Origin of the sequence: Halomonas sp. SpR8, from assembly GCF_031010195.1 — a bacterium.
Classification (GTDB): Bacteria; Pseudomonadota; Gammaproteobacteria; order Pseudomonadales; family Halomonadaceae; genus Vreelandella.
This window is the reverse complement of sequence record NZ_JAUAMC010000013.1, coordinates 1-57,671: the sequence shown is the minus strand read 5'-3', so window position 1 is coordinate 57,671 and position 57,671 is coordinate 1. Positions and strand designations below refer to the sequence as shown.

Below are 57,671 nucleotides of genomic sequence, written 5' to 3'. Positions count from 1 at the left end.
CCAGCCGGCACGACCACTTCTACCTCGCGGGTATCAATGTCGCGCACCTGCCAATCGGTTGGCAGGTTGTCGGGCAGTTGGCGGCGGCGCAGGGTAAAGCGCATCGGCTCGGCGAGCTGCATGCTGGCCTGGCGGTTAGACGGCATGCCGGGGGCTAGAAAGCGCGGGTCTTCGTTGCGGCGGATCAGGGTGTGGTTAAGCACCTGCTCACGCAGAGACTCAGCCGGGGCATCTACAGGCTGGCCTGCACGGTCTAGCCACCCCTTTTCGGAGTGCTCAACAAGGCGCATAAGCGCCGCCAAGCCTTCCAGAGTCTGGCGTTGCTGGTCAGCAGGGAGGGCATCAAGCACGGTTCGGCGGAAGGCCTGATGGCCAGAGGTTCTGCCAGCGGGATTGATGCCGCCCATGCCGACAATCACCGGTAAGTGTGACAAGCCGGGTTCCTCGTGGTGCGGTGGTGGTAATAATGGTTATTGGCAAGGGGTTAAGCCCATTGTGCTAAACCCGCTGCGCTTAATTAGTACCTGTTAAGTTAGTACCTGAGGGAATAAATGCCCAAGGTAATAAGTACGTAAGTGTGATCATAGCACCGGCCATGCAACGACGTCATGCCGCAAGCGCTCGAGACTGATAGAATCACGCTTTTAAGCCGAGAGATGGCATGCAGCATAATTCTCGATCAGTGGTTTCTAATCAGCCGGGCCCACATCAAGACTTGGCCCGCCGGGTAGGTCGTGCACTAGCGCATCCGCTGCGTAAACCCATCGCCGAGCATACTCAGCGTAACTTTGCCCACGCGGCCGAGTGGTTTGCCCGCCGCCAAGCGCCGCTAGTGCTTGATTCCGGCTGTGGCGTTGGGGTATCGACACGTCAACTGGCACTGCAGTTCCCCTCCCATGCCGTTATTGGTGTGGATCGTAGTGAAGATCGCCTGGGGCGTGACCACGGAGAACTGCCGGCCAATGCGCTGCTGGTAAGGGCGGATCTGGTCGACTTCTGGCGGTTGGCCTATCAGGCCGGTTGGGCGCCCGAGTATCACTATCTGCTTTATCCAAACCCTTACCCTAAAGCGGGTCATTTGAAAATGCGCTGGCATGGGCATGCTGTTTTACCCACACTGTTGGCCCTTGGAGGGCGTCTTGAATTGCGCTCAAACTGGTCGATTTACGTTGAGGAGTTTGCCTTGGCAGTGGCTCAAGTAACCGGCAAGCAGGCAACCACTACGGCGCTTGCACCTAAAGGTGACTATTTGACCCCGTTTGAAGCTAAGTATGCTCAAAGTGGCCAAGCTTTGTGGCGTTTAAGCGTTGATTTGCCGCGAACATAACGAACATGGTGATGTAGCAACTATTTGCAAGAAGACGGTTTCTAAAATGAATATGCAGTGAGGTAGCTTAGCGTAATGGATGTTTCTCAGATTCCTTTTTTCGGGCGTGTTGTTACTGGGCGTATTCGGCGCTGGTCGCTGGTCGCCGGGGTTGCCACGCTGGCGCTGAGCGCCAGTTCCAGTCTATGGGCCGATTTCACGCGGTTGGGACAGCTGCAGGATAAAGGCTTTTCGATTAGCGCCGAAGCGCGTTTGCTGGGTGCTGATACGGGCAGCAGTGCGCTGTTAGGCAGTATCAATCCAGATCGTCAGCTTTCCCCCGCCTCAGTGACCAAAGCTTACTTATCTGCAGCGGCACTGAATCGTTTTGGCCCCCAGCACCGCTTTACCAGTCAATTAGTCAGCGCGGGTAGGGTGGAGAGCGGTGTTCTGCATGGCGATTTGGTGTTTGAAGGCGGCGGCGACCCCGGCTTGACCACTGAAAACCTGTGGCGCTTGGTGCAGCGTTTGCACTTGGCGGGGGTGCGCGAGGTTGACGGCGCGTTAGTGGTCAGCCAGTGGCGTTTTGGCCCAGTGGAGTGCATTACCACTGACCGCTGTGATGCCCGCACACGAGTAGCTAATGCCTACAGTGCACCGCTCTCCTCGGCGGGCGTTAACTTCGGCAGTTGGTGCGTTAATGTGTCACCGGCGGCTACGGCTGGCGCGCCAGCCAACGTCGGCCTTTGCGATAGCCAAACGTCACTGATCACCATTGATAACCAGGTGATTACCCGCCCGGCCAATAGTGGCACGGAGATCGGCGCTGAGCGTATCACCGACGAACGTGGCGACATGATGCGCCTAACCGGGCAAATTTCAACTAACGCCATCCCCCGGGATATCTACCGGGGCGCGGGGGATGCGGCCGAGAAAACCGCCCAAGTATTAATGGGGATGCTCAATCAGGCGGGCATCCAGGTGCGCGAGCCGTGGCGGGTCAGCTCGACCCAGCCGCCCAGTTCCGCTCAGCGCCTGGCGGCGGTCGACAGCCAACCGCTGCAAGAGCTTCTGCTGCGTATCATGAACTACTCCAATAACTATATGGCCGATGTGCTGGCGCTGGATCTGGTGGAGACGCCCCAGGCGCAGCTGCGCCAAGCAGGCCAAGCGATTGAAACCTACGTCCAAAGCCTACCAGGGCATGGGCCATTAACGCTGTATAGTGGCAGCGGGCTGACCACTGAGAACCGAACGTCGGCGCAGGGCATTAATGTGATGCTGGAGGATATGTTTCGACAGAGCGCGCTGTTTCCAAGCTTCATCGCGGCCTTCCAATCGCCGGCCAATGGGGTCATGCGCTTTATTCGACGCGGTTCATCCACCTTCCAAAACAATGTCATGATCAAAACTGGCACGCTGAACCAGCCGTTTGCCGTTAGGGCGGCGGCAGGCTACTTCCGCACGGCGCAAGGGCGCTGGGGGGTGTTTAGTGTCATGGTGAATGGCAATGGCAGCACGCCATACTTAAGCTGGTCTGAAGTTTTAGATCCATTGTCACTGGATCTCGATGCAATGATTTTAGCGAACTGATTAAACTCCACGCTCACACGGTGAGGCGATCTGCATGAAACCTGGGCATACCGGCTTAACACATTTGGTTCACTCCACGCGCTATTCATGGAAAGGCCTAAAAGCGGCATTTAGAAATGAGTCGGCCTTCCGCCAGGAAGTCGGTATCACGGCGGTCATGCTGCCGTTTGCCTGGTGGATCGGAGAAGGCCCCGTTAGCTGGCTGCTACTGGTCAGTAGCCTGTTTTTTGTGCTGATTGTAGAGCTACTAAACAGCGCCATCGAAAACGTTGTTGACCGGATTGGTACCGAGCATCATGAGCTTTCTGGGCGAGCCAAGGATATTGGCTCAGCTGCGGTTATGCTGTCGTTGATAATGGCCGGGCTCACCTGGGGATTATTGGGCTGGGAAAAATTCGTTAGCTAGGTCGTTTGCTGACGGGGCAAACGTCTATCATCTTTTTACGCGCTGGGCAGTGAGGTGGTTATGCAAGTGAACGACGATTTTTTACCGTTGTCGACGCTGCCTGCGTCGTTACACAAAGAGTCCCAGGCTGCTTGGCAGCGCTTGAGTGAGTCGCTTAAACAAGCTGACAACATTGCCGAGATGTCCAACCAGGAACTGCCTTCAAGCAGTTGGCAGGGGCTTTCTGAGCCTCGCCGCGAGGCCTTAGCCAGAGTGCTGGCCATTTCGACTTTTGCGTTGGATACGCTGGCCCGCTTCCCGCATTGGCTGGTTGAACTGGATATTGCGGGCGAGCTGGATGCCGACCCAGGGCGAGACGAGCTGATGAGCTGGCTTAATGAGTCGCTGGAACAAACCGATAGCGAAGAAGCCATGCAGCGGGTGATTCGCCGTTTTCGCCGTAAGCGCATGCTGGCGATTATTTGGCGCGATCTTAACCGTACACCCAGTCATACCATGTGGGACACCGCCAAGGCGGTGTCTGAGCTGGCTGAGATATGTCTGGAAGCCGCATTAACCTGGCTTGAGCAGTTTTATGCGCCGCGTTGGGGCTTGCCAGCGCCGCGCGCAGATGGCTCGCCCCAACGTCTTGTGATATTGGGAATGGGCAAGCTGGGGGCAGGGGAGTTGAACCTCTCTTCTGATATTGATCTGATCTTTGCCTTCCCCGAAAAAGGCGGCACCCAGGGCGGACGTAAGCCGCTGGAGCACCAGGAGTATTTTACCAAGCTAGGCCAAAAGCTGATCGCCGCCCTGGATGCGATGACCGCCGATGGTTTCGCCTTCCGCGTCGATATGCGCCTGCGGCCCTTGGGCGACGGTGGTCCGCTGGTGGGCTGTTTTGCCATGCTCTCCAGCTACTATCAGGACCAAGGCCGCGAGTGGGAGCGCTACGCGATGCTGAAAGCGCGCCCGGTGGCCGGTGATGTAGACGCCGGTGATGAGTTGCTGGCCGGGCTACGGCCCTTTGTGTATCGCAAATATCTCGACTTTGGGGCGATTGAGTCGCTGCGCGAACTGAAAGCGATGATCAACCGCGAAGTGAAGCGTAAGGGCATGCAGAGCAATATTAAGCTCGGCCCTGGCGGCATTCGTGAAGTCGAGTTCGTCGTCCAGGCATTTCAGTTGATTCGCGGCGGGCGCGATACTGAGTTGCAGGTCACGTCGCTGAAAACCGCACTTAATTGTTTGCCCGAACTAGGCCTACTGCCGCAAGGCGTGGTCGATGAGCTACTGCCTGATTACGCCTTTTTGCGCGATGTGGAGCATGCGCTGCAAGCGCTGGAAGACCGTCAAACCCAAACCCTGCCCAGCGATGATAGCGACCGTGAGCGGGTGGCCTTTGCCATGGGCCATGAAGACTGGCTGGGGTTTATCGCCCAGCTTGACGAAGTACGAGAGCGGATACGCCAGCACTTTGACGCAGTGATCGCCGACCCCGAAGAGGATGTCGAGGAGGCCAGCGATGATAATCAGCTTGGTTTAGCCCAGTGGCGACTCATTTGGCGCGGTGAGTTAGACGCACAGGATGCCACCGCGCATCTCGCCGAGGCAGGCTTTAACGAGCCGGAAAAAGCCTTGAAGCGGCTGCAAAGCCTTTACCACTCGCGTCAAGTGCAAAGCATGCAGCGGATTGGTTTTGAACGCCTGGACGCATTAATGCCGATGCTGCTGGATGCCGTAGCCGATAACGACGTACCGGATACCGCGCTGGCGCGGGTGCAGCCACTCATTGAAGCCGTGCTGCGGCGTACGGCTTACCTGGCCCTGCTACGCGAGAATCCCCAGGCGCTTGAGCACTTGATGCGCCTGTGCGCCGCTAGCCCGTGGATAGCAGAGCAGTTGGCGCGCTACCCTATTCTTCTCGATGAGCTGCTGACTCCGGAAACACTCTACACCCCCGCCGATAAATCCCGCTTGGCCGACGAGCTACGCCAATCGCTTAACCGTTTACCTGAGGACGATGAGGAAGCGCAGCTAGAGGCGTTACGCGTTTTCAAGCATGCCCAAACGCTGCATGTGGCGGCATCGGATATTGTCGGTACCCGGCACTTGATGAAAGTAAGCGATTACTTAACTTTTATTGCCGAAGTGATTTTAGATGCGGTGTTAGCCATGGCTTGGAAACATATTACTCGCAAACATGGCGTACCTGAGGGGCTCAACGCCCGCGAGGCGGCATTTCTGATCATTGGCTACGGCAAGCTAGGCGGCATTGAACTGGGCTACAGCTCAGATTTAGATCTGGTCTTCCTGCATGATAGCGACGGTACCGGCACGACTGATGGCCCGCGCCCCATTGATGCACCGGTATTTTTCACCCGCCTGGGCCAGCGTATTATTCACCTGCTGACCGCGGTCACTCCGGCAGGCAGTCTCTACGAAGTCGACATGCGGCTGCGGCCGTCGGGCAACTCAGGGCTGCTGGTGACATCGTTGACGGCCTTTGCCGACTATCAGCGTCAAAATGCCTGGACCTGGGAGCACCAGGCGCTTGTCCGAGCTCGGGTGGTCGCGGGTAGCGATGCGCTGGCGGAGAAGTTTAGCCAACTGCGAGGGGATATTTTAAGCGCTGAACGCGATAACGCCGTGCTGCGAGAAGAAGTGGTCAAGATGCGCCAGAAAATGCGCGACCACCTTGGCAGTAAAACGACGAGCGATACGTTTAACATCAAGCAGGATGCGGGCGGCATGGTGGATATCGAGTTTCTGTGCCAATACGCGGTATTAGCGCTCGCTCACCAAACCCCTGAGCTGCTGACCTACAGCGATAATATCCGCATTTTAGAGCGGCTAACCGAGAGTGGGTACTTACCCGCCGAAGAAGCAGAGCGCCTGCGTGAAGCCTATCTGGAGTACCGTAGCGCGACCCATCGGGCGGCGCTTACCGGTGAAAAAGCACTCAGCGATGGGGAGGAATTCCGCGCCCACCGTGAGATTGTGACGGCGCTCTGGCAGCGCTTTCTTGAGCCACCAGTAGCACAATAAACACTAGGAAGCAGTAATGATTTCAAGGAGCAAGGCGAGGCAGGCTGCATGATTGGACACATTCTGGCCACTCTGTTGCCGGTGTTTTTAATCGCGGGCTGTGGCGCCGCCTACGGGCGCTATCGAACCCCCGATATTCGCAGTCTTAATACGCTTAATATGGAACTGTTCGTCCCGCTGCTGGTGTTTGCCGTGCTGGCTGATCGCCAAGCGCCGTTAGCTGAATACGCCTGGCTTGCCACGGCCGCGGTTGCAGTGGTGCTGGGCTCCGGGGTTGTGTTGTGGCCGCTGGCAAAGTGGCTGAAGTTGGATATCAAAACCTTTCTTCCACCCATGATGTTCAATAATGCGGGCAATATGGGCGTGCCGCTGCTGGTGCTGGCATTCGGCCCTGACGCGTTACCCGCCGCGGTGGTGGTGTTTATGGTGGAGATGCTGCTGCACTTTTCCGTCGGACTTTATATGCTGAACCCGCGCACCTCGCTGTGGCGAATTCTGCGCATGCCCATTGTGTTGGCGAGTTTGGCGGGGCTGACGGTAAATATCGGCGGGCTGCCATTGCCGGGCTGGCTGTTGGAGGCCATGCATATGCTGGGTGGCGTGTGTATTCCGCTTATGCTGTTTGCGCTGGGGGTAAGGCTGCTGGAAATCGACTTTAGCGATTGGCGCACCGGCATGCTGGGGGCGGTGCTTTGTCCGCTTTCCGGATTAGTGATTGCATTGCCGTTAATGTGGTTACTGCCTCTCAATGCACTGCAGGCCGCGGTGCTGCTGGTGTTTGCTGCGCTACCGCCTGCGGTGCTGAATTATTTGGTCGCAGAGCAGTACCAGTTGGCGCCGCAAAAGGTGGCCTCACTGGTACTGATTGGTAACCTGGGAAGTTTGGTGGTAATGCCGCTTACGTTAGCCGCGACATTCACCTGGGTGTTTGCACCGCTTTGATTGACAACATAACAGCATGATTAAAAGATGCTGAACATTAAATCAACGTATTTGATTAGCGACATTGCTCAATGAGCTATGGTGATCAATGAAGTACCTGGAACTAGGGCTTATCGATCATCGTTAACTTTTGTCTTTAACTTCTGGCTTAACTTCATAGCTACCTTCCAGCGCATCCTGATGACCTGGACGGCGGTGTGAAGAAACATCAGGGTCAGCATGCCCGCGAGCATAGCCGCCACCAATATCCTGTGCTTGCTGTGCACGCATCTGATCCATGCGCTTTTTCATTTTATGGCGCATAAATGGCATCATCGCCCAGCCAACCAACAAGAAAAGCAGGCCGAGCACCATGCCAACTATCATCAACGCGCCAAACGCCAACCATGTAAACAGGAGCTTTAGGCTGCCGGCCAATCCGGTGGGTTGGGTCTGCGCTGCACGGGCTCGCCATTGATTGGCCGCTTGCCATGCTGCGTTACGTTGGTCGCGATTCATCTGTGGCATAAGAGCCTCCATCGGTTATTCGCACTCATTGGAACACAGTTGCTCTAGCAAGTTCACTGCTTGGGTGTAGTGCTATAGATTGCATTGTCAGTGCTGGTTTCTGCGCGGGGGCTGTGACCCCATTCATGGCTGCCGACATGTTCTACGTTCTGTGCGATCTGGCTTTTCAACTGTTATCATCAAGCTGTACAAGGAAAAACTTTTTGTACAAGCATGCGCTTAATACGCTGCGCTTACCTAAATAGAGCTCATCTAACAGGATGGTTATATGGCTAATCATGGAGGCAAGTCGGTATTCATCTCATCAGTGGTGATTATTTTTGGCTTGGTAATTGTCGGAGCGTCATTTCCTGAAGGGTTTGCCAACGCGGCTGAGGGAGCACTGAGCACTATTACTGGGCTATTCGGGTGGTTTTACCTGTTTTCAGTGTTTGGTTTTGTCATTTTTTTGTTTGGTCTGGCCCTGAGTAAATACGGCAAGGTGCGCTTAGGCCCTCAGGACAGTCGGCCAAACTACACGTTTTTCTCGTGGATTAGCATGTTGCTGGCCGCAGGTTTTGGTGTCGGGCTGGTGTTTTATGGCATGGCAGAACCCATGTTTCATTTTATTGAACCGCCTTACGGTGACAGAACCGCGGAAACCGAAGCCGCAGCACGCTACGCTATTCAGTACAGCTACTTCAACTGGGGCATTCATTAGTGGGCAGCTTTCTCGATCGTTGGTTTGATTATTGCCTACTTCCAGTTCCGTAAAGGGCAGGCGGGACTTGTCTCTTCTGTGCTGTCGTCGATAACAGCGAAAAATCCTAAAGTTCGCCCCTACGCCTCCTGGTTGGATGTGTTTGCCGTGGTTGCTACCGTTATGGGGGTAGCCACATCGCTCGGGTTGGGCGTACTGCAGATGAACGGCGGTTTAAACGCCGTATTTGGCCTGCCTGAAAACGGCTTATGGCAATTTGTTATTCTCTTTGTGATGTTCTGCGCCTATATGGCATCAACTTGGTCGGGCTTGGATAAAGGCATTAAACGCCTTTCTAATCTCAATATGATTTTATGTATTGGATTGATGCTGTACGTGCTGTTCACCGGCCCTACGCTGGCAATATTAGAAACCATCACGGTGGGTATCGGGGATTATCTGCAGAACTTTATCGGCATGAGTCTGCGTATTTCACCCTATACGGATAATGAGTGGGCCAGCAACTGGACGATTTTTTACTGGGCGTGGGTGATTGCCTGGTCGCCATTTGTAGGCACCTTTATCGCCCGCGTATCTCGTGGCCGTACTATTAAAGAGTATGTGTTTGGGGTGCTGTTTGTACCTCCCCTGTTAGCCTGTTTGTGGATTGGCGTGTTCGGTGGTGCAGCGCTACATATGGAGTTGAATGGAACCGATGTTGGGCTAGCCGCCGCGACACAAGATAATATCACCGTAGCGCTATTTGAGATGTTCGAACTGATGCCGTTCACCGGCGTGCTCTCGGTGGTTGCGATGATGCTGATCTTTATTTTCCTGGTCACATCCGCCGACTCGGCCTCGTATATCGTGGCGCAGATGACCGATAACGGTTCGATTAATCCGCCGCTGTATAAGCGTGTTATCTGGGGGGTGCTAATCGCCGCTATCTGTCTGACGCTGATCGCATCCGGTGGTTTAAAGGGGCTGCAGTCGGCATCGGTGCTATCGGCATTACCGTTCACCTTTATTCTGTATATGATGGTGTTTGTATTAGTCCAGGAGCTACGCGCAGACCGCAAGGCGATGCTGACCCAGCTTTATCGTCGCCATGGTGAAACGCCAGTGGGTGCAGATGCCTTTGAAGCGGAGCTGCTAGGTGAGGAAGAGCGCTTGCGCCGCGCACCAAGCGTGGTCAATCGGCGTATTAATAGTTAGCGCCAAACGGCATAAGTCAGCTTTCAACTGTGGAAGCTGACTATTTCGGGAGCAGCGAACATGGAGCGACGATGCTAATGGCTCGGCACGGACGCCACGGAGCGACACGAAGACAGTCAAAAGGGGTTGCCTTTGATCGCTGGCTGGATCGGGTGGTCACAGTGGCGGTACTGACGGCGATGGTTATTGGTATTGCTGCCGTTATAGCACACTGGCTGCTCTGATATTTGCCGCAGTTTGCGACTTTTACACAGCTCGCGTCTCCACAACGCCTAGCTTTATGCCGGGCGTTGCGCGTTTTTGGTGCCTATCTATCACCATTTTTAATCTGCAACGCAAGCCGTGGTATCTTGGCGATTCTGCCTGCTAGGCTTACGACTCCCCTTGCGAGAGAAAACCAATGCTGCCTGCTACAACTGCTAAAGTGACTGATGCCTACGCATCGCGTCGAGAGATCTTCGGCTGGGCAATGTTTGATTTTGCCAATCAGGCCTACACACTACTGATTATTACCGTGGTATTTGGCGAGCTGTTTACCACCGTGATCGTAGGGGAGCGTGGCGATAACTTCCGGCTGGCTAACTTTTTGTGGAGCCTTGCCCTGGCCATCAGTTATTTAATGGTGGTGATCACAGCCCCGCTGTGTGGGGCAATCATGGACTACCGGGCCGAGAAAAAACGCTTTCTGCTGGTTAGCTATCTAGCCACAGTGGTGACCACCGCAATGCTCTACTTCGTTGAGCCCGGCTACGTGATCATTGGCCTGCTACTGATCGTGCTGTCTAACTATGCCTACTCCATGGGGGAATCGTTTATTGCCGCTTTTTTACCCGAGCTGGGGCCACCCGAAGCATTAGGTAAAATTTCCGGCTTTGGCTGGGCGCTAGGCTACATCGGTGGACTGTTTGCGGCAGGTTTCACCCTGGTGGTGCTGGGCGAGGCAAGCGCCGACAATTTTGAACGCATCCGCTGGGTGGGGCCTTTTGCTGCGGGATTCTTCCTGATTACTGCTATTCCCACTTTTCTCTGGCTAAAAGAGCGGGGTTCACCTCAGCCACGCGGCGTCTCTTATCGTCACATTGCTTTGCATCGTGTCTCGGCGACCTTTCATGATTTGCGCCATTTTAAAGACCTTACCGTTTTTTTGATTTCACTGCTGTTTTCAATGGCGGGGGTCTACATCATCATCGCTTTCGCGTTTATCTATGGCGCTCAGGTGATTGGCTGGGATGAAAGCGTACGCAATATCATGTTCATTATTGTTCAAGTCACCGCTGCTGCGGGGGCTTTGGGGTTTGGCTGGCTGCAGGACCAGCTAGGCGCCAAGCGGACTTACCAAATGACTCTGGCACTGTGGGTTATCGCCATTATTGCCATCTGGGCAACGCCAGAAGTCACCGAGTGGGTGAATGAAAGCTTTGACGTGCAGTGGCAGGCTCAGTATGTATTTTTAGTAGTGGGCTGCTTGGCAGGGCTGAGTTTGGGCTCTAGTCAGTCGGCAAGCAGAGCCTTAGTCGGGCTGTTTTCTCCTTTGGCTAAGTCTGCAGAGTTTTTTGGTTTTTGGGGGTTGGCTAATAAGTTAGCAGGGGTACTTGGGATTGTAATGCTGGGGGTTCTGCAAACGTTGATTGGTTTGCAAGCGTCTATTCTATTATGTGTCGCCCTGTTCGTTATCGCGATGCTAATTTGTGTCAACGTTAATGAGCGCCGCGGCAGGGAAGCTGCGCTAGCCTGGGAAAGCTAACAACCGATTTAGCAGGCGCCCTTACCTCAGCGAGGTGGAGTATGGCAACGCATATGGCAAGTCAAACCACTCAGCGAGGTGGCATCGTCATGATGTTGCTATTTTGGGTACTGCTTATGGCGGTAGGCACCTGGTGGATACACGGTGGTCTGGAAGAGATGATGCGCCCCAACGCCAATATAGTGAGCACACTACCGGCGGGGGAGCCGGTCACCCTAAAGCGCAACCGCGCCGGACACTTTGAGTCACCAGGGCGTATTAATGGGGAGCCGGTCACGTTTTTACTCGACACGGGTGCTACATATGTGGCGATTCCTGCCGACTTGGCAAATGAATTGGGGCTGAAGCCTGGGCGTAGCGCTTGGTTTAATACCGCCAATGGCCGGGTTGAAGGATCGCTAACCGAACTCGCTGAGGTTTCGCTGGGAGGCCTAAAGGTGCAAAATGTGCAGGGGTCAATTAGCCCCGGCATGGAGCGCGATACCGTTCTGCTCGGCATGAGCTTTTTAAATCTGCTATCGATTGAGATACAGGCTGGTGAAATGGTATTGAGCTTGCCTGAGCAGTGAGTGAATATTGTGAGCAGGCGGCTGATAGAATTAACGAAATTAACCACGAGTGCCAACACGCTAAGGAGTTGCTATGGGCATTGAAGTAGGTGGGCTGTTAGGACTAATTTGGCTCATAATCGTGATCTGGGCTATTGTCAAAGTGGCTAAAAGCGGTGCTGGTAGCGTCGCCAAACTGATATGGATTTTAGTGTTGCTGTTTTTCCCGTTAGTTGGCTTAATCGCATGGTTCTTATTTGGTCCAAAGGGATAGCGACTGAGTCATTGCCCGGTTGAGGGTAAAAAAAGGCAGGCCTTTGATGGCCTGCCTTTTTACTAATCTAAGCATTAGTTACTCAATCATCGATTACTCGCTGGTGTCGTTACCTTCACCAGGTGGCGCTTTGTAATGCCCTGGGATTTTTAACTTTTCCCCATTGGGCAAATCGCGCACTTGGGTTGGAACGTAAACACGCTTGATAACGCTTTTCGTTTTGCTACTTCCCATGGCAGGTTCCTCCTGTCAGATTGTCGACAGTTAGCGCTTCAACAGTAGCTCTCACTGATGTGAGAATCAAGTTTCAGACCATACTCATCCATTATTAAGCGCGATCGTTGAGACAGAAGAGGGTGTTTTGATGATTTTGAGTTATCCTGAGAGCTGATAACAATAAATTTGAGTTAGCAGCTAAAAAATAAATTGTTTAGGCGGAGTGTGTAAAGAGGATGGTTGAACATTTGGAACAGCAATTTCAGGCATTTGAGACGCAAGAATCTGTTGCGCCTGTTTACCCTGATCAAGATCATGTCCTGATCCTTGAAGATGACCAGCGTTTGGCCGAACTGACCCGTGATTACTTGGAAGCAAATGGCTTCCAAGTAACGCTGGAGGCCGACGGGGCAAAAGGGGTGGACCGTATTTTAACCCTACAGCCCGATTTAGTGATTTTAGATTTAATGCTGCCAGGCGAAGACGGCCTCGCGATTTGCCGCCGGGTTAGACCCAATTTTGCCGGCCCCATTATGATGCTGACAGCCCGTGTGGACGATTTGGATCAGGTGTTGGGTCTCGAAATGGGTGCCGACGACTATGTACCGAAGCCGGTTCAGCCGAGGGTACTGCTTGCCCGTATGCGCGCGTTGCTGCGCCGCGCCGATGCGCCTGTACCGGACGGTGAAGTGCGACTGCGCTTTGAAAATCTGGAAATAGATAATGCTACCCGGGAGGCGTGGTTGTCTGGTGAGCGTATCGACTTGACCAGCGCTGAATTTGACCTGCTCTGGTTACTAGGCCGCAACGCAGGCCGAGTACTTACCCGTGAAGAAATCTTCAGCGACTTGAGAGGAATTAAATACGACGGCCAGGATCGCTCTATCGACGTCCGCGTATCACGTATTCGGCCCAAAATTGGCGATGACCCTAATCAGCCTCACCGGATCAAAACCGTGCGCAGTAAAGGTTACCTCTTCGTCAAAGATAGTTGAATATCAAGAGGGATGGCATCATGCGGCGGGTGCTAAGTAACGGCTCGTTTTTACGGTTTTATGTGTTGCTAGGCCTAGCGCTGCTGGTGATTTTTATTATCGCATTAGCGGGGGGGGCATTTATCGAGCAGGTGCGCCGCGAAGATTACCGTGAGCAGCTAGCTGCGCTACCCATGTCGTTAATGACGCGTCAACTGGCCAATACGCCTGAAGGGCAGCGTGCGGATTTACTCGATCGATTTGCCGAGCAGTTGGATTTGCAGCTAGCGCTGCAGCCCATTAAAGATGCCGATTTAGGCTACTTTGAACGCTCGCGCCTGGAGCAGGGCAAAATTCTAGTCGATGAAAGCCCTTGGCTATTGCAGCAGCGCCTGCCAGGCGACTCGTGGTTGCTGCAAGCTCAACTGGATAATTGGAGCGAACATCAGTGGCACAGCAGCATTGCGCTGCTGGGCGACTGGCTCGCTGCAGTACCTATGGGCGAGCGAGAAAGCCGCATTGCTGAGCTACGCACTGGTAGCTGGCCGTTGCAGCTCTCGGCCTCGCTACCCGCCGGGCTAACGGCGCAGCAGCAGGAGCAGTTGGAGCGCGGCAACGTGGTAACCAAGCTAGTCTCCGATAATCTTTCAATTACGTTGCTCTATCAGTTGCCCGGTGAATCTGAGTGGCTGCAAGCGGGGCCCATTTCGCGCGGCGACACGCTGCCGCCGGATTTACACCTGCCGCTGTTGATTGGACTGATGCTTGTACTCAGTCTGATTATTTATTTGATTATGCGCAGCATTGAAGCACGCATGGCGCGACTGGAGCTGGCCGCCACTCGGATTGCCAGTGGCCGTTTGGAAACCCGCGTAAAAGTAGAGAGCGGAGATTTCTTAGGCCGTTTGGGTATGGCGTTTAACGGCATGGCCAATCAGGTGCAGAGCCTGTTGCGTGGTCAGCAAGAGATGATTCGCGCGGTTTCTCATGAGCTGCGCACCCCGGTCGCACGCATCCGGTTTGCAGTGCAAATGGTCGAGGATATGACCGACCAGCCCGCGATTCGCCGTCAGTTACAGGGCATTGATGCCGATATCTCCGAGCTCGATGAGCTGGTCGATGAAATCCTCACTTACGCGCGGCTGGGCGGCGAAACGGTTAACGGCGCCGAGCTTGAAACTTCGCTGGTGGAGTGTCGCGCTATGGCGGAGCGGGTAATCGACACGCTTTCACCGCTGTATAAAGAGTTAACGCTGACGCTTGCGCCCGGCGCTGAGATTGAACTGCTGGCGGAGCCACGCTATTTGCAGCGGGCATTGCAGAATTTAGTCGGCAACGCTTGTCGCCATGCCAAGTCTCAGGTAGTGATTCAGCTATGGGATGAGCCTAATCTGGTGCGCATTGATGTCGAGGATGATGGCCCCGGCATTCCGCCTGAAGCGCGGGCGGATATCTTTAAACCCTTTGCCCGACTGGATGACAGCCGCGCCCGCAGCTCCGGCGGCTATGGGTTAGGACTTTCGATTGTGCAGAAAATCATGGCCGGGCACGGTGGCAGTGTCACCATCGACACCAGCCCCACCTTAGGTGGCGCACGCTTTACGCTGCTGGTTCCGCGCCGCGATCCGCTGGCTTAACGCCTGATAGCACCGCAAAGGATGTTTCCCGCGCGGTGCGTAAAAAATCCTGCATCCAAGGCGCTTCTCGCGTCTCTTCGCGAATCGCCGCATACAGGGTGCTCCAGATCCCGTGCTCGCCCAACTTCACCGCACACACGTAATCACGCTCTAAATATTCGGTCAGCGCCCAGTTGGGTAGCGCGCAGACGCCTCGCCCGCTAGCGACTAACTGCATCATCATAATCGTCAATTCAGCGGTGCGAATCTCCCGCGGGCGTACGTTTGCCGGTTGTAAAAACTGGGTAAAAATATCCAAACGGGATTGCTCAACGGGATAGGTAATCAGCGTTTCCTCGACCAGTGCCTGGGGCTCAATAAACCCTCGACCTGCAAACGGGTGCTGTCGCGCGACCGCCAATAACCCTTCGTAACGAAATAGCGGTGCGTAATGAATGCCTTCAAGCGGTTGGGGGTCGGCGGTAATAACTAAATCAAGCTGCTCCCGGGCAAGCGCCGGCAACGGGTCGAAGTGATGGCCACTGGGAATATCGATTTCCACTTCAGGCCAGTGATCGCGAAAATAGTCCACCGTCGGCATCAGCCACTGAAAACAGCTATGGCACTCGATGGCCATATGCAATCGGCCCTGTTCAGTGCCGGCTAAGCGAGCCAGGTCACGCTCTGCCTTGCGCACTTCGGGCAGCACCTGGTCGGCTAAGGCGAGCAGGCGCAACCCTGCGCGGGTAAATTCTACCGGGCGTGTTTTGCGTACAAAAAGCGCGCTGTCCACGCGGCTCTCTAAATCTTTCAGCTGGTGTGAAAGTGCCGACTGGGTCAAATGCACTCGATCGGCTGCATCGACGAGCGACCCAGTTTCGCGCAGGGCGAGCAGTGTGCGTAGGTGGCGTAGTTCAATCATGGCTAACTTTAATCATAGCGTGGCCCATCATTGTGAGTATTTTTCATCTTTACTATTAGAAACTTTAGTTTGATTCACTGAGGTGCGGTGCCCAGACTGTGTGAGATTATTCACGTTAGTAGGTTTTATCATGACAGTTTCTCATATTCTCGGCTATCCCCGTATCGGCGCTCAGCGCGAACTTAAAAAAGCCACTGAGGCTTATTGGAAAGGCGAATGCGCGCGTAGTGAGCTTGAAAGTACCGGCCGTGAGTTACGTTTGCGCCACTGGCAAGCGCAACAGGATGCTGGCTTGGATTTTGTTAGCGTGGGCGATTTTGCCTTCTATGATCAAGTGCTTAACGTTTCCGTTACGTTAGGGGCAGTGCCTAGCCGATTTAACGCCCAACAGGAAGTGGCTGACGGCGATATTGATCTCGATACTGCCTTTCGTATGGCCCGCGGTCGCGCGCCTAGCGGTGAGCCTGCCGCTGCCTGTGAAATGACCAAATACTTCGATACTAATTATCACTACCTGGTGCCAGAGCTGCACGCAGGGCAAACCTTTAGCCTGGCTTCCAACCGCCTATTTGAAGAGGTCGATGAAGCGCTGCGCGCGGGCTTTACGCCGAAGGTCACACTCACGGGGCCGTTAACCTGGTTATGGTTGGGTAAGACCAAGGGCAGTGACTTTGATCGGTTGACCCTATTGGACAGCGTACTCAATGTCTACAGCGAGATATTAGCGCGGCTTGCCACCCAAGGGATTGAGTGGGTCCAGCTAGACGAACCAGCGCTGGTTCAGGATCTACCGCTGCAGTGGCAGCAGGCCTATGAGCGCGCTTATCATCGCTTACAGGCAGCGCCGTTAAAACTGCTGGTCGCGACTTACTTTGGTGGCTTAGGCGATAACCTATCGCTAGCCACCCGCCTGCCCGTAACGGGCTTGCATGTTGACGCCGTGCGCGCGCCGCAGCAGTTAGACGCTGTGATAGACCGTATTGGCCCGCATCAGGTGCTATCGATTGGTTTTGTCGATGGCCGCAATATCTGGCGGGCTGATTTAGCGGCCCTGCGCGAACGCCTGCTGCCGTTAAAAGTGCGCCTGGGGCAGCGGCTTTGGCTGGCGCCCAGTTGCTCGCTACTCCACGTGCCGGTAGATTTAGAACAGGAAACGACGCTCGGTGATGAGCTAATCAGTTGGTTGGCCTTCGCACGGCAGAAGCTTGCCGAGGTGGTTACCCTGGCGCGTCTGATCGATAACCGGGCAACGCCCGACGATGAACGGCGTTTGGATGAGGCCACCCGAGCGCTGGATGCGCGGCGTGAATCTACCCGTATCCACCAACCTACGGTGAATGCTCGCTTAGCAGCGATTAGTCCCGCCGACAGCCAGCGACAGACACCGTACGCCGTACGTGCCGAGGCTCAGCGGCGCGCACTCAATCTACCGCTTTTTCCCACCACCACGATCGGTTCTTTTCCGCAGACCAATGAAATTCGCGCCGCTCGGCGCGCCTTTAAAGCCGGTGAACTGGCGCTCGCTGACTACGAAGCCCGCATGCAGGCGGAAATTGCCTACGCTGTTGAGCGCCAGCAAGCGCTGGATATTGATATCCCCGTGCACGGCGAAGCCGAACGTAACGATATGGTGGAGTACTTTGGCGAACAGCTCGAAGGGTTTGCCTTTACCCGCTTTGGCTGGGTGCAGAGCTACGGTTCGCGCTGCGTGAAGCCGCCGGTGATTTTTGGTGACGTCTCCCGCCCGGCGCCGATAACGGTACGCTGGAGCGAGTACGCCCAAACGCTGACCGATAAGCCCATGAAGGGCATGCTGACCGGGCCGGTGACTATTCTACAGTGGTCGTTTGTGCGCGATGACCAGCCGCGAGAAACCACCTGCCGTCAGATTGCTCTAGCACTGCGTGATGAAGTACTGGATCTGGAAAAAGTCGGCATCAGCGTTATTCAAATCGACGAGCCAGCGCTGCGAGAAGGGCTGCCGCTGCGCCAACATGAGTGGCAGTCATACCTGGATTGGGCGGTCGAGAGCTTCCAGCTCAGCGCGGCGGGCGTAGCCGATGCCACCCAAATTCATACCCATATGTGCTATTCGGAGTTTAATGACATCATTGGTGCAATCGCGGCACTGGATGCCGATGTCATCACTATCGAAACCTCGCGCTCGGATATGCACCTGTTGGACGCTTTCCAGGACTTCGCTTATCCCAATGAAATCGGGCCTGGGGTTTACGATATCCACACTCCGAATATTCCCGAGGTGAGTTGGATGGTCGATCTAATGGAAAAAGCGCTGGAAAAGATCCCCGCTGAGCGGCTATGGGTAAACCCGGACTGCGGCCTGAAAACCCGTGGTTGGGCAGAAGTAGAGCCAGCCCTGGCCAATATGGTTGAAGCTGCCAAAGTGTTGCGCCAACGCTATTCGTAAGCGTGTAGAGGTCAGCACTAACCCCGCAAAGCAGCAGGGTTAGTGCTTTCGATACCTGAATTACCTAGCTTTTGGATGCGTAAGCGTAGAGCAGGGTTTCCTGAGCGCTGATGGCATCGCTCTCACCAGGATCCTGAAGATGGTAGCTGCCGTCAGTTTGCAGTAGCCAGCTCTGGCAGTTATCTACCAGATAGGTCTCAAGGTCCTTGCGCACCCGCGTGGCGAGCTTCTTATCCAGCAGCGGAAAACAGGTCTCTACGCGATGAAACATATTGCGCGACATAAAGTCCGCGCTGGAGCACCAGATTTCCGGTTTGCCTTCATGGTGGAAGTGAAACACACGGGTGTGCTCCAAAAAACGGCCAATAATGGAACGCACGCGGATGTTGTCGGAAACGCCGGGCACGCCGGGCTTCAAGCAGCACATGCCACGAATGATTAAGTCGCACTCAACGCCTGCCTGAGAAGCCCGGTAAAGCGCTTTAATGAGTTTGGGCTCGGTTAACGAGTTGCACTTAATGATGATGTGTCCGCGCTTACCCTTACGCGCAATATGCGCTTCACGATCAATCATTTCCACTAACCGTTCGTGCAAGGTGAACGGCGCGTGCAGCAGCGTATCAATTTTGCGTGCGCGGCCCATCCCCGATAGCTGCTGAAACACTTTATGGACATCGGCGCATAGCGCTTTATTGGCAGTCAGCAGGCTGTAGTCGGTATACAGTTTGGCGGTTTTAGAGTGATAGTTGCCGGTGCCCAGGTGGGCGTAATAGCACAGCTCGCCTTTTTCACGGCGCACAATATGCAGCATTTTAGCGTGGGTTTTATACGCCATGATGCCGTAAACGACGATCGCTCCCGCTTCTTGCAAGCGTGAAGCAAGCTGTAGGTTGTCGGCTTCATCAAAGCGGGCGCGCAGCTCAATAACCACGGTGACCTCTTTGCCCTGGCTGGCGGCTTCCACCAGGGCACTGACGATAGGCGAGTCTGCCCCCGTGCGATAAAGGGTCTGTTTTACCGCTAGCACGTTGGGGTCGCGGGCAGCTTCACGCAGCAAGTCTTCAATGGGAGAAAACGACTGGAACGGGTGGTGCAGCAAAATGTCGTTCTTGGCGATAGCGTCAAAAAGGCTGCCCGCTTTGAGTGCTTTAGGAATGCTGGGTGTAAACGGGCGATAGAGCAGGTCGGGGCGATCCACGTCGCCTAGCACTGACATCATGCGGGTTAAGTTTACGGGCCCTTTGACACGGTATAAGTCGTCACTCTCGAGCTCAAACTGACGCAACAGAAAGTTGGTTAAATCATCCGGGCAGCTGTCGGCGACTTCCAAGCGCACGCCACTGCCATAGCGACGTGCCAGCAGCTCGCCACGGAGGGCGGATGCGAGATCCGAGACCTCCTCAGGGTCAACGCTCATATCCGCATTGCGGGTCAGCCGGAATTGATAGCAACCGCGTACGCGCATACCAGGAAATAACTCTTCGGCATGGGCATGAATCATCGATGATAAGAAAACGTATTCGGCAAAGCCCTCTTCGCATAGTTCTTTGGGCAGCGCCATCAGTCGCGGCAGCGAGCGCGGCGCGGGTAAAATTGCCATGCCGCCAGCGCGGCCAAAGGCATCCTTGCCTTCCAGCTCAACAATAAAGTTAAGGCTTTTATTGACCAAGCGCGGGAAAGGGTGCGAAGGATCCAGTCCAATGGGGCTGATAACCGGCATGATCTCATTATCGAAAAAACTCCGAGCCCAGGCTTTTTGCTTATCAGTCCACTGGTCGCGGCGACGAAAACGCAGCCCCTGGGTTTCTAGCGCGGGTAGCAGCATGTCGTTGAGTATTTGATACTGGCGAACAATTTGTGCGTGGGCTATCTGAGAAATTTCTGCCAATACGGCTTTCGGCAGTCGGCCATCGGCGGCGGTAGTATCATCGCCTAACGCTATTTGGTGCTTTAATCCCGCCACTCGAATCTCGAAGAATTCATCCATGTTGGATGAAAAAATCAGCAGAAACATCAGTCGATTCAGCAGCGGGTGAGCGTCGTCTAACGCCTGCTCCAACACGCGGATGTTGAACTGTAGGTGCGACAGCTCGCGATTAAAATAGAGCAGGGGATCGTCAAGGTCGGTTTCGGGCAGCGCTTCACGCGCTTGAACACCGGTGGGGGTGCGATTAATGCGTAGCGGCATATCGCCGTCGCTGCTGGTTTGATCGGTAGACGAAAATGGTAAGGAATCGTTAGCTTGCTCGTCCATGGTGGATCTCCCCGCGTCAATGGCTCGAAGGTATCATAGCCTGATACTTATCGTTCAGCGCAGTATGCGGGGAGAAGATGACAAACAAATGTCACCTTGTTGTCATCTTTTTCACGAGTGCTTAACGCCTCTGTAGTAAACGCGCCGCGTCGAGGGCGAAGTAGGTCAATATTCCATCCGCGCCCGCGCGCTTGAAGCACATTAATGATTCTAAAATGATCGGCTCGGCTTCCAGCCAGCCGTTGTCAAAGGCCGCGCGGTGCATGGCGTACTCACCGCTAACTTGATAGGCGAAAGTAGGGATGTTTAGCTCGGTCTTAACTCGGCGAACTACATCCAAGTAGGGCATGCCGGGTTTTACCATCACCATATCGGCCCCTTCGGCGATATCCATGGCTACTTCGTGCAGCGCTTCATCGCTATTGGCCGGGTCCATCTGATAAGTGCGTTTGTCTGCTTTGCCTAAGTTGGTGGCCGACCCCACCGCATCACGGAAGGGGCCGTAGTAGTGCGAGGCATACTTGGCGCTGTAAGCCATAATGCGCACGTTGTGCAGGTTCTCTTGCTCTAGTACTTGGCGAATAGCGCCAATGCGGCCGTCCATCATGTCGGAAGGGGCTACCACGTCGGCACCGGCCTCCGCATGAGAAAGCGCCTGCTTGAGCAGCGTATCTACGGTGCGGTCATTCAGAACATAGCCGTGCTCATCTAGAATGCCATCCTGGCCATGGCTGGTATAAGGGTCGAGCGCCACGTCAGTGATAATACCTAGCTCGGGCAGGGTTTCTTTGAGGGCACGTACGCTACGCTGTACTAATCCGCTGGCACTGTACGCCTCTTCAGCAAGTTCGCTTTTTTGCTCAGCGCCGATAACGGGAAACAGCGCCAGCGCCGGGATGCCCAGATCATACGCTTCGCGAGCTTGCTCAATCAGCAGGTCGATGGAGAGCCGTTCAACGCCGGGCATGGAGGCCACGGCCTCACGCTGGTTTTCTCCCTCCAACACAAACACCGGTAGGATTAGGTCTGATGGACTTAAGCTGTTCTCTTGCATCAAACGGCGTGAGAAATCATCGCGACGCATACGGCGCATGCGTGTGGCGGGAAAATGGCGGGGAGTGGGTGTACTCAAGATGGCTCTCCATGAAGGATCGTAAGCATTAATAATTGCAAGTAACCGTGCCCGAAGGCCTGCCAGCAGTATATCAGCCATACTCTGCGGCGAAAGGCGTCTTGTGGCGACAAGGTAGACTGACTAAAGTGAGCGATTGCTTTGCTGTATTGCATTCGGCAGACCCTGGGATAAGGAGATAGGCATGACCAAACAGGTAGCAGTGATTTTAGCCGGCTGCGGCGTTTATGATGGTTCCGAAATCTATGAGACTACGCTGACGCTGCTGCGTTTGGATCAGCTAGGTATTGGTTATCGTTGTTTTGCCCCGGATTTAGAGCAGCATCATGTTGTTAATCATCTAACTCAAGAGGTGGTGGAAGGCGAGCAGCGTAACGTGTTGCTAGAGTCTGCACGCTTGGCGCGGGGCGACATTAGCCCATTGAACGAATTAGTGGCGGATGATTTTGATGCGGTGATCGTACCCGGCGGTTTTGGCGTTGCCAAGAATTTGTCCGATTTTGCTAGCGCCAGTGACAATATGCAGGTGTTAGACGCATTAAAAGAGTCACTGACCGGCTTTCGACACGACAACAAGCCGATTGGTTTGATGTGTATTGCGCCCGTCATAGTGCCACGCCTGTTTGATGATGGCATTGCGGTAACGGTGGGCAATGACCCGGCGGTTTCTGGGGCAATCAGCGCCATGGGCGGATTGCACCGCAGCTGTGCGGTAGAAGATATCGTTGTTGATCTTGAGCACCGCGTAGTGACGACCCCTGCGTATATGCTAGCCTCGCGCATCAGCGAAGCCGCTACCGGTATCTTTAAGCTGGTAGACCGTATTAATGAGATGATGGATTTAGCCGCTACTTAAAAAGTTTGGGCCATATAAGAGCCGCCGCCATCGATGATGGCGGCGGCTTTTTAATTGGCTGCCAGTCAACTGCCTGGGTTATAGGTCAGCCTCTTGCTCTTCGGCCGCTTCTTTCTCAGCTTGACGTTTGCGCACCAAGCGACCAAACAGTAAACCCACTTCGTACAGCAGATACATCGGGATAGCCAACAGGCTCTGAGAAATCACGTCTGGAGGTGTTAGTAGCATGCCGACGACGAAGCAGCCCAGCAGTATATAGGGCCGCTTTTTAGACAGGCTTTCGACCGTCGTCGCACCGGAAAGAATTAACAAAAAGGTCGCAATGGGAATTTCAAACGCCACGCCGAAAGCAAAAAACAGCTTAAGAACGAAGTTCAAATACTGGTTAATGTCGGTCATTATCGCGATGTTGTCCGGCCCGGTTTGGGTAAAAAACTCAAATAGCAGTGGAAACACCACGTAATAGGCAAACGCCGCCCCGCCGTAGAAAAGCGCAATGCTCGAGACCAGAATCGGGATCGCCAGCGCCTTTTCATTGTCGTAAAGCCCCGGCGCGATAAATGCCCATGCCTGATGCAGCACAAAGGGAATAGCGATAAACACCGCCACGACCAAGGTAAGCTTAAACGGCGCTAAAAACGGAGAGGCCACTTCTGTGGCGATCATCTGCGAGCCTTCAGGCAGCAGCGCCATCAATGGCTCGGCCACAAAGGTGTAGATATCATTGGCAAAGGAGTAGAGGCCCAAAAAGACCACCAGGATCACGATCACGGCCCGCATTAGCCGTGAACGTAGCTCAATCAGGTGCTCAATGAGCGGGGCTTGGCTCTGTTCTTCACGCGGCTCCTTTGAATCGCCAGACATACTCATTGGGGATTACGGTCCTTATTTAATGCCGCCTTTTCAGAGTCAGCCGTTTCAGGTCCAGCCGTTCCAGGCACAGCCGTCTCAGGGGCAGCCCGAGCCACGTCAGCCTGTTGGGCAGGCGCAGGGGCTTCTTCACGCACCGTTTCGATAGCGTCATCGAGTCGAGCGCTTGCTTTGGCGACGCGCTGCTCGGTCTTATTCTGTGCCGCTGAAGTGGCTGACGGCGTTGAGCCTGAAGTAGAAGGGGCGTCGGCAATGCTTTCTACGTCCAGCTTGGCTTTTTTCAAGCTGTCGTCGAGTTTTCGCTGCTGCTCATTCAGCTTTTGGCGCAACTCTTCTGCTTCCAACTGGGCGCTGATTTCACGCTGCATGCCGGATACCGTGCGCTTGATCTTGCCTATCCACATGCCCGTTGTGCGGGCGGCGCGCGGCAGCCGCTCTGGGCCAAGTACTAACAGCCCAACAATGCCGATGAGCATCAGTTCAAGAAAACCGATATCCAGCATGATTTATTTGCGCTCTTCGTTGTGGCTTTCAGCAGCCTTTTTCTCTTCGGCTTGAACATCGTAAGTGTTGCCAGGCTCTTCGTGGCTCACTTTTGCATGGGGCTGGTCGGCGTCTTCGTCAGCCTCTTTGTTTTTCTCTTCATCGTGCATGGCTTTCTTGAAGCCTTTTACCGCCCCGCCAAGGTCGGTTCCCACATTACGTAGTTTTTTGGTGCCGAAAACCAGGATGATGATGCCCAGAACAATCAGCAACTGCCAAATACTAATACCACCTAACATATGCGTTTCCTCATGGGAGCAAGTTAACTTTCATTGTTACATTCAAGACACTAATAAACGACTATTGTGACGGGCGGGCGGCTTTTTCATCGTGTCCAGATATGCCAAAGCGTCGTGCCAGCTCGTCTAAAACGGCTTGATGGTCCATGCCCAAGTGCGACAGCATCACCAAGCTGTGAAACCACAGGTCGGCGGTTTCAGAGATTAACGCTTGGCGTTCAGCCTCGCCACCGTGCTCAGCGTCTTTGGCAGCCAGCATCATCTCTGTAGCTTCCTCGCCAACCTTTTCGAGTATCTTGTTCAAACCCTTATGATGCAAGGAGGCAACATAAGATTCTTCTGCTACTGCATGACGCCGCTGCTTCAGTACCTCATTGAGAGTATCCAGCACATCGGTATGGTTTGTCGAAAAAGTATTGGTCGATAATGAGTTGCTGTCCATGGGAATCCTTGTAAACGTTTAATGCGCTACGTTATTGCCATACCAGCAGTAACAGCCCAATCGCGGCGGCAGCCAGTATTGGCCACTCCTGCAGCTCAATCCAGCCGCTTAATGGCTGCCAGGCTAAGGCTATGGCTAGCAGAATCAAGCCAAGGCGCAAGCGATACAGGCGCTTACCCTGACGCGCCATCTGCATGCGCATGGCGTTGATCGAATCAACCTGCTGATGGCGCTGGCGATGCTCGTGCTCCATACGGCTGAGCGCTTGGTGCGCGAGTACAGGCAGCTCGGGCAACTGGTGCGAAAGCTCCGGCGCTTGGCGCTTCAGCGATTCCCATAACCCGCTGACTCCGGCACGCTCCTTCATCCACTGCTCTAAATAGGGCTTTGCCGTGCTCCACAGGTCTAGGTCGGGATAGAGTTGGCGGCCTAGGCCTTCAATGTTGAGCAGTGTTTTTTGTAACAACACCAGCTGCGGTTGAACTTCCATATTAAAGCGCCGGGCGGTTTGAAACAGCCCCAGGAGAACCTGGCCAAAAGAAATATCTTTGAGCGGTTTCTCTAAAATGGGTTCACACACGGTACGAATGGCCGCTGCGAATTCGTTAGCGCGAGTATTCTCACCCACCCAGCCAGATTCAATGTGTAGCGCGGCCACTTCATAATAGTCCTGATGGAAAAACGCCAGCAGGTTGCGTGCCAAATAGTCCTGATCTTCCCGGGTCAGACTGCCGACAATACCGCAATCAATGGCAATGTACTGGGGGTCTTCGGGGTTATCGCAATTAACGAAGATGTTGCCAGGGTGCATGTCCGCATGGAAGAAATTGTCACGAAACACTTGGGTAAAGAAAATTTCGACACCGCGCTCGGCGAGCTTTTTAAGATTAGTGCCTCGGGCAATCAGGGTATCCAGGTCGGCGACCGGAATGCCGCGGATACGCTCTTGTACCATCACGTGGCGACGGGTGAAGGGCCAGTAAATAGTTGGCACAAACAGCAGCGGAGAGTCTTTGAAATTACGCTTGAGCTGAGAGGTATTGGCGGCTTCTTTGTAGAGGTCCAGTTCATCAAACAGCGTAGCTTCATAATCGCGAATCACTTCAACCGGACGCAGTCGGCGAGCTTCAGGCACTTTTGAAAGCAGCTTGGCTACTTGGTACATCAGCGCCATATCCTGGCGCATGATGCGATCTATGCCGGGGCGAATGATTTTCACCACCACGTCTTCACCGCCGTGCAGCGTTGCCGCGTGTACCTGGGCAATGGAGGCCGAGGCTAGTGGCACGCGGTCAAATTCAGCAAAGGCCTCCTCCAGCGACATTTCCAGCTCTTTCTCGACCCGAGCGACCGCTTGTTCACCGGGAAAAGGCGGCACCTGATCTTGCAGACGCTTTAGCTCATCGGCGATATCGGCTGGCAGTAAATCTCGGCGGGTCGACAGCATTTGGCCGAATTTAATAAAAATCGGCCCTAGGGCTTCCAAGGCTAAACGCAACCGTTCGCCCCGCGAGCGCTTGCCAATGGGCACTAAGCGTAGCGGCGAAAACCACATCAGCGCCCGCAGCCACCAGGGCAGGCGCTCTAGGGGCAGCAGCGTATCCAGCCGATGGCGTGTGATCACCCAGCTTATACGCAGCAGTCGCAAGCTCATGGGCGCGTTTCCTGTGGGGCGGACTGCAGCTGTGTGAGTCGCCGCTGTAAGCGGTTAAAGCGCGCTTCGAGGCGGTCGGTCGCTACCTCCAGCTCGGTCAGGTGTTCGCGTAAAACGTTACGTTGCTGCCGTCCTGGCAGTAAGCGCGCCTCTTCAAAAACATACTCCGAGACATCCTGCATCAGCTCATCTTTAGCGCGCAGCCCCCAGCGAGCCGCGCGGCGCAAGCCTTCAGCCAGTGAGTGGGCGGGCATGTCGCCCAACCAGCGGGCCAGTTCGCTTTCCCAGTCGATATCTAGATCAAAGAGCAGGTCGCGAGTCGCTTCTAAGAGGTGAGTGCGCCCGCGCACGGCCAGCTTGCCATCAAACATTAGCCGCTCAATGGAGGCGCCGCTAAGCCACTCTGAAAATGTTTCTGGCGTGAGTTCCACTACCGCGTCTACATCCGTTTCATCAATGTCATCAGCGCGCATCAGGTCGAGCCCGGTGTAATGGTAATGGATGACCAATTCCAGGTGCGGCTGTTCAAGGCGTACCAGCAAACGGCTGCCCGCCAACGCTGCCAACCGCGCAGGGGCAGCGGGGTCACGGGCGAGGAGGGCATTGAGCGTGCGTTCACAACCGGCCAATAGCAAGGTCGGGGTTACCAGCATGCGGACCTCTTGGCAGGGGACGTCAGGGCAGAAAAAGTCATGGTTTGAAACGTCATGGTTTGCAAAGTCATAGCTTGATGCCGCGATGCAGCGCAACGATGCCGCCCGTCAAATTGGTGTACTCGACGCGCTCGAGACCGGCCGCTTCCATCATGGCTTTCAGCGTTTCCTGGTCCGGGTGCATACGAATTGACTCAGCCAAGTAACGGTAGCTTTCGCCGTCGCCCGCCACCAATTCGCCCATTTTAGGCAGCAGCCGGAAAGAGTACTCATCGTAAGCTTTAGAGAGCAGCGGATTATTGGGCTTGGAAAACTCCAGCACCAGCAAGCGGCCGCCGGGCTTGAGTACCCGCGCCATGGAGCGCAACGCGGCGTCTTTATCGGTAACGTTACGCAGTCCAAAGGCAATGGTGATGCAATCGAAGCTATTATCGGGAAACGGCAGGCTTTCGGCATTGGCCTGAACATACTCGACGTTGCCGCCCACGCCGTTATCCATCAGCTTGTCGCGGCCCACTTTCAGCATTGAGGCGTTGATATCGGCGAGGACGACTTTGCCGCGCGGGCCCACCAAGCGGGAAAACTTAAGGGTCAAATCGCCCGTGCCGCCAGCAATATCCAGCACATGGTGGCCGGGGCGCACGCCAGCGCGTTCGATCGTCAGGCGCTTCCACACCCGGTGGATGCCCATCGACATCAGGTCGTTCATGACATCGTAGCGAGCGGCAACGGAGTGAAATACATCGGCCACTCGCGAGGCTTTCTCGTCAACCGGTACTTCTTGAAAACCAAAATGGGTGGTGCGTTTTTCAGTGGGGCTCATGGGGCAGTAGCTCCCGAAGTCGAGGCGGTGGCAAATCGACCTTTGGTCTTTTGACCTAGGGGCCGACGCGATGAATAAGTTAGCGTCATTGTAGCCTTGTCCACCCTGGCTTGTCTGCCTAGCTTGTCTGAGTCATACCATCACAGTTGCTTGAATTGAATGCTGGCAGGCTCGCGCGAGGCGCCGGCCTCTTCCAGGCGCTGCAAGTAGTTGTTCCAGTAGGCCTCTTGGTGAGTCGCGAGATCATACAGGTAGTTCCAGCTAAACAGTCCGCTGTCGTGACCATCGTCAAAGTGCAGTTTCAGCGCATAGTTGCCCGCCTGGGTAATATTTTGCAGTCCGACATCTTTTTTACCTACTTGCAGCACGGCCGTATCACCGCCGTGACCGCGCACTTCGGCAGACGGAGAGTAGACGCGTAAAAATTCAACCGGCAGCCGATAGCTTTCGCCGCTGGCGTAGCCAAGTTCCAGCTCGCGCGACTGCTTATGGTAGTGAACGCGGTTAGGGGTAGGAGCATTCATGATGAGACCTCATCGCTAAGTGGCATTTCGCTAAGTTCCATTTAGCTAAATACCAAAGCAGCAAGCCCGCATAGAGCGGGCTTGCTGTGACTGACGAAACTTACAAAATATACCGCGACAGGTCTTCGTCGACCGCCAGTTCGCCAAGCTGGGCATTGACGTAGTCGCCGTCGATTACCAACGGACTCTCCATATCACCACCTCTGAAAGAGGCTTCTTCTAACAGCCGCTCCATCACCGTGTGCAAGCGGCGGGCGCCGATGTTTTCAGTGCCTTCGTTGACCTGCCAAGAGATCTGCGCGATACGCTCGATGCCGTCGGGAGTGAACTCAATGTCCAGCCCTTCGGTAGCCAGCAGCGCCTGATACTGCTTGGTCAGCGACGCGGAGGGCTCGGTAAGGATGCGCTTGAAGTCGTTGGGTGTTAGCGCGTCAAGCTCGACGCGAATCGGTAGACGACCCTGAAGCTCTGGAATCAGATCCGATGGGCGCGACAGGTGGAAAGCGCCGGAGGCGATAAACAGAATGTGATCGGTCTTGACCATGCCGTACTTGGTAGAAACGGTAGAGCCTTCGATCAGCGGCAACAGGTCGCGCTGGACGCCCTCGCGGGAGACTTCGCCACCGCTGGACTGACCGCTGCCCTTGGCCACTTTGTCGATCTCATCCAGGAACACGATACCGTGCTGTTCCACCGAGTAGACCGCACGGGCCTTAATCTCTTCTTCGTTGACCAGCTTGCCCGCTTCTTCATCGCGCAGCAGAACTAGCGCTTCTTTGACCGTTACGCGGCGATTTTCGCGCTTCTGCTGGCCCATGTTGGAGAACATGCTCTGCAGCTGGTTGGTCATCTCCTCCATGCCCGGCGGGGTCATGATGTCGATGCCCTGACCGTGCGAAGAGATCTCAATATCGATCTCTTTATCGTCTAGCTGGCCTTCGCGGAGCTTCTTGCGGAAGGTCTGGCGGGTGCCGTTATCTTCCCGGGGCTTATCTTCCTGACCCCGCGGCGGCGGAAGAAGCGCGTCCAACACACGATCTTCAGCGGCATCGGCGGCGCGGTGACTGACTTCTTCCTTGGCCTGCTCGCGGACCATTTTGATCGCGGCTTCCATCAGGTCGCGAATAATCGACTCAACGTCGCGGCCCACATAGCCAACTTCGGTGAACTTGGTCGCTTCCACTTTGATAAACGGCGCTTTGGCTAGCTTGGCCAAGCGGCGGGCAATTTCAGTTTTACCCACGCCGGTCGGGCCAATCATCAAAATGTTTTTGGGAGTGACTTCTGGGCGCAGGTCATCGTCGAGCTGCATGCGGCGCCAGCGGTTGCGCAATGCAATGGCAACGGCGCGCTTAGCATCCTGCTGGCCAATAATGTACTGATCTAGGGCGTGAACGATTTCGCGGGGTGTCATCTGAGTCATAAAGGTAACCTTTGTGTTCATTGAGCGACGTCGGGGATTGCGTGGGGCAATTAGCGCCCGTCGATCGACAGCTCTTCGAGTGTCACGTGGTGGTTGGTAAATACGCAGATATCACCCGCGATAGAGAGCGACTTCTCGGTAATCTCACGCGCCGACAGCTCGGTATTTTCCAGCAGTGCCCGGGCGCTGGCCTGGGCGAAGTTGCCGCCAGAGCCAATGGCGATAATGCCGCGCTCAGGCTCAACCACGTCACCGTTACCGGTAATGATCAGCGAGGCGCTGTGGTCGGCAACGGCGAGCAGCGCTTCCAAGCGGCGCAGAGCGCGATCGGTGCGCCAATCTTTGGCCAGCTCAACGGCGGCCTTGGTCAAATGGCCCTGGTATTTCTCTAACTGGGCTTCAAAACGCTCAAACAGGGTGAAGGCATCGGCGGTGCCACCCGCGAACCCAGCCAGCACCTTGCCGCGATAGAGACGGCGTACTTTGCTGGCATTGCCTTTCATAACGGTATTGCCGAGAGATACTTGGCCATCGCCAGCGAGGGCGACCTGATTTCCACGGCGAACGGAGACAATAGTGGTCATGGAGATAACTCCTTGGGGGGAGACGCGCTCCCGATGACTGGCTGATCACTTACTCTTTAGCAAACTGTTCATGGAAGCGACCGTTGTGTAAGCATTCACAACAAAATGCGGGCGGCTGATAAAAAATCAACCGCCCGCAGGTGATCAAGAGGGAATTCTCAGTTTTGCAGTTGAATAAGCAGCGGCTCGATACCTTGGGTGCTCATTAAATCCTGGGCGCGGTTTAGCTCGCGGGTATCCTCGTAAGGCCCCACTTGAACGCGGTGCCAGGTATTGCCATCGGCCTGAACTTCGCTGATTTCCGCCAGCAGGCTTAGATTGCGTAACCGTCCACGCAACTGTTCAGCATCGCTGACCTCACGAAATGAAGCCGCCTGCAACATGTAGCGCCCCGGCGTGTTGGTAGCCGCTTCATTCTGGCGAGCGGTCGACACTTGATCTTCTGGACGCGTATTAGCCGCAATAACCTGGGCGATAGGGTCATCGCCTGTGGCGGTATCGCTATCGACAGCCTGTTCGGGGGCTTCGGGACGAACAACGCTGGAGGGCAGCGAAACGCCTGGGGCAATGACCTCGGTTTCAGGCAGCAGCGTGTAAAACTCAAACGTTGGCATCGACGGCTCGGTGGCTTCCTCGGTTTCCCGCGCCGCTGCGCGCTCTTCACTACCGGAGGGCTTAGGCAGCACCGTGGCTTGGGGTGTTTTACTCGGCTGCTCTTGCCAGGGGGCCGTACCATGCTGGTGCTGAGCTAAAAAGAAGCCCGCAGCTAGGCCAGCAAGGCCCCATAGCCAGCCGGGAATGCGAAAACCACCGCCTGAACTGCGAGCCGACTTGCGCTGTGAGGTCGCTCCTCGACGGGCGGGTTTTTTACGTGGCGGGCTAGCCATGAATTACATCTCCTCTGGGGCGCTAACCCCCATTAAATCAAGCCCATTGCGCAGTACTTGACGGGTGGCGAGACCGAGCGCCAGGCGTGTGTTACGCAAGGTATCATCATCGACCATAACTTTGACGGCGTTGTAGCAGGTGTGAAAATCGCCGGAAAGATCGAGCAAATACTGAGCAACCTGCTGGGGCTCACGATTTTTGGCAGCGGTTTCAACGACTTCAGGGAAACGCGCCAATCGGTTAAGAACGGCTTTCTCCTGGTCGCTATCCAGCAAGGCTAGATTGTCCATTGCCAGCGGATGGTCGAACGGCTGCTCGGCATCTTGCGCTTTGCGCAGCATGCTGCATACCCGGGCATGGGCGTACTGGATGTAGTAGACCGGGTTGTCGTTCGATTGGGAGCGGGCCAGATCAATATCAAAGGTGAGCTGGGAGTCGGCGCGGCGGGCAGCGAGGAAGAAGCGCGTGGCGTCGCGGCCCACTTCGTCGATCAAATCGCGCACGGTCACGTAGCTACCGGCGCGCTTGGAGAGTTTTACCTCGACGCCAGAGCGGGTGACCATCACCATTTGGTGGAGTACATAGTCGGGCCAGCCTTTGGGAATGCCGACTTCCAGCGCCTGCAAGCCAGCGCGCACGCGGGTGACGGTGGAGTGGTGGTCGGCACCCTGCTCGTTAATGACGGTTTTGAAGCCGCGCTGCCACTTATCCAGGTGGTAGGCCACATCGGGCAGAAAGTAGGTGTAGCCGCCGTCGCGTTTGCGCATTACGCGGTCTTTGTCATCGCCGAAGTCGGTGGTGCGTAGCCACATGGCACCGTCTTCTTCATAGGTATGGCCGGCGCTCACCAGCTTCTCCACGGTGGCGTCTACCTTGCCACCTTCATAGAGCGAGGACTCCAAGAAGTAAACGTCAAACTCCACACCAAAGGCTTTGAGATCCAGATCCTGCTCGCGGCGCAGCCAAGCCACGGCGAACGCTTGAATGGCGTCTAAATCGTCAGGGTCAGCGCTAGCAGTGACTTCGCGGTCATCGGCGCTGACCGTTTTACCTGCCAGGTAGTCGTTGGCCACATCGACGATATACTCGCCGCGATAGCCATCTTCGGGCCAGCTTTCATCGCCAGGGCCCAGGCCTTTTACCCGCGCCTGCACCGAGCGGGCCAGGTTGGCGATCTGGGCGCCCGCGTCGTTGTAGTAGAACTCGCGGGTAACGTCGTAGCCGGTGGCTTCTAACAGGCGGCATAGGCAGTCGCCAATCGCCGCGCCGCGGCCGTGACCGACGTGTAGCGGGCCAGTGGGGTTGGCGGAAACGAACTCGACTTGAACCTTCTCGCCTTTGCCGACCATGCTGCGGCCAAAGGTGTCACCGCAGTCGAGTACTTGGGCAACGATTTGCGCGGCGGCGTCGGCGGCGGCGAAAAAGTTGATAAAGCCTGGGCCCGCTATCTCGGTTTTTTGGATGGCGTCGCTTTCGGGCAGCGCTTTAACCAGCGCGTTGGCTAATTCGCGCGGATTTTTACCTGCCGGTTTGGCCAGCATCAGTGCCAAGTTGGTGGCGTAATCACCGTGGGCCTTGTCTTTGGTTGGATCCACTTTGATGGTGGGTTGAAGGTCGTTGGGCAGCACGCCTTGGTGCTTGAGCGCGGCAACTGCGCCTTCGAGCAGTGAAACTATCGTGTCTTTCATCTAGGTATCCGGGTGTCGTCGATGGCGGCGTGTGCTAACGCGCACCTGTCAATGTGTAAATAGGTGCGTCAGTAAAACGGCTATTATCAGCAATTGAGCCGCAGTTTCAAAGCCGTGTGATGATTGGCTCGTGCTATGAGAGCGTTTGTGGGTCGATATCTATCGACCAGCGTACCCTGCGTGCTTCGCGGTTGGCTTCAAGCCACTGCACCAGCCAGCTAACGGCGGGGTGTAATTGGCTGCGTTTATCGGCCGCTAGCATAACGTGTAAATGATAGCGATTTTGGCGGCGCTCCATCGGGGCGGGCACCGGCCCCAGGCAGCGGGTCGCCACGTGAGACTCTTTGAGCCACTGGCGAAGGGCCTGGGCGGCCTGCTGTGCCATGGCCAAGGCGGCCTCCTCTTTGGGGCTTTCTATGCGTAGCAGCGCCATAAAACAGAACGGGGGGAGCTGGGCGATGCGCCGCTCTTCGAGCATATTGCGCGCCAGTGCCCCGTAGCCATGCTCGGCCAACTGGCCCAGGTGAGGGTCGTCGGGGTGCAGGGTTTGCACCAGCACGCGGCCTGGGTGGGCGGCGCGACCAGCCCGGCCCGCCACTTGTTCAAGCAACTGGGCGCTATGTTCGAGAGCACGGAAATCAGCGGCGTAGAGGCCACCATCGGCATTGACCACCACGACCAGCGTGACATGGGGGAGGTGGTGACCTTTGGCAAGCATTTGAGTGCCGACCAACACGCAGGGCTCACCGCGTTGAATCTCTTTTAACACTTGCTCAAAGCTATCCTTGCGTCGGGTGCTGTCGCGGTCGATACGGTGGATGGTGGCCTTCGGAAACAGTGTCTGTAGTGTCTCTTCGGTGCGTTCTGTGCCGCTACCCAGGGCGCGCAGGTCGCCGCTGCCACACTCGGGACAGGCGTCCGGTAAGGCGCGGCGGCTATCGCAGTGGTGACAGGCCAGCAGCGGTGGCTGGCGGTGCAGCGTCATGCGCGCGTCACATTGGTTGCAATCGGCCATCCAGCCGCAGGCGTGGCAGGCAAGTGTCGGGGCAAAACCGCGGCGATTGATAAAAATCAGCACCTGCTTGCCAGCAGCGAGGGTACTTTTAATCGCCTTAATGGCACCGGGTAGCAAACCGCCCTGGCGGCGCTGATGGCGAAGATCGATCAGCTCTAGCTTGGCCGGTGGGTGGCGGCTGGGGCGCTGAGTGAGGCGAAGATGACGGTAAGCGCCAGCAAGCGCCTGATGCAGACTCTCCAGAGAAGGGGTGGCACTACCCATTAGCAGCGGAATTTTATGGTAGTGGGCACGTGCCACGGCTAAATCGCGGGCGTGGTAGCGGAGGCCGTCGTGCTGTTTGTAGGAGCCGTCGTGCTCCTCATCGACAATGATCGCACCGGGGTTGGCGAGTGGGGTAAAAATCGCCGATCGAGTGCCGATAATTATCAGCGCCCGGCCGCTGGCGGCGGCTTCCCATACGTCTAAGCGCTCGGGGTCAGTCAGGCCGGAATGCAGCGCCACCACGGGAACGCGAAAGCGGCTTCTAAAACGCGCAAGGGTTTGAGGGGTTAAGCCAATTTCCGGCACCAGTACCAGCGACTGCTTGCCTTTGGCGGCCACTGCTTCAATAAGCTGTAGGTAGACTTCCGTTTTACCACTTCCCGTGACGCCTTCCAGTAGGCAGGGGTGGTAGCTTGCGAGTTTTTCATGCAGTACGGCCAGCGCCGTCGCCTGTTCACGGTTAAGGGGCAGGGCGGGGCTGGCGAGTAAATTACCGCTTGGTGGGGTTGGGGCGGTAAGAAGGTGTTCCTGGCTGGAGGCGAGGCCTTTCTTCTCAAGTGTTAATAGCTGGTCGCGGGTAAAACCATGGGCGCTAACTGCGCGGCTGGGCAGGCCGTGGGGGTGTTGGCGTAGCAGCGCATAGAGTGCTGCCTGCTTGGGCGCTCGGCTGAGCGTCTCTTCTGCGTCTTCGCCTTTGGCCAGCCAGAGCGTTTGGGTACGCCCCGCCATCGGGTGACCCTGGCGCAGCCGTGCGGGCATGGCGTGGTGCAGTGTATCGCCCAGGCTGTGCTGGTAGTAGCGAGCGGCAAAGCGGCATAGCCATAGCCAATCTTGCGGCAGCGGGGCGTCATCCAGGGTTTCGCTAATCGCCCGTAGTTGGCTGAGCGGCAGATCGCTGCGGTCGGCCAATTCGACGACTACGCCGACAACTTCGCGCCGCCCAAAGGGCACCCGCACCCTTAGCCCTGACTGCCAGCCGCAAGCGGGTGTCGTGTGACAAGGCAAGTAGTCAAACAAGCGACGAAGCGGTGAAGGCAGCGCGACTTTAAGCACTTGCGTGAGCGCTTGAGTGGGCATGTGAGAAGCTCTCCGCGAAGAAACAGAATCAGACAATTGGCCTCCGACGTTAGTTTTGCTAGAATATGCGGCCGCTCTTAATCTCAACGACATATCTTAACGATATATCTTAAAGACAGGGCGGCTAACCGGTTAGTCGTTTTTTTCCAAACCCGTATGCGGTGCCTGGCACGAGATCAGGTGGCGGCATATAGCTTCGTGAGGCTCGAGATGAGACAAGGTATTCACCCGAATTACAACACGGTCACCGCCAGCTGTTCTTGCGGCGCTAATTTCCAGGTTGGTTCTACCTCTGGTCAGGACTTTTCCCTGGATGTGTGCTCCAACTGCCACCCGTTCTACACGGGTAAGCAGAAGCAAGCGACTACGGGTGGCCGCGTAGAGCGCTTCAACAAGCGTTTTGGCGCTGCTGTTAAGCGCGGCTAATCCACACACCGGATGGCCATATCGCAAGCAGCCTTAATCAAGTCAGGTTGTACTTGTGCAAAAACCCACGCTTCGGCGTGGGTTTTTTTGTTTTGGAGAGATGGGTTTGTGGAAAAAATTTCCATAAATTCTTCTCCACAGCAATAAATGAGCAATAAGTAAACCATTAGGGTTAAGTGGTTTTTGGGTAAATTCCAGTAAATATCAGCGAAAAGTTACGAATGTGAGGGTAAAATTCATTTAAACGAGCGTTTTGTTGTGGGGTGGCGGTGCGCTTGAGGCGCTATGCTTTTTTCTATATTCTGAAACAACTTATCTACTTTATGTAAACTGGATTCTGACCATGACGGATGCAAATAAGCAGGCTGCTTTGGATTATCACGCGAAACCGATTCCCGGTAAGCTTTCGGTGGAGTTGACCAAACCCACCGCGACTGCACGAGATTTGGCGCTGGCGTATAGTCCAGGCGTGGCTGAGCCAGTGCTTGAAATCGCCAGGGATGCGGAGAATGCTTACCGCTATACCGGCAAGGGTAATCTGGTGGCCGTTATTACCGACGGCAGCGCTATTCTTGGCTTAGGAAATTTGGGTCCACTGGCCAGTAAGCCGGTAATGGAAGGCAAAGGCGTGCTGTTCAAGTGCTTTGCAGGCATCAACTCCGTGGATATCGAAGTGGAGGCGGAGAGCCCGCAGGCGTTTATCGATACCGTCGTGCGGATTGCCGATACCTGGGGCGGTATCAATCTGGAAGATATCAAGGCGCCCGAGTGCTTTGAAATCGAAAAAGCACTGATTGAGCGCTGCAGCATCCCGGTCTTCCATGACGACCAGCATGGTACCGCGATCGTAACCGCTGCGGGTATGTTGAACGCGCTGGATATCGCCGGTAAAAATATTGCTGACGTCAAGATTGTCTGCATGGGCGCTGGCGCGGCGGCGATTGCCTGCATGCGCTTGTTAGTCTCTTGCGGCGCTAAAAAAGACAATTTGGTGATGCTGGATCGGCGTGGCGTGATTCACACGGACCGCGATGGCATTAATGAATATAAAGCTGAGTTCGCCCTCGATACAAAGATGCGTACCTTGGATGACGCTATCGATAACGCCGACGTGTTTATCGGTCTATCGGGTCCTGGCCTGCTTTCTGCTGAACAGGTCAAGAAAATGGCGCCCGATCCGGTGATTTTTGCCTGCACCAATCCGGATCCGGAAATTCATCCTGACGTTGCCCGCGAAGCGCGCCCGGATGTGATTATGGCGACCGGCCGTTCGGACTTCCCCAACCAGGTCAATAACGTGCTGGGTTTCCCGTTTATTTTCCGCGGCGCGTTGGACGTGCGTGCCACACGCATTAACGAAGAGATGAAGCTGGCCGCGGTGCATGCGCTGAAAGACTTGGCCCGCGAGCCGGTACCTCAGGAAGTGCTCGACGCCTACGAGCGCACCGAGATGAGCTTTGGGCGCGAGTACATTATTCCCACTCCTGTCGATATTCGCCTGTTGGCCCGGGTCACCTCGGCGGTTGCTCAAGCCGCGGTGGATTCTGGCGTAGCGCGTAAGCCATTCCCTGCGCACTACCCGCTGCAGTCAATTAACGACGTTTATGGCGGCTGAATCGCTGCGCCCAGGCTTATCCTTACGCCCGCTTCTTAGCGGGCGTAAGTGTTTTGAAAGGATTCCCTGTTAGTCTTGTGCATAGCGCGTTAGTCCCTCCTGAGCGGTAGAGGCCACCAAGCGGCCGTCGCGGCTGTAGATATGCCCCCGTGCCAGCCCGCGAGCGCCGCCTGCCCAGGGGGAGTCGATCACATAGAGCAGCCAGTTGTCCAATCGGCTGTCCTGATGTAGCCATAGGGAGTGATCAAGGCTGGCGATGCGCAGCTTGGGGTCGCGGTACTCAATGGCATGGGGAATCAGGCTGGTGGTCAGCAGGTTGAAGTCCGAGGCGTAAGAGAGCAGGTGGCGGTGCAGCGCCGGATTGTCCGGCAGCGTGCCTGAAAGTCGAAACCAAAGGCACTGACCTGCAGGCGTGCCGTGGTCGGGATTGCCGGTGAGATGCAAAAATTCGATTGGGTGGCCAGGAAAGCGGTCGTGTTTGGCGCCGCCACTCTCGATCAGGACTTCGGGTGTGGGCACCTCCGGCATCGCACGCTGATGGCTAAAGCTTGCCTCTTCGCGCTGGAACGACGCACTGCAGAAAAAGATCGGCCGTCCTTTTTGAATAGCGGTGACGCGCCGGGTAGTAAAACTGCCGCCATCGCGAATCGTATCCACCTGATAGACAACGGGGCGGTGCGGGTCGCCGGGGCGCAGAAAATAGCCGTGCTGAGAGTGCGGACGGCGCTCGTCGGGCACGGTGCGCGCTGCGGCTGCTAGCGCCTGCCCCAGCACCTGGCCGCCATAGAGCTGTGGTAAGCCCAGGTCCTGGCTTTGGCCACGAAATAGCGTCTCTTCCAGCGTTTCTAGTTCCAGTAACGCCACCAGTTTGTTTAGCGCGTCTGTCATTCTCGGTATCCTTGGTGCTGTCTCTATAGGATGCTGTCGATGAAGTGGGTTAACGGTGAGTCAGGTAAGCCATTCATACGAGCGTTTTGCTACCTTAGCGGAGTTTGCGTTTATGCGCAGCGATGAATATTACATGTACCGAGCGCTAGACCAAGCGCACCTAGCAGCCGCCGCAGGCGAAGTGCCTGTCGGCGCGGTAGTAGTTGATGCCCAGGGCGAAATTATTGGCGAGGGTTGCAACGCGGCAATTGCCAACTGCGATCCCAGCGGCCATGCGGAAATTCGCGCCCTGCGCGAGGCGGGCAAGCACCAGAGCAACTACCGTCTTGATGGCTGCACGCTGTTTGTCACCTTAGAGCCCTGCATGATGTGCTCAGGTGCGATGATACATGCACGCCTAGCTCGTTTGGTTTACGGTGCTGCCGAACCCCGCGCGGGCATGGTCGAGTCAAAGGCTAACTTATTAGCCCAGCCGTGGTTTAATCATCAACTAGCGGTGAGCGGCGGAGTGCTCGCTCCGGCTTCACAAAAACTGCTCAAACGTTTTTTTGCCGCTAAGCGAGACGCCGTTAATTAAGTGATGGCGCGTCTAGTTAAGCGGCGGTACAAGTTCGAACAGTAGTAGCGGATCCTCGTTAACAGATGTTTGTTCAAGCTGAAAATATTGCTGGCGGCTGCGTTCTACATACTCAATCATTTCGTAGTAGCGGCGGATATTACGTACATAGATCACCGGCTCGCCGCCTCGTGCATAACCGTAGCGCGTTTGGCTATGCCATTCGCGCTGCTGTAGCAGCGGCAAAGCGGCGCGCACATCGGCCCAGCGGTCAGGGTTACCTCCGCGCCTCTTTGCAATCTCGCGGGCGTCATAGAGGTGGCCCAGGCCCACGTTATAGGCGGCCATGGCCATAAACAGGCGATCATCGCCGGTAATGCTTTCCGGTAGGCGGTCTTTAATACTGCGCAGATAGCGGGCACCGCCATCAATGCTCTGGGCCGGGTCAGTACGGTCACTAATGCCCATTTCACTGGCTGTGGGGTTAGTCAGCATCATTAAGCCACGCACTCCTGTCGGCGAGACGGCGTCTGGATCCCAGTGGGACTCCTGGTAACCCACCGCCGCGAGCAGCTTCCAATCGAACCCCGTTTCCCGCGCGGACTGCTGGAACAGCTCTGTGTAGCGGGGCAAGCGCGCATCCAGGTGATCAAGAAAGGTGCGGGTGCCGACATATTCTAGATAATCGTCGTGTCCAAAGTAGCGGCTGACCAGCCGATCAAGCGTACCGCTCTCCTGCAGGTCCTGTAGAAAGCGGTTGGCCGCTTCAAGCAACCCTAGCCCGCGCCCGCTAGGCACCGCCCATGCCATGGAGAGCCGATCGCCAAGCGTAAAACCGCGCTCAACGTTGGGGAAAAATAGCCGGTTTAAGCGAAACTGATGTTCATAAATAACTGCGGCGTCTAGGGAGCCGTCCTCGACTCGTGCAAGCAGTTCAGCAACTTCCAGCTCATGGGACTCTTTCCAGCTCAGCGTGGGATACAGGCGCTGCAGATCGCGTAATGCTTCCCCTGTACCCGCTTGGCTGAGCGTGCCCAACTCCAGGCCGACAAGGTCGCTGGGCTGCTGAATGCCGTTCAGACCACGCCGATAAACCACCAGGGGCTGCATTTGAATAATGGGTCGAGTGTAGTGAATGCCAGGGGAGTCCGGTAGTAATGGCAGTGCCGCTGCGCCTAGGTCGCCGCTTTCGCGCACCGCAGGCAGCACGCTTTCGGGGTGGTGGCTGGCATTGAGATTAAGGCTCACTCCCAAGTAGTCGGCAAAACGGTGCATTAGCTCATACTCAAAGCCGGTGGGGCCTTGGCGCCCTTCGTAGTAGGTAGTGGGCGTATTACGGGTATGAACGGTAATAAAATCTTTTTCAGTGATCTGCGTTAGATGCCCGCCAGAAGGAACAGGCGATAGAGAGGGCACCATGACTAAAAGTGTAATGGCAAGGCACGCATAATATGCGCTGGCACGAGCTAGGAAGTGTCGGAAAATCAACGTCAGCATGGCGTCTTATGGGCATGAAACAAGCGGTCACGATACCCAGCCTGGGTCATGCTGTCACCTTGTCGATTTCGTGTAGAGGCAGGTTTCCAGTATCATAGTGGCTTTTCGGCATCATAAAAGCATGGTCGCACTGCGGCCTAGTGATTTCCCTGCTCGAATTTCCCTGCTCTAGAGGCTTCAGGATATGCTTGAACTGCGAGGCGCGCCCGCCCTTTCTGCCTTCCGTCATGCTCGGCTGTTAGCGGTGCTGCGTGAATGTGTTCCCGAGGTGGAAGCGCTGACTGCCCACTATGTTCATTTCATCGACGTTCACTCCCACGACCGCCACGAAGCACTGAATGATGCCGCTCGCGAGCGCCTGGTGCAGTTGCTTGACTATGTGCCGGACTATGGCACCCACTCGAGCGTAGAAGTTCCTGAGCGTGCCCAGCGCTTTTTGGTTGTACCGCGGTTAGGTACCCAGTCGCCTTGGTCATCCAAAGCCACCGATATCGCCCATAACTGTGATCTAGGCCAGATTAGTCGCATCGAACGCGGCATTGATTATCGTATCAGCTTCACCGCGATGCCGGATGAAGAGGGCCTGAAGGCGCTAACCGCACTGCTGCATGACCGTATGACCGAAACCGTGCTGGCAGATGCTTCAGACGCCGCTAAGCTGTTTGCTCAGCACGACCCGGCACCGCTGGGCAGTGTGGATATTCTGAAAGGCGGACGGGACGCTCTGGCGGCAGCCAATCAGGCGCTTGGGCTAGCGCTGGCAGAAGACGAAATTGATTATCTGGTAGATGCCTTCAACGAGCTGGGCCGTAACCCCAGCGACGTTGAGCTGATGATGTTTGCTCAAGCTAATTCCGAGCACTGTCGTCACAAAATCTTTAACGCCGACTGGGTGATCAACGGCGAGCCGCAAAACCACTCGCTGTTTAAGATGATCAAGAACACCTTCGCCTCATCGCCGGACAACGTGCTCTCGGCCTACAGCGACAACGCCGCCGTCATAAAAGGCAGCCAGGCCGGGCGCTTCTTTGCCACGCCGCTGACCGGCGGTGACGAAGAACGCGCGCTTTACGCCACCCATCAAGAGCCTATTCATATTCTGATGAAGGTGGAAACCCACAACCATCCGACGGCAATCGCACCTTTTCCGGGTGCTGCAACGGGTTCGGGCGGTGAGATTCGTGACGAGGGCGCCACTGGCATTGGCGGTAAACCCAAAGCCGGCCTTGCGGGTTTTACGGTTTCCAATCTGCGCATTCCTGAGTTTGTGCAGCCTTGGGAGGCATTGGATTACGGCAAGCCAGGACGCATGGAGTCGGCGCTTAACATCATGCTTGAGGGCCCCATTGGCGGCGCCGCGTTTAACAATGAGTTTGGTCGTCCCAACTTGACTGGCTATTTTCGTACCTACGAACAGGAGTCGCTCAACGACGGCGGCATTGAGCGGCGCGGCTATCACAAGCCGATTATGCTGGCCGGCGGTTATGGCAATATTCGCGCCCACCACGTTCAAAAGGGTGAGATCCCCGTCGGCGGCAAGCTGATTGTGATGGGGGGGCCGGCGATGCTGATTGGCCTGGGCGGCGGTGCTGCTTCCAGCATGGCGTCCGGTACCTCCAGCGCCGATTTGGATTTCGCCTCGGTGCAGCGGGAAAATCCTGAAATCGAACGACGGGCCCAGGAAGTGATTGACCGCTGCTGGGCGCTGGGGGATCACAACCCGATCCGCTTTATTCACGATGTGGGCGCGGGCGGATTATCCAACGCGCTGCCTGAACTGGTTAAAGATGGCAATCGCGGGGGGCGATTTGATCTACGCGCGGTGCCCAACGCTGAGCCGGGTATGAGTCCGCTGGAAATCTGGTGCAACGAAGCCCAGGAGCGCTATGTATTAGCTGTTGCTCCTGAGGACCTAGACACTTTCGATGCGCTATGTAAGCGTGAGCGCTGCCCCTATGCGGTGGTGGGTGAGGCGTTGGAGGCGCACCATCTCGAAGTGCGCGATGGTCACTTTGACAGCAAACCGGTCGATTTACCGATGAGCGTGCTGTTTGGTAAAGCACCTAAGATGCAGCGTGAGTTTGAGCGTCATGACCCCATGCTCTCAGGCATAATGCTCGATAATCTCGATTTGCGCGAAGCGTTGGATCGCGTTCTGCGCCTACCCACCGTGGCCTCCAAAAGCTTTTTGATCACTATTGGTGACCGCTCTATTACCGGCCAAGTGGCCCGTGACCAAATGGTTGGTCCTTGGCAGGTACCGGTGGCCGATGTAGCGGTCACTACGGCCAGCTTTGATACCCACGCTGGTGAGGCTATGGCGATGGGCGAGCGTCCGCCGGTGGCGTTGATTAACCCAGCCGCCAGCGCCCGTTTGGCGGTTGCCGAAGCGATTACCAACCTTGCGGCAGCGCCGATCGCCAAGCTGAGCGATATCAAGCTCTCCGCTAACTGGATGAGTGCTGCCGACCACCCAGGTGAAAATCAGGCGCTTTATGACGCCGTCTATGCAGTGGGCATGGAAATGTGCCCGGCGCTGGGCATTGCCATCCCGGTAGGCAAAGACTCAATGTCGATGCGCACGGCCTGGGTCGATGATAGCGAGCAAGGTGAAAGTGAAGACAAGAGCGTGACTTCGCCGCTATCGCTGGTCGTTACCGGCTTTGCTCCCGTCACCGATGCCTTGGCAACACTGACGCCGCAAATCAACCTAGAACAAGACGAATCGGACCTGATTTTGATCGATCTAGGCAGTGGTCAAAACCGTTTGGGTGGCTCCGCTCTGGTGCAAGTGTACGGCCAAGTGGGTAACGACTGCCCCGATGTAGACGACCCGGAAGATATTAAGGCGTTTTTCGAAGTCATCCAGGGGCTCAATCGCGACGGCAAGCTACTGGCCTACCACGACCGCAGCGACGGCGGGTTGATCGTCACGCTGTTGGAAATGGCCTTCGCCGCCCATGCAGGGCTCGAGATCAAGCTCGACTGGATGGTTGATGAACCGGTGGAAGCGTTGAACGCGCTGTTCTCCGAAGAGTTGGGGGCTGTCATTCAGGTCAACCGTCAGCACACAGAAGAGGTGCTGGCGCAGTTTGCCGTTGCCGGTATCGAAACCTGTGGCGTCATCGCTCGCCCACGTTATGACGACCAGGTTCGCGTAACGCTGTTTGAAGAGCCGCTGCTGGAAACGACTCGCCAGATTACCCAGCGTACCTGGGCAGAAACCAGCTATCGTATGCAGGCACTGCGCGATAACCCCGAGTGTGCCAAAAACGAATTCGATAATCTGCTTGATAGCCGTGATCCGGGGCTTTCCGCCACGCCGACGTTTGATATCAACGACGACATCAGCGCGCCGTTTGTGAATACCGCCAAGCCCGCCATGGCGGTGCTGCGCGAGCAGGGGGTTAACGGTCAAGTTGAGATGGCCTGGGCCTTTGATAAAGCCGGGTTTGACGCGGTGGATGTGCACATGAGCGACATTCTCGAAGGTCGCGTTTCGCTTGATGAGTTCAAAGGCCTAGTCGCCTGTGGCGGCTTCTCCTACGGTGACGTGCTGGGTGCAGGCGGTGGCTGGGCAAAATCGGTGCTATTTAATGAGCGCGCTCGCGAACAGTTTGCGGCATTCTTTGCCCGTGAAGACAGCTTTTCGCTGGGCGTGTGTAACGGCTGTCAAATGCTGTCGCAGCTGAAGTCGTTGATTCCTGGCGCTGAAAACTGGCCAGCCTTTGTGCGCAACGAGTCTGAGCAGTTTGAGGCGCGGGTCTCCATGGTGCGGGTTGAGAAAAGCCCCTCGATTCTGCTCGCCGGTATGGAAGGCTCAAAGCTACCCATTGCCGTTGCCCATGGCGAAGGACGGGCGGCATTCCGCGACAGCGCTCATCTGCGCAGCATGCAGTCGAGTAGCCAAATCGCGCTGCGTTACATCGATAACTACGGCCAGGCAACGACGCGCTATCCCGCTAATCCTAATGGCTCGCCTTCCGGCATTACTGGCCTAACCACGCCAGATGGCCGGGTAACTATTATGATGCCGCACCCAGAGCGTGTTGCCCGCGCGATTACCAATTCTTGGCGTCCGGCGGAGTGGACCGATGATGGCGCTTGGCTGCGCCTGTTCCGCAATGCCCGCGCATGGCTCAACTAATAGTCAGATAGGCAAATAGATAAATAGCCAGGTAGACAAAGAGCTCTATTGGTCTAGCGATCCTGTTCACAGGCACGGCGGCTTTTAGCCGCCGTATTCTATTAATGGCCTTTAAGAGTGCTGTTGTGGCGTCGCAAGAGAGGTTTCCTCAGTTGCCATCGCCGGTAGGCCAAGTTTGGCCTCTAATGTCTCGAGTTCGTGCCGATAGCGCTCTACGAGATATTCAAAGCGTCCAAAATCATGCCCGCAATCCATACAGAATACATGGGCTTGGTCACGCCGTGTGGCAGGTAGACGTTTTAAGCGGCTGTTGCAATTTGGGCATTCTGGGCTGAAATGGTTGGTGGTCATGGCAAGCCTCGTTATTAATTAGCGCTGAATAATCAGCGAGATTAAAGATGGTGATCAAACTGTCACTACTTAGATGCGACGAAAGTCTCAAAGTTCAATAGCGGGCTAATTAATTTGTCAGCACCTAACGCTTTACTAGTGCCCTCTTTTACGCCCCAGCTTCGCTCCTACCAGCGTGAAGCGGTAAAACGGGTGGTGGTGTATTTTCGTGCCTCTAGCGAGCCCGCATTGGTGGTGCTTCCCACTGGCAGCGGCAAATCTTTGGTGATTGCCGAGCTAGCGCGTTTGGCCCGGGGGCGGGTGCTGGTGCTGGCCCACGTGCGGGAATTGGTGGAGCAGAACCATGCTAAGTACCAGGCCTATGGTCTTAAAGCGGATATTTTTAGCGCCGGTTTAAAGCGCAAAGAGGCCAGTCGCCAAGTGGTGTTTGGCTCGGTACAGTCGGTGGTGCGCAATTTGGATAGTTTTAACGACGCTAACTTTACCCTGCTGGTGATCGATGAGAGCCATCGCGTATCGCTTAATGAGGACGCCAGCTACCGCCAGGTGATCGAGCACCTGCGCCAGCACAACCCGCAACTGAAAATACTCGGGCTCACCGCTACGCCCTACCGGTTGGGGCAGGGGTTTATTTATTATCGCCACCACCACGGCATGGTGCGCGGCAGCGAAGAGAGTTTCTTTCGCGACTGCGTGTTTGAACAGCCGCTGCGCCTGATGGTTAAGCAGGGCTATCTCGCCGCGCCCAAGCGTTTGGATATGGCCGTTGAAGGCTATGACTTCTCCGCGCTTAAGCCCGCTTCAAGCGGTCTGTTTCAAGAAGCAGAGCTAAATCGCGTAGTGGCGGGTAGTCGAGCTACGCCAGGTATCATTGGGCAAATCGTCGAACGTGCTCATGACCGCCAGGGCGTGATGATTTTTGCCGCCACTGTGGCGCATGCCGAAGAGATTGTCGGCTATTTGCCCGCTTCTCAGGCGGCGCTAATTACTGGCGCAACGCCATCTCAGCAGCGCATGGCACTAATTGATGCCTTTAAAGCGCGGGAGCTAAAATATTTGGTCAACGTGGCGGTGTTGACCACTGGCTTTGATGCGCCCCATGTGGATTTAATCGCAATTTTACGGCCCACCGAATCGGTGAGCCTCTACCAGCAAATGATCGGTAGAGGTCTGCGCTTATCGCCGGGTAAGAGCGACTGCCTGATTCTGGATTATGCCGGGAACCCTTGGGATATCTTCGCGCCGGAAGTTGGCGAGCCGAAGCCGGATAGCGACAGCGAGCCAGTGCAAGTGGAGTGCCCTGCCTGTGGCCACGCCAATCTCTACTGGGGCAAGCGCGATGGAAATGTCGTTATTGAACACTTTGGCCGCCGCTGTCAGGGGTTAATTGAGGATGATGAAGGAAAACGCGGTCAATGTGAGTTTAGGTTTCGTTTTAAAGTCTGCGATGAGTGCGGCGCAGAGAACGACATCGCTGCGCGTCGCTGCCATGGCTGTGAGAAACTGCTGGTGGATGCAGATGATAAGCTAAAGGATGCTTTAAAGCTGAAAGATGCCAAGGTGCTGCGGGTGAGCGGTATGCAGCTGGAAGCAACCACCAATGGGCGCGGCTTGCCGCGTTTAAAAGTCACCTACCACGACGAAGACGGCAGCCATCTTTCCGAATGGTTTGCGCTAGAAACCCCCGCGCAGCGTCGTGCCTTCGACGCCGCCTTTCTGCGCTATCACCTGCGCGCTCCAGGAGGTAAGTGGCAGCCGCTAAGCGCCGATGAAGTGGTCGCCGAGCAGCACCGCCTGCGACACCCTGATTTTGTCGTAGGCCGCAAAGTCGGGCGCCATTTTCAAATCCGTGACAAGCTGTTTGACTATGAAGGACGCTACCGTAAAGCGGTTGATGCGGGGTAATACACTTCTCTTTACTCTTTAATAGAGCCATGCGAATGCCACCGACTTTGCTAAACTGTTGCCTGTGCCGATTACCTTTTACCAAAAGAGCCGACCCGCGTGAGCGAGACGCCTAGCATTACTGTCGATCTAGAGAATCCTGATGCTGCGGCCACTGAGCCCGCAGAGAATCCGCTTGGGCGTCTGTTTAATGAGCCGATTACGCAACTGCCGGAAGATCTGTATATTCCACCGGAAGCACTGCGGGTTTTTTTAGAGACCTTTGAAGGCCCCTTGGATTTACTCCTCTATCTGATTCGCCGTCAGAATTTAGATATTCTGACCATCAATGTGGCCACCATCACCCACCAGTATATTGAGTACGTGGAGCTGATGAAGGCCATGGAGATTGAGCTAGCGGGTGAATATCTGCTGATGGCCGCCATGCTGGCTGAAATCAAGTCGCGCACGCTGCTACCCCGCCCGCCGAAGGCAGAGGGCGACGATGAAGAAGACCCCCGCGCTGAGCTTATCCGCCGCTTGCAGGAGTATGAGCGCCTTAAAGAGGCCGCAGAAACGCTGGATACATTGCCGCGTATGGGGCGTGACTGGTTTAGCGTGCAGGCTGGCTTGCCGCCGCTGGAGTCCCGGGTCATTCACCCTGAGGTTGAGCTGGATGAACTGCTCAGCGCACTTTCCGATATCCTCAAGCGTGCCGAATTAGTGCAGACCCACCAAATCAGTCGTGAGGTGCTGTCTACCCGCGAGCGTATGCTGAAAATCATGGAACAGCTCGGTCATAATGACGGCCACCACCACTACACTCCGTTTGAAGCGTTGTTTACCTTAGAAGAGGGCCGGGCTGGGGTGGTAGTGACTTTTATGGCGATTCTGGAGCTGGCTAAAGAAGCCATGATTGAAATTGTCCAGAACGCACCGCTCTCACCGATTCACGTGCGCGCACGCACGGCGCCGGATAGTGGAGAGCATGACGCAGAAGAGGACGCTTTTGATGACACTGCCTTTGGCGAAAGCGCGTTTGAATCTGATCAGGAGGCGCCATGAGTAAGGCTGCCACCGTTATCGATGACATTATTGAAGCCGCGCTCTTGGCCGCTGGCGAACCGCTCCCCCTTGAACGCTTGGAAACGCTTTTTCTGGAAGGTGAATGTCCGACGCGTAAAGAGTTTCGTGACGTTCTTGAGCGTTTGGAGGAGCGCCATTCGGGCGGGGCGCTGGAGCTATTAGAAACGGTCTCCGGTTACCAGTTGCGTATTCGCCCGCGCCTTTCTCAATGGGTGTCGCGGCTATGGGACGAGCGCCCCCAGCGCTATTCGCGGGCGCTGCTGGAAACACTGGCTCTGATTGCCTACCGTCAACCAGTCACCCGTGGCGATATTGAAGAGGTGCGCGGGGTTAGCGTGAGTAGCTCGATCATGCGTACCCTGGCGGAGCGCGGCTGGATTCGCGTGGTCGGACACCGAGATGTGCCGGGGCGCCCGGCGGTATACGCCACCACACGCAGCTTTCTGGATGATTTTGGCTTAAAAACGCTCGATGCGCTGCCACCCATGCATACTTTGGCAAGTTGGGACGAAAGCGAAATACCCGAAGAAGAGAGCGGGGTAATGAGTGCCGCTAACACTCATACACAAAGCGAACCTAATCCTGAGAGCGATACTAACGCAGCCAAAGAAGGGCTAGACGAAACGGCTAAAACCGTGCAGGATGCGCCACCCCAGAAAGATGAGATAACCTCGGCTGAAATAGCCGATACGCACGCCGAGACGGCGTTAACCCAGCCGCTGAGCTTTGCTGATTTACAGGCACGGCTCGCGGCACGTGCGCAGCGCGCAAACGACGATGAGCGCGAGCGCACGCAGACTACCGATGTGAGGTCAGACGACCATGAATGAAAGTAAAAACAGCACGCCGCCTGCCAGCGAAAAGCTGCAAAAGGTTTTGGCTCGTGCAGGCCTGGGTTCGCGGCGTGAGATGGAGGCGGCGATTTCCGATGGTCGCGTTAAAGTGAACAGCCAAGTGGCTAAGCTGGGCGACCGCGTTGAAGCGCGGGATAAGGTCAGTTTTGATGATCGCCCGGTGGCGCTGCGTCCGGAAGAGGAGGCGCCGCGCCGGGTGATTATGTACAACAAGCCGGAAGGTGAGCTGTGTACCCGTAAAGATCCGGAAGGCCGCCGCACCGTATTTGAACGCCTGCCACGCCTTAAAGGCGAGCGCTGGATCGCGATTGGCCGCCTGGATATCAATACCAGTGGTTTGCTGCTGTTCACCACCGACGGCGAATTGGCCAACCGTTTGATGCACCCCTCGACTCAGGTAGAGCGCGAGTACGCGGTGCGCGTCATGGGTGAGGTAAAGCGTGAACACATCCTTGCGATGGTCGATGGCGTCATGCTGGAAGATGGCCCGGCGCGCTTTACTGACATTCAAGAGTTCGGCGGCGAGGGTATCAATACTTGGTTCCATGTAGTGATTCTAGAAGGGCGTAACCGCGAAGTGCGTCGTCTTTGGGAATCTCAAGCACTTACGGTTAGCCGTTTGAAGCGCGTGCGTTATGGCAACATCTTCCTCGATAAGCGCGCTAAAGCAGGCGAATGGGTTGAGCTTACCCAGGATGAAGTGGATGATTTAGCCACGCTGGCTAATTTAGAAACCCGCAAGGTCCCCGCGTTAACGCCAGACGAGAAGAATCGCTGGAACCGCGATAAGCACAAGCGTAAGCCGGTGCAGGCAATGCGCAAGCCAAAAAGCAATTAAGGATTTTCTAGCTTTCAAGGCTTTGGGTTCGTTGCTGACGACGATTAGTTCCGCCTGAGGCCATTTAACCCTCGCTCTTTATCCGTAAATTCAATAGCTTTGGGCGATGTAAAATCCTGACCTGTTCAAAGCACAGCAAAGGCAGCTAATTTCAATGCTGCCTTTTTTTCAATAATGATTACTTCCCCATGACGTCTACTTCATCAACCATGCTCTACATGGCTGGAAGCATTCGGCTTTGCTAATGGTCGGCTGAGTTAGCTTCCATGGACGGAAGGTAAGTGAGTTGGTGCTGGTTAGTGGGCTGATAGCGGTGTATCTGTGCCAGGAAAAAGCTACGCGCAACCTTTAGCTTTTTTAAGATATTTCCAGGCAATGATGCGCAGGAATGCAATGCCTCGCTCTATTTACACCTAAGTATATTGTTCTTTAATGTTAATTTTTGTTTGTTTTGTTTTGTTAATAAAAGTTAGTAGTGTATTTATATGTGTCTTTTCTTATAGCTTTATTGTTGTTTTTGTATAATTAAGAAGTGTTAATTTTATTTACGGAAATTTAAAAGCATTCAATATATAAAGCTCTGTAATCTGCAGAAAGCGCTAAAAAATAGATGAATGACTGATTTTTAATAGAAATAAAAATTTCTAGAAGATAAACACATCAGTAAAGCTCTGCTTTTTATAAGCAGGCTAATTAAAAAGACACAATAATAACGCTACGTATTGTTGCTTCTTATCGACAGTGTGTACAAGGTTTGTCATGTTTTTTTGAGAGATTTGTTACATAAAGAAACGGTCTCGTCCTGTGAGTGTCTTCCGGGTTTCTTTGCGACTTGTATAAATTACGCTACAGAGTATTCTTAGATAAATAAGCAGCTAAGATGATAAAAACTAGTTTTATTGCTAATAATTATACTCACAGAAAACAAACTCTTGGCCTGAATCCAATAGCTAGCTCACATGCTGTTAGTTGAATCTCCTAAGCTGTAAAAATGCTGCGAGCATTGCTTGAAGGTCAGGTTCTTAGAGTAGATAAATCAATGCTGTCAGTAAGGCCTGTCGTGGTGCAGGTTTGAGCGGGTAGCGTTTAATGTGCTAAGGGGCAGAACATGGGAATGGGAACTAGGACAATAGCGCTTGTCTCAATGATTGGGGTGCTTTCCTCAACTGTTGGTCTGGCAAAAGCTCAAGAGTTTTCAGACGTGAGCGCTGATTTCACTACGCTCAACGAAAGCTTTATACGTGATGGCACATTTATACCTGTGCCCGACGTCCGAAATGTTGAGCAAGGACAAAACTTAAGCAAAGAGGAGACTCAGGGCATTCTCGGTAGCCCTAATGAAGCGGGGTCAACCTTTGAAGATAATAACTGGCTGTATAACATAAATTTACCCTTATCCGAGTCTGACTATTTGGTTTGTCAGTACCGCGTATCCTTTCAGCAAAACGTTGTTGTGAACACTGATTGGCGACGCCCGCAGTGTGAGCAAAGATATAGGGAGCTTTCCGAGCCCCAAGAATACACCCTTTCTGCTGACCTTCTTTTTGGCTTTGACAGTGCATCAATATCGGCTGAAGGGAACGAAGCCATTCGTCAAATCGCAAATGAAATCCGTGAATATTTTGAAGACCCTTCAATCACTATCTTAGGTTACACGGATCGCATAGGTTCTCAAGACTACAACATGCAGCTTTCTGAGCGTAGGGCAGAGGCTGTAGCGACTTCTTTGATTAACAGTGGGGCAGATCCTCGCTGGATTGAATATGAAGGCCGGGGGTCTAGCGATCCAGTTGTTGGTTGCGAAGGCGCTGTGGGCAATGAGCTCATATCATGTTTATCCCCTAATCGCCGAGTTTATATATCACTCTATGAGCAGCGCTAACGGTACCCAATAAGTGGTTGCACAATTCGTGTAATCACTTTTTTGCGTATGGGGCTTAATGACAGTTTGTGTGCTGTCAATTTATTCAGTAAAGACGTCGAGTGGTTTGCTTCTTGAAGTGCCACTCCTGATTGTTTTCGCTTAGTGCGGCTAACGCTGGTTGCTAGAACATCACTTTGTTAGTGGGGCGTTGTTGCCATCAATAAAGTTGTGTCAGAGGTAGGGCTCAGGGGCTGTGCGTGAATGCAATAACTCTGAAACGGAACGGGTGAACTATGAATAACGAAATGATTGCCATCACTAACAAAGCTGATGGAAACGTGGCAGAGCAGTCGTGGGGAGAGGCAATTAGCCTTCAGTCTCCGAGTACCGTAAAACTGCCAGTCGGGCCTGAGGAAATAGAGTCTTTCAGTCAGTCAGGCATGGACTTGATTATTGCTCTTAAGTCAGGTGAGCAGATCGTTATTGCTGACTTTTTCGTTGAGGTTGAGGGAGCGCGCAGCGAGATTATATTAGAGGACGCTAATGGCGTTCTTTGGCTTGGTCAATATGAATCCCCGTGGGATGGCTTCGCATTCGCTGAAGTGAACGAAGCGACCCTAGCGCCCGTGGCTGGAGTTCCCCCTTGGGTGTTTGCACTTGGGGCGCTTGGCGCTTTAGGTGCGGCGGTAGCTGCGTTTGATTCGTCTTCATCCTCTTCGGCGGCTCCTGTTGATCCAGACGATGGAGATGCAGACGCCGATGCAGACGCCGATGCTGATGCGGACGCAGACGCAGACGCCGACGCTGATGCAGACGCCGACGCCGACGCCGATGCTGATGCAGACGCTGATGCTGATGCGGACGCAGATGCTGATGCAGACGCCGATGCGGATGCGGACGCAGATGCTGATGCTGATGCGGACGCCGATGCGGACGCCGATGCGGACGCAGATGCAGACGCAGATGCGGATGCAGATGCGGATGCCGATGCGGACGCCGATGCAGACGCTGACGCCGATGCGGACGCAGATGCTGATGCAGACGCAGATGCGGACGCTGATGCAGACGCTGATGCCGATGCCGATGCCGATGCTGATGCTGATGCAGACGCCGATGCTGATGCGGACGCTGATGCAGATGCGGATGCGGACGCAGATGCTGATGCAGACGCCGATGCGGATGCGGACGCAGACGCTGATGCTGATGCAGACGCCGATGCGGATGCAGATGCAGACGCCGATGCGGATGCGGATGCGGACGCAGATGCTGATGCCGATGCGGACGCTGATGCGGATGCAGACGCTGATGCTGATGCGGACGCAGACGCAGACGCAGATGCCGATGCTGATGCGGACGCAGACGCTGATGCGGACGCAGATGCTGATGCAGACGCCGATGCGGATGCGGACGCAGATGCTGATGCCGATGCGGACGCAGATGCGGATGCAGACGCTGATGCTGATGCAGACGCTGATGCTGATGCTGATGCTGATGCTGATGCAGACGCTGATGCAGACGCTGATGCCGATGCCGATGCCGATGCGGACGCTGATGCAGATGCGGATGCGGACGCTGATGCGGATGCAGACGCTGATGCCGATGCCGATGCCGATGCAGACGCTGATGCTGATGCTGATGCAGATGCTGATGCAGACGCCGATGCGGACGCTGATGCAGACGCTGATGCGGATGCAGACGCCGATGCGGACGCAGATGCCGATGCGGATGCAGACGCCGATGCAGACGCCGATGCTGATGCAGACGCTGATGCTGATGCTGATGCTGATGCTGATGCTGATGCTGATGCTGATGCGGACGCCGATGCAGACGCCGATGCGGATGCGGACGCTGATGCGGATGCAGACGCAGACGCTGATGCCGATGCAGATGCAGATGCTGATGCTGATGCTGATGCTGATGCTGATGCTGATGCGGACGCCGATGCAGACGCCGATGCGGATGCGGACGCAGATGCTGATGCAGACGCCGATGCGGACGCTGATGCGGACGCTGATGCAGACGCTGATGCGGATGCAGACGCCGATGCGGACGCAGATGCTGATGCGGATGCAGACGCCGATGCAGACGCCGATGCAGACGCCGATGCTGATGCTGATGCAGACGCCGATGCTGATGCGGACGCTGATGCTGATGCTGATGCTGATGCGGACGCCGATGCCGATGCTGATGCTGATGCTGATGCGGACGCTGATGCAGACGCCGATGCGGACGCTGATGCAGACGCCGATGCGGATGCTGACGCTGATGCTGACGCTGATGCCGATGCGGACGCCGATGCAGACGCTGATGCGGACGCCGATGCCGATGCAGACGCTGATGCGGACGCCGATGCCGATGCAGACGCTGATGCGGACGCTGACGCCGATGCTGACGCAGATGCGGATGCAGATGCGGATGCAGATGCGGATGCGGATGCTGACGTTGTTGCCTTAGATGACTTGGCTACTGCCGAAGTTGGTATTACCCCTGTCTCTGAAAGCCGCTCGGATTCCGGCACCGACAACGTGCTGGTTAATCTTGGCCAAGTGACGAACACCTACGAGTTCGAAGTTACCCAGGGAACGGAAAGCGACGTTAGTTTTACCGCTGATGTGGGTGGGCTGTTGTCGGCACTGGAGAACGCTTACGTTGATCTGGAGGTCTTCGAGAACGGAGAGTGGGTATCTCTGGCGAATTCATCCAGCAACGGTCTACTCGATTTGCTCGGTATTTTCGGTGAGAACGCCCAGGTTGAGGCCAGCGGCTTGGAGGCTGGTGACTACCGTGTGATCTATGGTGGGGGCGGTTTGCTAGGGGTGGCGACGAGTGTCAATTGGTCCGTAGAGCTCACCGATAACAGCTTGATTGATTTCGAAGGCGTCCCAGGCGCCCCGATCACTGGCAACGTGATCACCGATCCGAGCTTTGTTGGAGGTGAACAGGATCAGTTGGGGGTGGATGACCTTGCCGAGGTGCACATCCAGATGGATGGTGAGTTTGTCGAGGCTGGTGATGGAACGGTGGTTGACGGCGAGTATGGTACGTTGACCATTGATGCCGACGGTAATTACTCCTACGCGCCCAATGGCAATGTCGATAACATTGGCCAGGTTGAAACCTTCGAGTACCAGTTGGTGCACCCTGATGGTTCCACCGATACGGCGAATCTGTATATCCGTATCGATAGTGAAGATGCCGAACTGGTCTGGGACGATAACAACCCTTCTGCTCCGGCGGTCGCGGTAATGGCGAACGACGATCAAGGGGAAGCGCAGATAGAAGTCGTCAATGTGGTGACCACCGAAGAAGTATCGGAGGCGATTCAATATACCTCTGTACTACTCTTTGGTGGTTCGGGAGCTTACGACTTCTCCATCGCTGAGAATACCGAGTCGGATGTCACCATTGATGTCAGTTCCTCTGGCTTGGCGAATCTGCTCACCTCCCTGAATTTCTCTCTGTCACAATTGATCGATGGCGAGTGGGTTGAAATCGCGGATGGCAGTGATGGCGGGCTGATTGACATCATTGGCATCGGTTCAGACGCCATTCAAGCAATGGTCGAGGGGCTGGTAGCGGGTGATTACCGCCTGGAGATCAGCAACTCGGGACTTGGCTTAGTCACGAACATCACTGCAGATGTAAGTTTTGAGACCACGGATCTGACGGAGGAAACCGCAGGTGAGGTGTTCGAAACCACAGGTAATGTTATCGCCGATGACACTCTCGGTTCCGAGCAGACCACGCTGAGCGTGATGAACGAGGATGGCGAGTTCGTTATACCAGGTCATGGCGGTATGGTCATCGAAGGTGAGTATGGTGTGTTGACCATCATGGCTAACGGCGACTACAGCTATGTGCCGAATGCTGATATGGCGAATATCGGTGAAATGGAGGCCTTCACCTACCAACTGACTCATCCGAATGGTGATACGTCGACTGCCACACTTTCTATCGAAATTGAGAGCGCAGATCTTGATGATGCCGATGCAGATGCAGATGCAGATGCAGATGCAGATGCCGACGCAGATACAGACGCCGACGCCGATAACGACGACTTACTTACACCTTCAGACTCCCTGTCTAAGGCGCTAGTCGATAGCCTTGATAAAACGTTGGGGGTAGGCGGGGCACTTATTGGAGCTGTCGCTACGACAGACGGTCTCGATAGCCAGCTTAGTGATGCCTTATCGCCTCTGCTGGGTACTAACTTCTCGCCAGATGACCCCAACGGCCTGGATGAGTTTGATAGCCTGCTTCAGGGCGTGGCTGGCAACGTGGGGGATTTGCTAGATCCTGTGCTTGGGCCATTGCTTGGTGAGGGGCTGGCAGAGACCATCTTCAATGAGCTTGGCCTGCAAGTAGACTATGCCACAGATGCCATTGTTAACTTGCTTAACGATGGTTTCCTAGGTGGGGTGCTAGCTGGTCTAGGGTTAGGCGACACCCTTAATGACTTGCTTGATGAAGGCGGCCATCTTGATGAGCTGTTAGGAACGCTTTTGGGCGACGATAGCCTTGTTGGCGGGCTGTTAGCAGAAGAAGGGTTAATTGGCGGGCTGCTAGCCGAGCACGGCATTATCGGTAGCATGCTGGCTGATAATGGTGCCTTGGCTCTACTGCTGGGCGATGAGGGTCTATTAGGTGGCTTGCTCAATGACGGCGGAATCCTCAGTGAGTTACTAGGCAGCCTATTGGAAGATGAAAGTTTACTGGGACAACTGCTTGGCGGCCTACTGGGAGAAGATGATGACCTCTTGGGTGGCCTGCTAGGTGGCAATGGTTCACTGAATGGCTTGTTGCTGGATGAAGATGGCCTACTAGCGGCGTTGATTGGCTCGCAAGGTATCCTGGGTGGTCTGTTCGACGCGGGCGAAGAACTCATTGTAGGACTCTTGTCTGATCTAGCGAATGGGTTAGGGCTGGACCTTGGAGACCTCATCGATGCAGAACTGCTTGCTCAATTAATCGGTGCTGATGGCACTGTTAATGAGCTGATGGACTCTCTGGTCGGTCCTGAGGGGCTTTTGACTGAGTTGCTTGGTCAGGAAGGGATTGCGGGTAATTTGCTCGAAGGTCTGCTGAATGAGGATGGCCCATTAGCTGACGTTGTTAATCAACTCGTTGGTGAGAATGGCCTCTTGACTGAAGTGCTGGCTGGCCTGCCTGCAGAGCAACTTGAAAGCTTGCTGGACGGTTTGCTCGGCGAAGATGGCTTGGTTGGTGGCTTATTGGTGGGGCTAATTGGCCAGGATGGCTTGCTTACGGGTCTCTTGGGCGGCGAGCTTGCGGATGGCCTCCTAGGTGGCGTGCTTGACGGCAACCTGTTGGAAGGCTTGCTTGGCGACGATGGTCTGATTACAGGGCTGCTCGATACCTTGCTGGGCGACGGCGGCCTACTAAGCGGCCTCTCCGATAGTGACCTACTGGATAGCCTGTTGGGTGAGAATGGAGCCATTACCCAACTGGTTGAGTCACTACTAGGTACTGGCCTAGAGGGTGGCTTGCTAGAGGGACTACTTGACGGCGGCTTGTTAGAGGGCGATCTGCTCGACAGCCTACTGGGTCCCGACGGCACCGTTGGGAAGCTGCTTGGTGGCTCACTGCTAGGACTCACCGGTGTTATTGCTGATGTATTAGCAGCCAAATGGAACCTGGAAAACACGGTCATCGAAGGCTTGCTTGGCGAAGGTAACTTTGCTTCTGAGCTGCTCGGAGGGCTGCTGGGCGAGACTGGCCTATTGGATCAAGTGCTGCGTGGCAACCTAAGCCCCGAAGGGCTGCTTGACCAACTGCTGGGTGACGATGGCCTCCTGAGTGGCGTGCTCGATACGCTACTTGGTGACAATGGCGTACTCAATGGGCTACTGGAAGGTGGTCTCCTGGAGGGTGGCCTCACCGGCGATAACATCCTAGACGGTATTCTCGGTGAAGGCGGCCTGGTCAATGAAGTGCTGGATGCCTTAGTCGGCGAAAACGGTCTACTTGGTAGCCTCGTAGGCGGCGAGTTTGCGGATGGCCTACTAGGTGGCGTGCTTGACGGCAACCTGTTGGAAGGCTTGCTTGGCGAAGACGGCCTGATCGGCGGCTTGCTCGATACCTTGTTGGGTGAGAGCGGTCTGCTGAGTGGCCTGACCGAAGGCGACCTGCTGGGTGAGAACGGTCTGATTGGCGGTCTGTTGGATACCTTGGTTGGCCCGAACGGTCTCCTCGGTGGTCTGCTGGGCGATACGCCACTCGAAGGTGATCTGGTCACCGGCCTGCTTGACGGCCTACTGGGCGAAAACGGCCTGGTCGGCGGTCTGCTAGGCGGACTGGATCTCGCCGAGGGTGATCTGC

The 57,671-nt window shown here is 55.3% G+C and carries 45 protein-coding genes and 1 pseudogene (1 of these 46 running past the window's edge); 24 read left to right on the top strand and 22 right to left on the bottom strand.

Annotation, left to right across the window (positions count from 1 at the left end; genetic code table 11):
• On the bottom strand, window positions 1-407 hold the start of the coding sequence (locus tag QT230_RS19575) for a beta-ketoacyl synthase N-terminal-like domain-containing protein (protein WP_308323869.1). Its footprint begins 1,477 nt before the window's first position; only the first 407 of its 1,884 coding nucleotides appear in the window; the start codon lies at window positions 405-407; its stop codon lies off the left edge, out of view.
• Window positions 408-661: 254 nt separating this feature from the next.
• On the opposite strand from QT230_RS19575, the gene QT230_RS19570 reads away from it, so the two are divergent.
• From QT230_RS19570 to QT230_RS19550, 5 genes are all read left to right on the top strand, one after another.
• Complete coding sequence (locus QT230_RS19570; RefSeq protein WP_308323837.1) at window positions 662-1,327, top strand: SAM-dependent methyltransferase; 666 nt, start codon at window positions 662-664, stop codon at window positions 1,325-1,327.
• 75 nt (window positions 1,328-1,402) lie between these two features.
• Window positions 1,403-2,899, top strand: coding sequence for a D-alanyl-D-alanine carboxypeptidase/D-alanyl-D-alanine-endopeptidase (dacB, locus tag QT230_RS19565; protein WP_308323836.1), 1,497 nt, complete (start codon window positions 1,403-1,405; stop codon window positions 2,897-2,899).
• Between the two features lie 34 nt (window positions 2,900-2,933).
• Window positions 2,934-3,305 (top strand): diacylglycerol kinase, encoded by a 372-nt coding sequence (locus tag QT230_RS19560; protein WP_308323835.1) that lies wholly within the window; start codon window positions 2,934-2,936, stop codon window positions 3,303-3,305.
• Window positions 3,306-3,365: 60 nt separating this feature from the next.
• Window positions 3,366-6,332, top strand: a complete 2,967-nt coding sequence (gene glnE, locus QT230_RS19555; RefSeq protein WP_308323834.1) for a bifunctional [glutamate--ammonia ligase]-adenylyl-L-tyrosine phosphorylase/[glutamate--ammonia-ligase] adenylyltransferase — start codon at window positions 3,366-3,368, stop codon at window positions 6,330-6,332.
• Between the two features lie 48 nt (window positions 6,333-6,380).
• Window positions 6,381-7,274, top strand: coding sequence for an AEC family transporter (locus QT230_RS19550; protein ID WP_308323833.1), 894 nt, complete (start codon window positions 6,381-6,383; stop codon window positions 7,272-7,274).
• A gap of 123 nt (window positions 7,275-7,397) precedes the next feature.
• Here the strand turns inward: QT230_RS19550 and QT230_RS19545 are convergent, their stop codons facing one another.
• On the bottom strand, window positions 7,398-7,781 hold the full coding sequence (locus QT230_RS19545; protein WP_308323832.1) for a hypothetical protein: 384 nt from the start codon (window positions 7,779-7,781) through the stop codon (window positions 7,398-7,400).
• Window positions 7,782-8,049: 268 nt separating this feature from the next.
• Between QT230_RS19545 and QT230_RS19540 the strand changes: the two are divergent.
• The 5 genes and pseudogenes from QT230_RS19540 (at window position 8,050) to QT230_RS19520 (ending at window position 12,241) form a co-directional block, all read left to right on the top strand.
• Window positions 8,050-9,675, top strand: a pseudogene (locus QT230_RS19540) (BCCT family transporter).
• A gap of 77 nt (window positions 9,676-9,752) precedes the next feature.
• Complete coding sequence (locus tag QT230_RS19535) at window positions 9,753-9,899, top strand: hypothetical protein (RefSeq protein WP_308323831.1); 147 nt, start codon at window positions 9,753-9,755, stop codon at window positions 9,897-9,899.
• A gap of 176 nt (window positions 9,900-10,075) precedes the next feature.
• A complete protein-coding gene (locus QT230_RS19530) occupies window positions 10,076-11,419 on the top strand; it encodes an MFS transporter (protein WP_308323830.1) in 1,344 nt (447 codons plus the stop codon).
• Between the two features lie 53 nt (window positions 11,420-11,472).
• Window positions 11,473-11,988: a retropepsin-like aspartic protease gene (locus tag QT230_RS19525; protein ID WP_308323868.1), complete on the top strand. Its 516-nt coding sequence runs from the start codon at window positions 11,473-11,475 to the stop codon at window positions 11,986-11,988.
• 73 nt (window positions 11,989-12,061) lie between these two features.
• Entirely contained in the window at window positions 12,062-12,241 is a 180-nt protein-coding gene (locus tag QT230_RS19520; protein ID WP_308323829.1) for a PLDc N-terminal domain-containing protein, read from the top strand.
• Between the two features lie 93 nt (window positions 12,242-12,334).
• Here QT230_RS19520 and QT230_RS19515 read toward each other — a convergent pair whose 3' ends face one another.
• Window positions 12,335-12,475 carry a hypothetical protein gene (locus QT230_RS19515; protein ID WP_308323828.1) on the bottom strand — a complete coding sequence of 47 codons (141 nt, stop codon included), beginning with the start codon at window positions 12,473-12,475 and terminating at the stop codon, window positions 12,335-12,337.
• 218 nt (window positions 12,476-12,693) lie between these two features.
• Here QT230_RS19515 and QT230_RS19510 point away from each other — a divergent pair, with 218 nt between their 5' ends.
• Window positions 12,694-13,452: a winged helix-turn-helix domain-containing protein gene (locus QT230_RS19510; protein WP_308323827.1), complete on the top strand. Its 759-nt coding sequence runs from the start codon at window positions 12,694-12,696 to the stop codon at window positions 13,450-13,452.
• 20 nt (window positions 13,453-13,472) lie between these two features.
• Window positions 13,473-15,068: an ATP-binding protein gene (locus QT230_RS19505; protein ID WP_308323826.1), complete on the top strand. Its 1,596-nt coding sequence runs from the start codon at window positions 13,473-13,475 to the stop codon at window positions 15,066-15,068.
• On the opposite strand, the gene QT230_RS19500 is transcribed toward QT230_RS19505, so the two are convergent.
• Window positions 15,031-15,969: a LysR family transcriptional regulator gene (locus QT230_RS19500; RefSeq protein WP_308323825.1), complete on the bottom strand. Its 939-nt coding sequence runs from the start codon at window positions 15,967-15,969 to the stop codon at window positions 15,031-15,033. The genes QT230_RS19505 and QT230_RS19500 overlap by 38 nt on opposite strands.
• Window positions 15,970-16,099: 130 nt before the next feature.
• Between QT230_RS19500 and metE the strand changes: the two genes are divergently transcribed.
• Window positions 16,100-18,397, top strand: a complete 2,298-nt coding sequence (gene metE, locus QT230_RS19495; protein ID WP_308323824.1) for a 5-methyltetrahydropteroyltriglutamate--homocysteine S-methyltransferase — start codon at window positions 16,100-16,102, stop codon at window positions 18,395-18,397.
• Between the two features lie 64 nt (window positions 18,398-18,461).
• Here metE and ppk1 read toward each other — a convergent pair whose 3' ends face one another.
• Together ppk1 and hemB are read right to left on the bottom strand one after the other, a co-directional pair.
• The gene (gene ppk1, locus QT230_RS19490; RefSeq protein ID WP_308323823.1) at window positions 18,462-20,651 is read right to left on the bottom strand and encodes a polyphosphate kinase 1; all 2,190 of its coding nucleotides are present in this window, start codon (window positions 20,649-20,651) and stop codon (window positions 18,462-18,464) included.
• Window positions 20,652-20,772: 121 nt separating this feature from the next.
• Window positions 20,773-21,783, bottom strand: coding sequence for a porphobilinogen synthase (hemB, locus tag QT230_RS19485; RefSeq protein ID WP_308323822.1), 1,011 nt, complete (start codon window positions 21,781-21,783; stop codon window positions 20,773-20,775).
• Window positions 21,784-21,967: 184 nt separating this feature from the next.
• Between hemB and elbB the strand changes: the two genes are divergently transcribed.
• Window positions 21,968-22,639: an isoprenoid biosynthesis glyoxalase ElbB gene (gene elbB / locus QT230_RS19480; RefSeq protein ID WP_308323821.1), complete on the top strand. Its 672-nt coding sequence runs from the start codon at window positions 21,968-21,970 to the stop codon at window positions 22,637-22,639.
• A 78-nt stretch (window positions 22,640-22,717) separates the two neighbouring features.
• Here elbB and tatC read toward each other — a convergent pair whose 3' ends face one another.
• The 13 genes from tatC to QT230_RS19415 all read right to left on the bottom strand — a co-directional run bounded on the left by tatC (window position 22,718) and on the right by QT230_RS19415 (window position 35,326).
• Complete coding sequence (gene tatC, locus QT230_RS19475; RefSeq protein ID WP_308323820.1) at window positions 22,718-23,509, bottom strand: twin-arginine translocase subunit TatC; 792 nt, start codon at window positions 23,507-23,509, stop codon at window positions 22,718-22,720.
• On the bottom strand, window positions 23,506-24,012 hold the full coding sequence (gene tatB / locus QT230_RS19470) for a Sec-independent protein translocase protein TatB (RefSeq protein WP_308323819.1): 507 nt from the start codon (window positions 24,010-24,012) through the stop codon (window positions 23,506-23,508). Before tatB ends, tatC begins: the two co-directional genes overlap by 4 nt.
• Before the next feature lie 3 nt (window positions 24,013-24,015).
• Window positions 24,016-24,291 carry a Sec-independent protein translocase subunit TatA gene (gene tatA, locus QT230_RS19465; protein ID WP_308323818.1) on the bottom strand — a complete coding sequence of 92 codons (276 nt, stop codon included), beginning with the start codon at window positions 24,289-24,291 and terminating at the stop codon, window positions 24,016-24,018.
• A 61-nt stretch (window positions 24,292-24,352) separates the two neighbouring features.
• Entirely contained in the window at window positions 24,353-24,733 is a 381-nt protein-coding gene (locus tag QT230_RS19460; RefSeq protein WP_308323817.1) for a phosphoribosyl-ATP diphosphatase, read from the bottom strand.
• A gap of 31 nt (window positions 24,734-24,764) precedes the next feature.
• Complete coding sequence (gene ubiB / locus QT230_RS19455) at window positions 24,765-26,387, bottom strand: ubiquinone biosynthesis regulatory protein kinase UbiB (RefSeq protein ID WP_308323816.1); 1,623 nt, start codon at window positions 26,385-26,387, stop codon at window positions 24,765-24,767.
• Window positions 26,384-27,040, bottom strand: coding sequence for an SCP2 sterol-binding domain-containing protein (locus tag QT230_RS19450; protein WP_308323815.1), 657 nt, complete (start codon window positions 27,038-27,040; stop codon window positions 26,384-26,386). The genes ubiB and QT230_RS19450 overlap by 4 nt, the downstream gene beginning before the upstream one ends.
• 67 nt (window positions 27,041-27,107) lie before the next feature.
• Window positions 27,108-27,863, bottom strand: a complete 756-nt coding sequence (gene ubiE, locus QT230_RS19445) for a bifunctional demethylmenaquinone methyltransferase/2-methoxy-6-polyprenyl-1,4-benzoquinol methylase UbiE (RefSeq protein ID WP_295710377.1) — start codon at window positions 27,861-27,863, stop codon at window positions 27,108-27,110.
• Between the two features lie 140 nt (window positions 27,864-28,003).
• Window positions 28,004-28,387 (bottom strand): DUF971 domain-containing protein, encoded by a 384-nt coding sequence (locus QT230_RS19440; protein WP_308323814.1) that lies wholly within the window; start codon window positions 28,385-28,387, stop codon window positions 28,004-28,006.
• Window positions 28,388-28,487: 100 nt separating this feature from the next.
• The gene (hslU, locus tag QT230_RS19435) at window positions 28,488-29,810 is read right to left on the bottom strand and encodes an ATP-dependent protease ATPase subunit HslU (RefSeq protein ID WP_308323813.1); all 1,323 of its coding nucleotides are present in this window, start codon (window positions 29,808-29,810) and stop codon (window positions 28,488-28,490) included.
• Between the two features lie 50 nt (window positions 29,811-29,860).
• Window positions 29,861-30,394, bottom strand: coding sequence for an ATP-dependent protease subunit HslV (gene hslV / locus QT230_RS19430; protein ID WP_035585510.1), 534 nt, complete (start codon window positions 30,392-30,394; stop codon window positions 29,861-29,863).
• Window positions 30,395-30,552: 158 nt separating this feature from the next.
• Window positions 30,553-31,281 (bottom strand): SPOR domain-containing protein, encoded by a 729-nt coding sequence (locus QT230_RS19425; protein WP_308323812.1) that lies wholly within the window; start codon window positions 31,279-31,281, stop codon window positions 30,553-30,555.
• A gap of 3 nt (window positions 31,282-31,284) precedes the next feature.
• Window positions 31,285-32,970 carry an arginine--tRNA ligase gene (gene argS / locus QT230_RS19420; protein WP_308323811.1) on the bottom strand — a complete coding sequence of 562 codons (1,686 nt, stop codon included), beginning with the start codon at window positions 32,968-32,970 and terminating at the stop codon, window positions 31,285-31,287.
• Between the two features lie 133 nt (window positions 32,971-33,103).
• Window positions 33,104-35,326 carry a primosomal protein N' gene (locus QT230_RS19415; protein WP_308323810.1) on the bottom strand — a complete coding sequence of 741 codons (2,223 nt, stop codon included), beginning with the start codon at window positions 35,324-35,326 and terminating at the stop codon, window positions 33,104-33,106.
• Window positions 35,327-35,536: 210 nt separating this feature from the next.
• Here QT230_RS19415 and rpmE point away from each other — a divergent pair, with 210 nt between their 5' ends.
• Together rpmE and QT230_RS19405 are read left to right on the top strand one after the other, a co-directional pair.
• Complete coding sequence (rpmE, locus tag QT230_RS19410) at window positions 35,537-35,752, top strand: 50S ribosomal protein L31 (protein ID WP_146875607.1); 216 nt, start codon at window positions 35,537-35,539, stop codon at window positions 35,750-35,752.
• 343 nt (window positions 35,753-36,095) lie between these two features.
• The gene (locus QT230_RS19405) at window positions 36,096-37,367 is read left to right on the top strand and encodes a malic enzyme-like NAD(P)-binding protein (RefSeq protein WP_308323809.1); all 1,272 of its coding nucleotides are present in this window, start codon (window positions 36,096-36,098) and stop codon (window positions 37,365-37,367) included.
• Between the two features lie 69 nt (window positions 37,368-37,436).
• On the opposite strand, the gene QT230_RS19400 is transcribed toward QT230_RS19405, so the two are convergent.
• Window positions 37,437-38,255, bottom strand: coding sequence for an acyl-CoA thioesterase II (locus QT230_RS19400; RefSeq protein WP_308323808.1), 819 nt, complete (start codon window positions 38,253-38,255; stop codon window positions 37,437-37,439).
• 112 nt (window positions 38,256-38,367) lie between these two features.
• On the opposite strand from QT230_RS19400, the gene tadA reads away from it, so the two are divergent.
• The gene (gene tadA, locus QT230_RS19395; protein WP_308323807.1) at window positions 38,368-38,832 is read left to right on the top strand and encodes a tRNA adenosine(34) deaminase TadA; all 465 of its coding nucleotides are present in this window, start codon (window positions 38,368-38,370) and stop codon (window positions 38,830-38,832) included.
• 12 nt (window positions 38,833-38,844) lie between these two features.
• Here the strand turns inward: tadA and mltF are convergent, their stop codons facing one another.
• On the bottom strand, window positions 38,845-40,308 hold the full coding sequence (gene mltF, locus QT230_RS19390) for a membrane-bound lytic murein transglycosylase MltF (protein WP_308323806.1): 1,464 nt from the start codon (window positions 40,306-40,308) through the stop codon (window positions 38,845-38,847).
• A 184-nt stretch (window positions 40,309-40,492) separates the two neighbouring features.
• On the opposite strand from mltF, the gene purL reads away from it, so the two are divergent.
• Window positions 40,493-44,455 (top strand): phosphoribosylformylglycinamidine synthase, encoded by a 3,963-nt coding sequence (gene purL, locus QT230_RS19385; protein ID WP_308323805.1) that lies wholly within the window; start codon window positions 40,493-40,495, stop codon window positions 44,453-44,455.
• Between the two features lie 111 nt (window positions 44,456-44,566).
• On the opposite strand, the gene QT230_RS19380 is transcribed toward purL, so the two are convergent.
• Entirely contained in the window at window positions 44,567-44,806 is a 240-nt protein-coding gene (locus QT230_RS19380) for a hypothetical protein (protein ID WP_308323804.1), read from the bottom strand.
• Between the two features lie 138 nt (window positions 44,807-44,944).
• Between QT230_RS19380 and QT230_RS19375 the strand changes: the two genes are divergently transcribed.
• The 6 genes from QT230_RS19375 to QT230_RS19350 form a co-directional block, all read left to right on the top strand.
• On the top strand, window positions 44,945-46,711 hold the full coding sequence (locus QT230_RS19375; protein ID WP_308323803.1) for a DEAD/DEAH box helicase: 1,767 nt from the start codon (window positions 44,945-44,947) through the stop codon (window positions 46,709-46,711).
• 99 nt (window positions 46,712-46,810) lie between these two features.
• Complete coding sequence (locus QT230_RS19370; protein ID WP_308323802.1) at window positions 46,811-47,755, top strand: ScpA family protein; 945 nt, start codon at window positions 46,811-46,813, stop codon at window positions 47,753-47,755.
• Window positions 47,752-48,606 (top strand): SMC-Scp complex subunit ScpB, encoded by an 855-nt coding sequence (gene scpB / locus QT230_RS19365; protein ID WP_308323801.1) that lies wholly within the window; start codon window positions 47,752-47,754, stop codon window positions 48,604-48,606. The genes QT230_RS19370 and scpB overlap by 4 nt, the downstream gene beginning before the upstream one ends.
• Window positions 48,599-49,468, top strand: coding sequence for a 23S rRNA pseudouridine(2605) synthase RluB (gene rluB / locus QT230_RS19360; RefSeq protein ID WP_308323800.1), 870 nt, complete (start codon window positions 48,599-48,601; stop codon window positions 49,466-49,468). The genes scpB and rluB overlap by 8 nt, the downstream gene beginning before the upstream one ends.
• A gap of 1,108 nt (window positions 49,469-50,576) precedes the next feature.
• The gene (locus QT230_RS19355) at window positions 50,577-51,350 is read left to right on the top strand and encodes an OmpA family protein (RefSeq protein WP_308323799.1); all 774 of its coding nucleotides are present in this window, start codon (window positions 50,577-50,579) and stop codon (window positions 51,348-51,350) included.
• Window positions 51,351-51,625: 275 nt separating this feature from the next.
• On the top strand, window positions 51,626-57,671 hold a 6,046-nt coding region (locus QT230_RS19350), incomplete at its 3' end, for a BapA/Bap/LapF family large adhesin (RefSeq protein ID WP_308323798.1).

What these genes read in the sequence shown, in the direction of transcription:
- scpB (WP_308323801.1), top strand. Translation starts at nt 47,752, where the DNA reads ATGAGTAAGGCTGCCACCGTTATCGATGACATTATTGAAGCCGCGCTC.
- ppk1 (WP_308323823.1), bottom strand. Translation starts at nt 20,651, where the DNA reads ATGGACGAGCAAGCTAACGATTCCTTACCATTTTCGTCTACCGATCAA.
- QT230_RS19440 (WP_308323814.1), bottom strand. Translation starts at nt 28,387, where the DNA reads ATGAATGCTCCTACCCCTAACCGCGTTCACTACCATAAGCAGTCGCGC.
- QT230_RS19425 (WP_308323812.1), bottom strand. Translation starts at nt 31,281, where the DNA reads ATGGCTAGCCCGCCACGTAAAAAACCCGCCCGTCGAGGAGCGACCTCA.
- hslU (WP_308323813.1), bottom strand. Translation starts at nt 29,810, where the DNA reads ATGACTCAGATGACACCCCGCGAAATCGTTCACGCCCTAGATCAGTAC.
- glnE (WP_308323834.1), top strand. Translation starts at nt 3,366, where the DNA reads ATGCAAGTGAACGACGATTTTTTACCGTTGTCGACGCTGCCTGCGTCG.
- dacB (WP_308323836.1), top strand. Translation starts at nt 1,403, where the DNA reads ATGGATGTTTCTCAGATTCCTTTTTTCGGGCGTGTTGTTACTGGGCGT.
- QT230_RS19545 (WP_308323832.1), bottom strand. Translation starts at nt 7,781, where the DNA reads ATGCCACAGATGAATCGCGACCAACGTAACGCAGCATGGCAAGCGGCC.
- QT230_RS19520 (WP_308323829.1), top strand. Translation starts at nt 12,062, where the DNA reads ATGGGCATTGAAGTAGGTGGGCTGTTAGGACTAATTTGGCTCATAATC.
- QT230_RS19355 (WP_308323799.1), top strand. Translation starts at nt 50,577, where the DNA reads ATGGGAATGGGAACTAGGACAATAGCGCTTGTCTCAATGATTGGGGTG.
- tatA (WP_308323818.1), bottom strand. Translation starts at nt 24,291, where the DNA reads ATGTTAGGTGGTATTAGTATTTGGCAGTTGCTGATTGTTCTGGGCATC.
- purL (WP_308323805.1), top strand. Translation starts at nt 40,493, where the DNA reads ATGCTTGAACTGCGAGGCGCGCCCGCCCTTTCTGCCTTCCGTCATGCT.
- ubiE (WP_295710377.1), bottom strand. Translation starts at nt 27,863, where the DNA reads ATGAGCCCCACTGAAAAACGCACCACCCATTTTGGTTTTCAAGAAGTA.
- QT230_RS19525 (WP_308323868.1), top strand. Translation starts at nt 11,473, where the DNA reads ATGGCAAGTCAAACCACTCAGCGAGGTGGCATCGTCATGATGTTGCTA.
- argS (WP_308323811.1), bottom strand. Translation starts at nt 32,970, where the DNA reads ATGAAAGACACGATAGTTTCACTGCTCGAAGGCGCAGTTGCCGCGCTC.
- elbB (WP_308323821.1), top strand. Translation starts at nt 21,968, where the DNA reads ATGACCAAACAGGTAGCAGTGATTTTAGCCGGCTGCGGCGTTTATGAT.
- ubiB (WP_308323816.1), bottom strand. Translation starts at nt 26,387, where the DNA reads ATGAGCTTGCGACTGCTGCGTATAAGCTGGGTGATCACACGCCATCGG.
- QT230_RS19560 (WP_308323835.1), top strand. Translation starts at nt 2,934, where the DNA reads ATGAAACCTGGGCATACCGGCTTAACACATTTGGTTCACTCCACGCGC.
- QT230_RS19570 (WP_308323837.1), top strand. Translation starts at nt 662, where the DNA reads ATGCAGCATAATTCTCGATCAGTGGTTTCTAATCAGCCGGGCCCACAT.
- rluB (WP_308323800.1), top strand. Translation starts at nt 48,599, where the DNA reads ATGAATGAAAGTAAAAACAGCACGCCGCCTGCCAGCGAAAAGCTGCAA.
- QT230_RS19505 (WP_308323826.1), top strand. Translation starts at nt 13,473, where the DNA reads ATGCGGCGGGTGCTAAGTAACGGCTCGTTTTTACGGTTTTATGTGTTG.
- hslV (WP_035585510.1), bottom strand. Translation starts at nt 30,394, where the DNA reads ATGACCACTATTGTCTCCGTTCGCCGTGGAAATCAGGTCGCCCTCGCT.
- tadA (WP_308323807.1), top strand. Translation starts at nt 38,368, where the DNA reads ATGCGCAGCGATGAATATTACATGTACCGAGCGCTAGACCAAGCGCAC.
- mltF (WP_308323806.1), bottom strand. Translation starts at nt 40,308, where the DNA reads ATGCTGACGTTGATTTTCCGACACTTCCTAGCTCGTGCCAGCGCATAT.
- QT230_RS19380 (WP_308323804.1), bottom strand. Translation starts at nt 44,806, where the DNA reads ATGACCACCAACCATTTCAGCCCAGAATGCCCAAATTGCAACAGCCGC.
- rpmE (WP_146875607.1), top strand. Translation starts at nt 35,537, where the DNA reads ATGAGACAAGGTATTCACCCGAATTACAACACGGTCACCGCCAGCTGT.
- QT230_RS19510 (WP_308323827.1), top strand. Translation starts at nt 12,694, where the DNA reads ATGGTTGAACATTTGGAACAGCAATTTCAGGCATTTGAGACGCAAGAA.
- QT230_RS19515 (WP_308323828.1), bottom strand. Translation starts at nt 12,475, where the DNA reads ATGGGAAGTAGCAAAACGAAAAGCGTTATCAAGCGTGTTTACGTTCCA.
- tatC (WP_308323820.1), bottom strand. Translation starts at nt 23,509, where the DNA reads ATGAGTATGTCTGGCGATTCAAAGGAGCCGCGTGAAGAACAGAGCCAA.
- QT230_RS19550 (WP_308323833.1), top strand. Translation starts at nt 6,381, where the DNA reads ATGATTGGACACATTCTGGCCACTCTGTTGCCGGTGTTTTTAATCGCG.
- tatB (WP_308323819.1), bottom strand. Translation starts at nt 24,012, where the DNA reads ATGCTGGATATCGGTTTTCTTGAACTGATGCTCATCGGCATTGTTGGG.
- QT230_RS19500 (WP_308323825.1), bottom strand. Translation starts at nt 15,969, where the DNA reads ATGATTGAACTACGCCACCTACGCACACTGCTCGCCCTGCGCGAAACT.
- QT230_RS19405 (WP_308323809.1), top strand. Translation starts at nt 36,096, where the DNA reads ATGACGGATGCAAATAAGCAGGCTGCTTTGGATTATCACGCGAAACCG.
- QT230_RS19450 (WP_308323815.1), bottom strand. Translation starts at nt 27,040, where the DNA reads ATGCTGGTAACCCCGACCTTGCTATTGGCCGGTTGTGAACGCACGCTC.
- QT230_RS19535 (WP_308323831.1), top strand. Translation starts at nt 9,753, where the DNA reads ATGGCTCGGCACGGACGCCACGGAGCGACACGAAGACAGTCAAAAGGG.
- QT230_RS19400 (WP_308323808.1), bottom strand. Translation starts at nt 38,255, where the DNA reads ATGACAGACGCGCTAAACAAACTGGTGGCGTTACTGGAACTAGAAACG.
- QT230_RS19530 (WP_308323830.1), top strand. Translation starts at nt 10,076, where the DNA reads ATGCTGCCTGCTACAACTGCTAAAGTGACTGATGCCTACGCATCGCGT.
- QT230_RS19460 (WP_308323817.1), bottom strand. Translation starts at nt 24,733, where the DNA reads ATGGACAGCAACTCATTATCGACCAATACTTTTTCGACAAACCATACC.
- metE (WP_308323824.1), top strand. Translation starts at nt 16,100, where the DNA reads ATGACAGTTTCTCATATTCTCGGCTATCCCCGTATCGGCGCTCAGCGC.
- QT230_RS19415 (WP_308323810.1), bottom strand. Translation starts at nt 35,326, where the DNA reads ATGCCCACTCAAGCGCTCACGCAAGTGCTTAAAGTCGCGCTGCCTTCA.